51 protein-coding genes and 1 riboswitch (2 of these 52 cut by a window edge) are annotated in these 57,671 nt (G+C 45.2%); of the genes, 22 read left to right on the top strand and 29 right to left on the bottom strand.

The genetic code is table 11. The annotated features are described in order from the left end of the window. Positions 1-82, bottom strand: partial view of a dihydroxyacetone kinase subunit DhaK gene (gene dhaK, locus J4N43_RS13845; protein WP_005379704.1) — the start only. 977 nt of this gene lie to the left of the window's left edge; only the first 82 of its 1,059 coding nucleotides appear in the window; its start codon is at positions 80-82; its stop codon lies beyond the left edge, outside the window. A 353-nt stretch (positions 83-435) separates the two neighbouring features. Between dhaK and J4N43_RS13850 the strand changes: the two genes are divergently transcribed. After that, on the top strand, positions 436-1,518 hold the full coding sequence (locus J4N43_RS13850; RefSeq protein ID WP_005379703.1) for a glycerol dehydrogenase: 1,083 nt from the start codon (positions 436-438) through the stop codon (positions 1,516-1,518). Between the two features lie 84 nt (positions 1,519-1,602). On the opposite strand, the gene glmS is transcribed toward J4N43_RS13850, so the two are convergent. Then, positions 1,603-3,435 (bottom strand): glutamine--fructose-6-phosphate transaminase (isomerizing), encoded by a 1,833-nt coding sequence (gene glmS, locus J4N43_RS13855; RefSeq protein WP_005379702.1) that lies wholly within the window; start codon positions 3,433-3,435, stop codon positions 1,603-1,605. 110 nt (positions 3,436-3,545) lie between these two features. Continuing rightward, a complete protein-coding gene (locus tag J4N43_RS13860; protein ID WP_005379701.1) occupies positions 3,546-4,307 on the bottom strand; it encodes a DeoR/GlpR family DNA-binding transcription regulator in 762 nt (253 codons plus the stop codon). A gap of 433 nt (positions 4,308-4,740) precedes the next feature. Between J4N43_RS13860 and pykF the strand changes: the two genes are divergently transcribed. Together pykF and J4N43_RS13870 are read left to right on the top strand one after the other, a co-directional pair. Further along, positions 4,741-6,153: a pyruvate kinase PykF gene (gene pykF / locus J4N43_RS13865; RefSeq protein ID WP_005392243.1), complete on the top strand. Its 1,413-nt coding sequence runs from the start codon at positions 4,741-4,743 to the stop codon at positions 6,151-6,153. Between the two features lie 157 nt (positions 6,154-6,310). Next, the gene (locus J4N43_RS13870; RefSeq protein WP_080996828.1) at positions 6,311-6,997 is read left to right on the top strand and encodes a GntR family transcriptional regulator; all 687 of its coding nucleotides are present in this window, start codon (positions 6,311-6,313) and stop codon (positions 6,995-6,997) included. A 53-nt stretch (positions 6,998-7,050) separates the two neighbouring features. On the opposite strand, the gene J4N43_RS13875 is transcribed toward J4N43_RS13870, so the two are convergent. The 8 genes from J4N43_RS13875 to J4N43_RS13910 all read right to left on the bottom strand — a co-directional run bounded on the left by J4N43_RS13875 (position 7,051) and on the right by J4N43_RS13910 (position 17,874). Further along, entirely contained in the window at positions 7,051-8,931 is a 1,881-nt protein-coding gene (locus J4N43_RS13875; RefSeq protein ID WP_053349687.1) for a sensor domain-containing diguanylate cyclase, read from the bottom strand. A 110-nt stretch (positions 8,932-9,041) separates the two neighbouring features. Next, complete coding sequence (gene ilvN, locus J4N43_RS13880) at positions 9,042-9,536, bottom strand: acetolactate synthase small subunit (RefSeq protein WP_053349688.1); 495 nt, start codon at positions 9,534-9,536, stop codon at positions 9,042-9,044. A 1-nt stretch (position 9,537) separates the two neighbouring features. Then, positions 9,538-11,262: an acetolactate synthase 3 large subunit gene (locus tag J4N43_RS13885; RefSeq protein ID WP_005379695.1), complete on the bottom strand. Its 1,725-nt coding sequence runs from the start codon at positions 11,260-11,262 to the stop codon at positions 9,538-9,540. Between the two features lie 449 nt (positions 11,263-11,711). Beyond that, positions 11,712-13,520, bottom strand: a complete 1,809-nt coding sequence (locus J4N43_RS13890) for an AMP-dependent synthetase/ligase (protein ID WP_053349689.1) — start codon at positions 13,518-13,520, stop codon at positions 11,712-11,714. Positions 13,521-13,813: 293 nt separating this feature from the next. Next, a complete protein-coding gene (calR, locus tag J4N43_RS13895; RefSeq protein ID WP_005379693.1) occupies positions 13,814-14,773 on the bottom strand; it encodes a LysR family transcriptional regulator CalR in 960 nt (319 codons plus the stop codon). Between the two features lie 553 nt (positions 14,774-15,326). After that, positions 15,327-16,373: an MJ1255/VC2487 family glycosyltransferase gene (locus J4N43_RS13900; protein ID WP_005379691.1), complete on the bottom strand. Its 1,047-nt coding sequence runs from the start codon at positions 16,371-16,373 to the stop codon at positions 15,327-15,329. Between the two features lie 3 nt (positions 16,374-16,376). Then, positions 16,377-16,925 carry a phosphatase PAP2 family protein gene (locus J4N43_RS13905; RefSeq protein ID WP_053349690.1) on the bottom strand — a complete coding sequence of 183 codons (549 nt, stop codon included), beginning with the start codon at positions 16,923-16,925 and terminating at the stop codon, positions 16,377-16,379. Positions 16,926-17,076: 151 nt separating this feature from the next. After that, positions 17,077-17,874: an SH3 domain-containing protein gene (locus J4N43_RS13910; RefSeq protein WP_053349691.1), complete on the bottom strand. Its 798-nt coding sequence runs from the start codon at positions 17,872-17,874 to the stop codon at positions 17,077-17,079. Positions 17,875-18,391: 517 nt separating this feature from the next. Between J4N43_RS13910 and leuA the strand changes: the two genes are divergently transcribed. The 5 genes from leuA to J4N43_RS13935 all read left to right on the top strand — a co-directional run bounded on the left by leuA (position 18,392) and on the right by J4N43_RS13935 (position 24,356). Beyond that, positions 18,392-19,939, top strand: coding sequence for a 2-isopropylmalate synthase (gene leuA / locus J4N43_RS13915; protein ID WP_005379685.1), 1,548 nt, complete (start codon positions 18,392-18,394; stop codon positions 19,937-19,939). Positions 19,940-20,021: 82 nt separating this feature from the next. Next, positions 20,022-21,113, top strand: a complete 1,092-nt coding sequence (leuB, locus tag J4N43_RS13920) for a 3-isopropylmalate dehydrogenase (protein ID WP_005383068.1) — start codon at positions 20,022-20,024, stop codon at positions 21,111-21,113. 110 nt (positions 21,114-21,223) lie between these two features. Beyond that, positions 21,224-22,624 carry a 3-isopropylmalate dehydratase large subunit gene (leuC, locus tag J4N43_RS13925; RefSeq protein ID WP_005379681.1) on the top strand — a complete coding sequence of 467 codons (1,401 nt, stop codon included), beginning with the start codon at positions 21,224-21,226 and terminating at the stop codon, positions 22,622-22,624. Between the two features lie 11 nt (positions 22,625-22,635). After that, complete coding sequence (gene leuD, locus J4N43_RS13930; RefSeq protein ID WP_042522424.1) at positions 22,636-23,238, top strand: 3-isopropylmalate dehydratase small subunit; 603 nt, start codon at positions 22,636-22,638, stop codon at positions 23,236-23,238. 335 nt (positions 23,239-23,573) lie between these two features. Next, the gene (locus tag J4N43_RS13935) at positions 23,574-24,356 is read left to right on the top strand and encodes a DUF547 domain-containing protein (protein WP_053349692.1); all 783 of its coding nucleotides are present in this window, start codon (positions 23,574-23,576) and stop codon (positions 24,354-24,356) included. 144 nt (positions 24,357-24,500) lie between these two features. Here the strand turns inward: J4N43_RS13935 and djlA are convergent, their stop codons facing one another. Beyond that, positions 24,501-25,355, bottom strand: coding sequence for a co-chaperone DjlA (gene djlA / locus J4N43_RS13940; RefSeq protein WP_005383076.1), 855 nt, complete (start codon positions 25,353-25,355; stop codon positions 24,501-24,503). 266 nt (positions 25,356-25,621) lie between these two features. Here djlA and lptD point away from each other — a divergent pair, with 266 nt between their 5' ends. The 6 genes from lptD to apaH all read left to right on the top strand — a co-directional run bounded on the left by lptD (position 25,622) and on the right by apaH (position 32,382). Further along, positions 25,622-27,967: an LPS assembly protein LptD gene (lptD, locus tag J4N43_RS13945; RefSeq protein ID WP_053349693.1), complete on the top strand. Its 2,346-nt coding sequence runs from the start codon at positions 25,622-25,624 to the stop codon at positions 27,965-27,967. Between the two features lie 59 nt (positions 27,968-28,026). Continuing rightward, positions 28,027-29,310: a peptidylprolyl isomerase SurA gene (gene surA, locus J4N43_RS13950; protein ID WP_005379672.1), complete on the top strand. Its 1,284-nt coding sequence runs from the start codon at positions 28,027-28,029 to the stop codon at positions 29,308-29,310. Continuing rightward, positions 29,300-30,298: a 4-hydroxythreonine-4-phosphate dehydrogenase PdxA gene (pdxA, locus tag J4N43_RS13955; protein WP_005383085.1), complete on the top strand. Its 999-nt coding sequence runs from the start codon at positions 29,300-29,302 to the stop codon at positions 30,296-30,298. The genes surA and pdxA overlap by 11 nt, the downstream gene beginning before the upstream one ends. Next, on the top strand, positions 30,295-31,104 hold the full coding sequence (rsmA, locus tag J4N43_RS13960; protein ID WP_005379669.1) for a 16S rRNA (adenine(1518)-N(6)/adenine(1519)-N(6))-dimethyltransferase RsmA: 810 nt from the start codon (positions 30,295-30,297) through the stop codon (positions 31,102-31,104). The genes pdxA and rsmA overlap by 4 nt, the downstream gene beginning before the upstream one ends. Before the next feature lie 75 nt (positions 31,105-31,179). After that, on the top strand, positions 31,180-31,560 hold the full coding sequence (gene apaG, locus J4N43_RS13965) for a Co2+/Mg2+ efflux facilitator ApaG/CorD (protein WP_005379668.1): 381 nt from the start codon (positions 31,180-31,182) through the stop codon (positions 31,558-31,560). A gap of 15 nt (positions 31,561-31,575) precedes the next feature. Further along, the gene (gene apaH, locus J4N43_RS13970) at positions 31,576-32,382 is read left to right on the top strand and encodes a bis(5'-nucleosyl)-tetraphosphatase (symmetrical) ApaH (protein WP_017820271.1); all 807 of its coding nucleotides are present in this window, start codon (positions 31,576-31,578) and stop codon (positions 32,380-32,382) included. 257 nt (positions 32,383-32,639) lie between these two features. Here apaH and folA read toward each other — a convergent pair whose 3' ends face one another. From folA to rplU, 6 genes are all read right to left on the bottom strand, one after another. Beyond that, positions 32,640-33,119 (bottom strand): type 3 dihydrofolate reductase, encoded by a 480-nt coding sequence (folA, locus tag J4N43_RS13975; RefSeq protein ID WP_053349694.1) that lies wholly within the window; start codon positions 33,117-33,119, stop codon positions 32,640-32,642. Between the two features lie 9 nt (positions 33,120-33,128). Further along, positions 33,129-33,602, bottom strand: a complete 474-nt coding sequence (locus J4N43_RS13980; RefSeq protein WP_005379665.1) for a threonine/serine exporter family protein — start codon at positions 33,600-33,602, stop codon at positions 33,129-33,131. After that, the gene (locus J4N43_RS13985) at positions 33,602-34,402 is read right to left on the bottom strand and encodes a threonine/serine exporter family protein (RefSeq protein ID WP_053349695.1); all 801 of its coding nucleotides are present in this window, start codon (positions 34,400-34,402) and stop codon (positions 33,602-33,604) included. The genes J4N43_RS13980 and J4N43_RS13985 overlap by 1 nt, the downstream gene beginning before the upstream one ends. Positions 34,403-34,597: 195 nt before the next feature. Continuing rightward, on the bottom strand, positions 34,598-35,773 hold the full coding sequence (gene cgtA / locus J4N43_RS13990; RefSeq protein ID WP_005383091.1) for an Obg family GTPase CgtA: 1,176 nt from the start codon (positions 35,771-35,773) through the stop codon (positions 34,598-34,600). A gap of 212 nt (positions 35,774-35,985) precedes the next feature. Next, positions 35,986-36,243, bottom strand: coding sequence for a 50S ribosomal protein L27 (rpmA, locus tag J4N43_RS13995; RefSeq protein ID WP_005383095.1), 258 nt, complete (start codon positions 36,241-36,243; stop codon positions 35,986-35,988). A 20-nt stretch (positions 36,244-36,263) separates the two neighbouring features. Continuing rightward, the gene (gene rplU / locus J4N43_RS14000) at positions 36,264-36,575 is read right to left on the bottom strand and encodes a 50S ribosomal protein L21 (RefSeq protein WP_005383096.1); all 312 of its coding nucleotides are present in this window, start codon (positions 36,573-36,575) and stop codon (positions 36,264-36,266) included. 256 nt (positions 36,576-36,831) lie between these two features. On the opposite strand from rplU, the gene ispB reads away from it, so the two are divergent. Next, positions 36,832-37,803: an octaprenyl diphosphate synthase gene (gene ispB / locus J4N43_RS14005; RefSeq protein ID WP_005383097.1), complete on the top strand. Its 972-nt coding sequence runs from the start codon at positions 36,832-36,834 to the stop codon at positions 37,801-37,803. Between the two features lie 93 nt (positions 37,804-37,896). On the opposite strand, the gene J4N43_RS14010 is transcribed toward ispB, so the two are convergent. Together J4N43_RS14010 and mdh are read right to left on the bottom strand one after the other, a co-directional pair. Next, positions 37,897-38,088: a hypothetical protein gene (locus J4N43_RS14010; RefSeq protein ID WP_005379661.1), complete on the bottom strand. Its 192-nt coding sequence runs from the start codon at positions 38,086-38,088 to the stop codon at positions 37,897-37,899. Between the two features lie 113 nt (positions 38,089-38,201). Continuing rightward, complete coding sequence (mdh, locus tag J4N43_RS14015) at positions 38,202-39,137, bottom strand: malate dehydrogenase (protein ID WP_005379660.1); 936 nt, start codon at positions 39,135-39,137, stop codon at positions 38,202-38,204. 359 nt (positions 39,138-39,496) lie between these two features. On the opposite strand from mdh, the gene argR reads away from it, so the two are divergent. The 4 genes from argR (at position 39,497) to J4N43_RS14035 (ending at position 44,695) form a co-directional block, all read left to right on the top strand. Then, positions 39,497-39,967 (top strand): transcriptional regulator ArgR, encoded by a 471-nt coding sequence (argR, locus tag J4N43_RS14020; RefSeq protein WP_005379659.1) that lies wholly within the window; start codon positions 39,497-39,499, stop codon positions 39,965-39,967. 405 nt (positions 39,968-40,372) lie between these two features. Beyond that, the gene (locus tag J4N43_RS14025; protein WP_005379657.1) at positions 40,373-41,341 is read left to right on the top strand and encodes a TAXI family TRAP transporter solute-binding subunit; all 969 of its coding nucleotides are present in this window, start codon (positions 40,373-40,375) and stop codon (positions 41,339-41,341) included. Between the two features lie 291 nt (positions 41,342-41,632). Then, positions 41,633-44,212: a TRAP transporter permease gene (locus tag J4N43_RS14030; protein ID WP_017820274.1), complete on the top strand. Its 2,580-nt coding sequence runs from the start codon at positions 41,633-41,635 to the stop codon at positions 44,210-44,212. Positions 44,213-44,257: 45 nt separating this feature from the next. Continuing rightward, positions 44,258-44,695: a universal stress protein gene (locus J4N43_RS14035; protein WP_017820275.1), complete on the top strand. Its 438-nt coding sequence runs from the start codon at positions 44,258-44,260 to the stop codon at positions 44,693-44,695. A gap of 63 nt (positions 44,696-44,758) precedes the next feature. Here J4N43_RS14035 and J4N43_RS14040 read toward each other — a convergent pair whose 3' ends face one another. Further along, positions 44,759-45,835 (bottom strand): alkene reductase, encoded by a 1,077-nt coding sequence (locus J4N43_RS14040; RefSeq protein ID WP_053349696.1) that lies wholly within the window; start codon positions 45,833-45,835, stop codon positions 44,759-44,761. Between the two features lie 92 nt (positions 45,836-45,927). Here J4N43_RS14040 and J4N43_RS14045 point away from each other — a divergent pair, with 92 nt between their 5' ends. Continuing rightward, positions 45,928-46,875 (top strand): LysR family transcriptional regulator, encoded by a 948-nt coding sequence (locus J4N43_RS14045; RefSeq protein ID WP_005379650.1) that lies wholly within the window; start codon positions 45,928-45,930, stop codon positions 46,873-46,875. A gap of 18 nt (positions 46,876-46,893) precedes the next feature. Here J4N43_RS14045 and thiQ read toward each other — a convergent pair whose 3' ends face one another. The 5 genes from thiQ to mpl form a co-directional block, all read right to left on the bottom strand. Beyond that, complete coding sequence (gene thiQ / locus J4N43_RS14050; RefSeq protein ID WP_005379648.1) at positions 46,894-47,598, bottom strand: thiamine ABC transporter ATP-binding protein; 705 nt, start codon at positions 47,596-47,598, stop codon at positions 46,894-46,896. Next, positions 47,598-49,184, bottom strand: a complete 1,587-nt coding sequence (gene thiP, locus J4N43_RS14055; protein WP_080996829.1) for a thiamine/thiamine pyrophosphate ABC transporter permease ThiP — start codon at positions 49,182-49,184, stop codon at positions 47,598-47,600. The genes thiQ and thiP overlap by 1 nt, the downstream gene beginning before the upstream one ends. 41 nt (positions 49,185-49,225) lie before the next feature. After that, positions 49,226-50,218 carry a thiamine ABC transporter substrate binding subunit gene (gene thiB / locus J4N43_RS14060; RefSeq protein ID WP_005379642.1) on the bottom strand — a complete coding sequence of 331 codons (993 nt, stop codon included), beginning with the start codon at positions 50,216-50,218 and terminating at the stop codon, positions 49,226-49,228. A 72-nt stretch (positions 50,219-50,290) separates the two neighbouring features. Further along, positions 50,291-50,427, bottom strand: a riboswitch (TPP riboswitch). A 37-nt stretch (positions 50,428-50,464) separates the two neighbouring features. Then, positions 50,465-51,103 (bottom strand): flavin prenyltransferase UbiX, encoded by a 639-nt coding sequence (locus tag J4N43_RS14065; protein WP_005379640.1) that lies wholly within the window; start codon positions 51,101-51,103, stop codon positions 50,465-50,467. 5 nt (positions 51,104-51,108) lie between these two features. Further along, a complete protein-coding gene (gene mpl / locus J4N43_RS14070; RefSeq protein ID WP_033906021.1) occupies positions 51,109-52,467 on the bottom strand; it encodes a UDP-N-acetylmuramate:L-alanyl-gamma-D-glutamyl-meso-diaminopimelate ligase in 1,359 nt (452 codons plus the stop codon). A 312-nt stretch (positions 52,468-52,779) separates the two neighbouring features. Between mpl and fbp the strand changes: the two genes are divergently transcribed. Next, positions 52,780-53,796: a class 1 fructose-bisphosphatase gene (gene fbp, locus J4N43_RS14075; protein ID WP_005383114.1), complete on the top strand. Its 1,017-nt coding sequence runs from the start codon at positions 52,780-52,782 to the stop codon at positions 53,794-53,796. A 127-nt stretch (positions 53,797-53,923) separates the two neighbouring features. After that, positions 53,924-54,454: an inorganic diphosphatase gene (ppa, locus tag J4N43_RS14080; protein WP_005379635.1), complete on the top strand. Its 531-nt coding sequence runs from the start codon at positions 53,924-53,926 to the stop codon at positions 54,452-54,454. 73 nt (positions 54,455-54,527) lie between these two features. On the opposite strand, the gene J4N43_RS14085 is transcribed toward ppa, so the two are convergent. The 3 genes in view from J4N43_RS14085 to tamB are tightly spaced (at most 49 nt apart) and all read right to left on the bottom strand, a layout consistent with a single transcriptional unit that may run on beyond the window. Continuing rightward, positions 54,528-54,890, bottom strand: a complete 363-nt coding sequence (locus J4N43_RS14085) for a DUF2799 domain-containing protein (protein WP_053306847.1) — start codon at positions 54,888-54,890, stop codon at positions 54,528-54,530. A 49-nt stretch (positions 54,891-54,939) separates the two neighbouring features. After that, the gene (locus J4N43_RS14090; protein ID WP_033906019.1) at positions 54,940-55,287 is read right to left on the bottom strand and encodes a gamma-glutamylcyclotransferase family protein; all 348 of its coding nucleotides are present in this window, start codon (positions 55,285-55,287) and stop codon (positions 54,940-54,942) included. A gap of 44 nt (positions 55,288-55,331) precedes the next feature. After that, positions 55,332-57,671: the 3' portion of an autotransporter assembly complex protein TamB gene (gene tamB / locus J4N43_RS14095; RefSeq protein WP_053306846.1), read on the bottom strand. Its footprint extends 1,425 nt past the window's final position; 2,340 of the gene's 3,765 nt are visible here — the last part of the coding sequence; the start codon falls outside the window, past its right edge — the gene reads right to left on this strand; the stop codon is at positions 55,332-55,334.

The following is a 57,671-nucleotide window of genomic DNA, read 5'->3' on the forward strand; positions in this document are numbered from 1 at the left end:
CTTTTAGCTCTGGGCGAGATAAAGCCAGACCTTCCATTTGCTGCAATACAACATCATCAACTTGGTTAATTAACTTTTTCATCGTTCTATCTCATTCCATTTATATTTTTATGTAGGGTATGAATTCATCTTAAACAGAGAAAATGCGTGCTCAACAAAAATCAATCCGTTTCATATTGAAACAAAAACTTCGGCATTATTGTTTCAATATGAAACGAAAAACGACAAATTTTCCTGAATAGTGATCGTCGCCATAAAGCATGCTGATTCTTATTACTTCTGGCAGTCGGTTTGACACAGAGGTCATAAAAGCATGGAACAAAACCAGAGATATCCTTCACCACTTACCACACCAAACCTAATATAAACCTTATCCCTACAATGGATATTCATTGCAGTCCAAAACACACATAAAAAAGGTTAAAGGTTTGAATTATGGACAAAATTATTATCAGCCCAAGCAAATACGTCCAAGGTGAACAAGTACTTACATCTATCGCTCACTATGTGAAAACATTGGGTGAACGTCCGTTAGTAATTGCCGATGAGTTCGTGACTAACCTGGTTGGTGATGACGTCAAACAAAGTTTTGCTGACGAAAAGCTTCCACTCACTATGAACATTTTTGGTGGCGAATGTTCACGCGTTGAGATTGAACGCATCACGGACATTTGTGCCACTCAGAAACACGATGTCATTGTCGGTATTGGTGGTGGTAAAACGTTAGATACAGCAAAGGCTGTTGCGTTTTACACAAAAATTCCTGTCGTGGTGGTTCCTACGATTGCCTCGACTGATGCGCCAACCTCAGCGCTTGCGGTGATATACACACCTGAAGGTGAATTTGCAGAATATTTGATGATCCCTAAAAACCCAGACATGGTCATCATGGATACGTCAGTCATCGCCAAAGCCCCTGTTCGCTTACTTGTATCGGGGATGGGCGACGCGCTTTCCACCTACTTTGAAGCTCGTGCCAACATGACTTCTGGTAAGGCAACAATGGCTGGTGGGTTAGCGACTCGTTCAGCACAAGCGCTTGCGAAACTTTGCTATGAAACCTTGCTTGAAGATGGTGTAAAAGCAAAAGCTGCAGTAGAAAATGGTGTGAGCACCAAAGCGGTAGAAAACATTATTGAAGCCAATACATACCTTAGCGGTATCGGTTTTGAAAGCAGTGGTCTAGCGGGTGCTCACGCTATTCATAACGGCCTAACTAAGCTTGAAGAGTGTCATCATCTCTATCATGGTGAGAAAGTCGCGTTCGGCACACTAGTTCAGCTGGTACTAGAAAACGCAGCGATGGAAGAGATTAATACGGTTCTTGCATTCTGCCGCTCTGTAGGTCTACCAACCAACTTATTTGATATGGGCGTTAAAGAGCTTAACCACGCTAAGTTGCGCGAGGTCGCCGAAGCCTCAACGGCCGAGGGAGAAACCATCCACAATATGCCATTCCCAGTGACGGCAGAAAATGTCTACTCTGCAATTCTAACCGCTCACCAGTTGGGTCAATAACTCACAAACCTTAAAATGGGTTTAAATAAAAAAGCGGCACATACTCTCGCATGTGCCGCTCAGGATTTTTGCTGTTAAGCGTAATTACTCAACCGTTACCGCTTTCGCTAGGTTACGTGGTTGGTCTACGTCCGTACCTTTGATCAGTGCTACGTAGTAAGACAGCAACTGCATTGGGATGGTGTAGTAGATCGCCGCCGTGATTTCACTAACGTGAGGCATAGTGATGATCTTCATTGTCTCATCGCCTTCGAAGCCTGCGTCTGCATCTGCGAATACGTATAGAAGGCCGCCACGCGCACGCACTTCTTCAACGTTTGATTTTAGCTTTTCAAGTAGGTCGTTGCTTGGTGCAACCACAACAACAGGCATGTCAGCATCAATTAGAGCCAGAGGACCGTGTTTCAGTTCACCCGCCGCGTACGCTTCTGCGTGGATGTACGAGATCTCTTTCAGTTTTAGAGACGCTTCCATCGCGATTGGGTAGAACTCGCCACGGCCTAGGAACAATGTGTGGTGCTTGTCTGCAAAATCCGTTGCAAGTGCTTCAATTTCTTTCTCGAAAGAAAGTGCCGCGTTGATTTGCTTAGGAAGTGCGTGTAGCGCTTCAACAATCTCTTTTTCTTTCTCTTTGCTGATGCGACCTTGCTCTTTACCCAGTGCTGTTACCAGCATAAGTAGTGCAGAAAGCTGAGTCGTGAACGCTTTGGTTGAAGCCACACCGATTTCAACACCAGCGCGAGTCATGAACGCAAAATCTGATTCACGAACCAGAGAAGAGCCTGCTACGTTACAAATGGTCATCGCCGCCATGTAACCTTTCTCTTTTGCTAGGCGAAGTGCTGCTAACGTATCTGCAGTTTCACCAGACTGAGACAACGTAATAAGAAGGCTGTTTGGACGAGTCACAAACTTGCGGTAACGGAATTCAGACGCAATTTCTACATCACAGCTAACGCCTGCAATGTCTTCAAACCAGTAACGTGCCGTCATACCTGCGTTGTAAGACGTACCACACGCCACGATTTGTACGTGTTCTACTTTGCTTAGAATGTCTGCCGCGTGCACACCGATCGCGTCTGTCACAACAGAATCTGACGTGATACGACCTTCCATTGTGTTGATCAACGCTTTAGGTTGCTCATAGATTTCTTTTTGCATGAAGTGACGGTATTGGCCTTTATCACCTGCATCATGCTCTGCATTAGATTCAACAATTTCACGCTCAACTGGCTCACCCGTTGCATCAAACACAGTGACTTCACGGCGAGTAATTTCTGCTACGTCCCCTTCTTCTAGGTACATGAAACGGCGCGTAACGTTAAGTAATGCAAGTTGGTCAGACGCTAGGAAGTTTTCACCTACACCAAAACCGATCACGATCGGGCTGCCTGAACGTGCTACTACGATGCGAGATGGGTCTTTGCGATCCAACGCTACCGTGCCGTATGCGCCTTCAAGTTGTTTTGCTGTTTTTTGTACCGCTTCTAATAGCGTTTCTGAAGTACGAAGTTCCCACTCAACCATGTGTGCGATAACTTCTGTATCCGTTTGCGATTCAAACACGTAGCCACGAGATTGAAGCAGCTCACGCAGCTCTTCATGGTTTTCGATGATGCCGTTATGGACCACTGCGATATCACCAGACATGTGTGGGTGAGCGTTGATTTCAGAAGGTTCACCGTGCGTCGCCCAACGAGTGTGCGCAATACCAGTTCCGCCGATCACTTTTGCTTCTTCTACTGCATCAGCCAATTCTTGTACTTTACCCAAGCGACGAACGCGCGTTAGGTTTGATTCGCCATCAACAACCGCAACGCCAGCAGAGTCGTAACCGCGGTACTCTAAGCGGCGTAGACCTTCAACCAAAATTTCTGCAACATCTCGTTGTGCTACTGCACCTACGATTCCACACATGTGTTTATCTCCGTTTGTAGTTTTGTTCTTCCCTAGCCATGATTTCAAATAGAGGCAGCAAGCAAAGGCCTTTATCCAGAGGGAAGTAAAATATGAAACTGATTACATTATTAGGCGCAAATGACTTTCACGCCATGTTGTTCAATCTGTACTTTATGCTCTGCTTGGATATCTGCATCGGTCACCAACACATCAACTTGATGCCAAGCGAGCTCTAAGTTTGGGATCTTACGGCCGATTTTTTCGGACTCGATCATTACGATCACTTCACGTGACGCTTCTGCCATTACCTTACTTAAGCCAACCAACTCATTAAATGTCGTGGTTCCACGCTCGAGATCGATGCCATCCGCACCGATGAATAATTGGTCAAAGTCGTAAGCTCGTAATACAGATTCGGCCACTTTGCCTTGAAAGGACTCTGAGTGCGTATCCCACGTACCGCCAGTCATCAGCAGTGTCGGTTCGCTCTCTAATTCATTTAGGGCGTTAGCAACATGCAACGAGTTGGTCATGACCACTAAGCCACGTTTGTCATTCAACTGTTGAATCAGCGCGGCAGTCGTGCTGCCACTGTCGATCACGATGCGATTATGATCGCGAATCAATGATGCAGCTGCTTTTGCTAAGCTTAACTTTCGAGTCGAAACATTAGCGCCCAATTCTTCGTGAATGACTTCCTTTGGGATAGCAATCGCACCGCCATAGCGGCGTAGAAGTTGGCCGTTTTTCTCTAAAGAAGCTAAATCCTTTCTAATCGTGACCTCTGAGGTTTCGAATTTCTGAGCAAGTTCATCAACGCTGACTTCTCCTAGTTCAGAAACCAAGTTAGAAATGGCGTGTCTTCTTAATTGAGTATTTCGTTTCGACATTTAAGTTTTGATTTTAAGTTTCGATGTGAAACTTATTATAGTCAAACCGAAACTTTTAAGTCCATTTATTTCGATCCAAAAAATTAATATTTCTCGATAAAACCTTGTCCTAAGACAATTCTTAAACAGTGATATTGGATTCATTCAGTGGTAGAATTCGCCACCGAAAAGAAAAAAAATTACAGAATTGAAGGCTATTTTTTTGCAACTTTCTGCATATAAAGTGGGATTAGTCACAAAAAGGTAACCAAAATCGCCGATCTTTTAGTCATAAAATGACTAAACTTGGTGAAAGACTTTCAGAATCTGAAGTTCTAATAATGAGACGAAAAATCGGTGGGTGGCAGGTACTAAATGTCATCAAAAACGTCCTGACTTCAGAGTAAATAACCGACTTTCAAATTGTAACTATACTTACCGGAGAGTATCTTCCATGAAAAAGACCAAAATCGTATGTACGATTGGCCCTAAAACAGAATCTGTAGAGAAGCTAACTGAACTAGTTAACGCAGGCATGAACGTAATGCGCCTTAACTTCTCTCACGGTGACTACGAAGAACACGGCACTCGTATCGCGAACTTCCGTAAAGTAATGGAAGCTACTGGCAAACCACTAGCAATTCTTCTAGATACTAAAGGTCCAGAAATCCGCACTATCAAGCTAGAAGGCGGTAACGATGTTGATCTAGTAGCAGGTCAAGAATTCACTTTCACAACTGACACTTCAGTTGTAGGTAACAAAGATAAAGTTGCAGTAACTTACGCTGGTTTCGCAGCCGACCTAAACGTAGGTAACACTATCCTAGTAGACGACGGTCTAATCGAGATGGAAGTTATCTCTAAGACTGAAACTGAAGTTAAATGTAAAGTTCTTAACAACGGTGCACTAGGCGAAAACAAAGGTGTTAACCTTCCTGGCGTTTCTGTAAACCTACCTGCACTATCTGAAAAAGATAAGAACGACCTTAAGTTTGGTTGTGAGCAAGGCGTTGACTTCGTAGCAGCTTCTTTCATCCGTAAAGCGTCTGACGTTCAAGAAATCCGTGAAGTACTTGCTGCAAACGGCGGCGAGAACATCCACATCATCTCTAAGATCGAAAACCAAGAAGGTGTTGATAACTTCGACGAGATCCTAGAGCTTTCTGACGGCATCATGGTTGCACGTGGTGACCTAGGTGTTGAAATCCCAGCTGAAGAAGTAATCTTCGCTCAGAAAATGATGATCGAGAAGTGTAACCGTGCACGTAAGATGGTTATCACAGCAACTCAAATGCTTGATTCTATGATCAACAACCCACGTCCTACTCGTGCGGAAGCAGGCGACGTTGCTAACGCGGTAATGGACGGTACTGACGCAGTAATGCTTTCTGGTGAAACGGCGAAAGGTAAATACCCTGTTGAAGCGGTAACTATCATGGCTCAAATCGCGAACCGTACTGACTCAGCGCTAAAAGCTGAACTAGGTTCTCGTCTAGACAGCCCACGCCTACGCATCACTGAAGCAGTATGTAAAGGTGCAGTAGACACAGCTGAGAAACTAGCTGCTCCACTTATCGTTGTTGCAACTGAAGGCGGTAAGTCTGCACGTTCAGTACGTAAGTACTTCCCAACTGCAAACATTCTAGCGCTAACAACTAACAAGAAAACTGCTGCACAGCTAGTTCTAACTAAAGGTGTTACTCCTGTAGTTGTTGATTCAATCGAAAGCACTGACGCATTCTACGTAGCGGGTAAAGAACTTGCTCTAGAATCAGGTCTAGGTAACAAAGGCGATATCGTTGTTATGGTTTCTGGCGCTCTAGTTGCTTCAGGTACTACGAACACAGCTTCTGTACACGTACTATAAGACTGAATTTTTAACATTTCAGTTTATTGAGAAAGAGGGCTTATGCCCTCTTTTTTTATATGGCTTTCTTGCTCTCATAATAGGCTAATTGTATTATTTACCTCTATCAGAATTTCGTACTGTTTAATTTTATCGTCACGATTAAAGTTTCTATGAGGTGTATGTGTCTAGTCCCACTCTTACCGACAAAGTATTAAGAATGATCAGTCAGGATATTCTCGATGGCGAGCTTAAACCAGGTCAAAAACTCGTGGTTGCCGAACTCAAAGAGAAGTACAGCGTAGGAGCGTCACCCATTCGAGAAGCATTGGTGCAATTATCTTGGAGCAAATACGTCAAACTCGAGCCGCAAAAAGGCTGCTGGGTTGCACCTGTGTGTAAAGATGAGTTACATGACTTGTACGAAAGCCTGCAAATGGTCTCCGCATGCTTACTCAGTAAGGCAATTACGATTGGCGATGAAAAATGGGAACTGGATGTACTAACTGCTTATCACAAGTTATCCCGAGTAAAACCTGGCGAAAGCTTTTGCTGGAGGGAATGGGAAGAGCGCCAAAATCAGTTTCTTACTGCGCTGTTTGAAGGTGCTGGCTCTGTCAATATGTTTGGGTTTTTCCGCGATCTACTCACGCAAATTAAACGCTACCAATACTTCGCGATGCAGATTTTAGGCACAGGGAACCCTGGGCACTGTACTCTCGATGAGCAAGAAATACTGATGAAGGCATCGCTAGACAAAAAGAGTCAGGATGCTTTAGGTTATCTAGAGCGTTATTTGAGACAGTCAATACAGTGTATCGAAGCCGCCATCGACAACCAATGTCGCATACTGGCTAGCGAATAACGCTGAGACTAAAAAGCGGGGGTCTATCCCCGTTTTTCGTTTTTGTAAAAGCACTAAGCAATATCATCATAACTATGACATAGCGATACGCAGTTACGCCCTGCACTTTTTGACTCATACAAAGCAATATCAGCACATTTATACGTTCTTGTACGATCAGAGGTTAAATCACTATACCCAGCACTGACAGTAATGCCTCTATCACTACGCATTTGAACCGCGACACGTAGCCTGTTCAATACAATTTCAGCCTCTTCTAGTGTTGTATGCGGCATAATCACTGCAAATTCCTCACCACCGACACGAGATACAAAGTCTGTGCTGCGGACTTCTTCTAGGAGGGTTTCTGCGACACTACAAATCACCTTGTCTCCTTCGTCGTGGCCAAGCTCGTCATTAATACGTTTAAAGTGGTCAATATCAAACAACGCCAAACAAGCAGGAGGGCTATCAGGATAGCGTTCAATAATCCCCGCATATTGCGCCAATTGCTCTTCAAATTTTCGGCGGTTCCACAACCCCGTCAAGCCATCTTTTTCGCTTAGGTTTCGTAATTTTTCTTCTAACTCTTTTTGCCCAGAGATATCCACCAGCGACGTAATGTAATAACTCACTTTACCTGATTTGGTTAAATTCGCCTGAATACGCATTATTGCGGTAAAGACTTGATTAAACTTAGTTCGACAACGAATCTCCCCTTCCCATACGTGTTCACTCTTCAGTATTTTCCAGATACTCAGGTTTGCTTCGAGATCTTCAGGTAAGAGAATTAAATGATGTGCACTCCAACCTTGGGCATGCTTGGTTGAGTAACCCATCATGTTTTCAAACTCTTGATTAACCATGATGATTCTATGTGAAGCATCCGAGATCATCACCGCAGTCATACCATCAAGAGCAGCTCGAGCCAACTTCGATTCCATACTATGACGCCGATAATGCAGAGCAAGGGCTGCCGTCGGCAAAGTGAAGCCGAGCACCAAACTTAGAACAAAAAACGCTTCTTGGATTAAGTCATCAATGTCCCTCTGAGCTCGGGATAATAACTGCTCATTGGTAAGATCAATAACCAGATGAAGAGGTTCGCTAGAAACAAACTGGATGGTGCGATACGCGACCAAATTCGAACCATTGTAAGCATAGCCCGAATCTTTTGAATTTAAACTACGCCAAATGTTTGGGTACATCCGGCCAAAATTAAATTGAGAGCGAGCGGGAATTATATGGCCATACAAACGAGCTGATTTAGGGCTATCAATGTAAAATCCGTCACTCTTAATCAGCTCAATATGGAAATCAAGCACTGACGAATAGTTGAGTCGAGAGGATAAATAGTCAATATCAACATTAAGCACAAGATACCCTTCGCGCTTTCCGTTAAGCGAAATAGGCATCAAAATACGCAGTGACGGACTATAGGGATAGACTAACTCGCCATACTCTCGTTCTAAACCTATCCCCCACGAAGCGATTTCGCCATCGTCTAAGTTCTTAGCGAATTGAAAGTAATCTCGCTCTGACTTATTTTGCAATTTGATCGCGGGCAACGCAGCGCCTGTTTCAATATCATAATTAATCCTCACTTTTTCTCGACCAGAAACATCAAGAAAGCGAATTTGCTTATACAACTTTTGATTGATTGCGACCGAGATCCACATGTCTTCTAAGATGGAACGGTTCACCCGGTTAGGTTGGCGCAGATATTCATACAGACTTTGGCTGTGACCAAGTAGGTCACTGATCGTTTCGATTTGATCCTGAATATTGCTGTATTCACGGCCAGTATAGGCCAATTGATGTAACGCTTCTTGAGCGGTGTTCTCAACATTGTTTTCTAACAATGTCAGATATTTCTGATAGTAGTAAGCGGCAGTGAGTGCACTAAAAAATAGTGCTGTCGCCAATAAGGTGCCGACTCGCTTAGGTACTTTCACACGTCTAATGCCTATCATGCTTACTAAAACGACAATTATATCATTAATTGTTATTTTCTAAACAAAAAAGCCACTTAGATTAAGTGGCTTTTCTATATGCAATCATAGAGTTAAGGTTTGAGGGCTCGCTCTCCTCGCGCAATGCCAACGACACCACTACGAGCAACTTCGACAACTTCGGTCACTTCGGATATCGCTTGAATGAAGGCATCTAGCTTTTCACTCGTACCCGCAAGTTGTACGGTGTATTGGGAAGCCGTGACATCCACGATCTGGCCACGAAAGATGTCTGCCGTACGCTTCACTTCTGCTCGCGCAAAACCACTGGCTTTCACTTTCACCATCATCAGTTCACGCTCAATGTGATCATACTCGGTGACTTCTTGCACTTTCAGCACATCGATCAATTTGTGTAACTGCTTCTGAATTTGTTCCAACTGCATCTCATCAGATGTCGTGGTAATGTTCATTCGCGACAGGGTTTCATCATCAGTCGGTGATACCGTCAAAGATTCAATGTTGTAACCACGTTGAGAGAACAAACCAACAACACGAGACAACGCACCCGGTTGGTTTTCCAATAGCAATGAAATAATGTGTCTCATATTAAGTTCTCTCCGTTTTGCTTAGCCACATTTTATCCATACCCTCACCTTTGATTTGCATCGGGTATACGTGTTCGGTTTCGTCTACGTTGATGTCCACAAACACCAGACGATCTTTCATATCCAACGCTTTTTGTAGCCCTTCTTCGAGCTGATCAGGCGTTTCGATACGAATACCGACGTGACCATAAGCTTCTGCAATCGCTGCAAAGTCAGGAACAGAACTCATGTAAGAATTAGAGTGACGACCTTGATAAATAATGTCTTGCCACTGTTTTACCATGCCTAAGAATCGGTTGTTCAGGTTGATGATCTTCACTGGAATGTCGTATTGCATGGCTGTCGACAATTCTTGAATATTCATCTGAATACTGCCGTCACCAGTCACAACCACGACCTCTTCTTGTGGCATGGCAAACTTCACGCCCATGCCAGCCGGAAGACCAAATCCCATGGTGCCAAGACCACCAGAGTTTATCCAACGGCGCGGCTTATTGAATGGGTAGTACAGCGCCGCAAACATCTGATGCTGGCCCACATCAGACGCCACATATGCGTCACCATTAGTTAGCTTGTGCAGCGTTTCAATTACTTGCTGTGGCTTGATTCGTTCTGGAGACGTTTCATAAGACAAGCAGTTGCGGTCACGCCATACTTGAATGTCATCCCACCATGCAGTGATAGCATCTTGATCATTTCCACTACCTTGCTCTGCAAGCAGCCCGAGCATGGTTGTCAGCACTTTTTCCGCAGAACCTACGATCGGCAAATCCACTTTCACGTTTTTCGAGATCGATGACGGATCGATATCAATATGCATCACTTTTGCGTTTGGGCAGTACTTTTCAAGGTTGTTGGTTGTACGGTCATCAAAACGCACACCGATACCAAAAATAAGATCCGCTTCATGCATTGCCATATTAGCTTCGTAAGTGCCGTGCATACCCAACATGCCCAGTGAGTTTTTATGTGTACCCGGGAATGCCCCCAAGCCCATCAAAGTACTCACAACGGGTAGGTTCAGTTTGTCGGAAAGCTCTAAAATATGTTCATGGGCGCCAGAAATCACCGCACCACCACCGATATAAAGCACTGGTTTTTTCGCTTCTAATAGCGATTTAAGCGCTTTTTTAATCTGGCCTTTATGGCCCGAAGTTGTCGGCTTGTAAGAACGCATTGAAAGCGTTTCTGGATATTGATAAGGCAGTTTGATTTGCGGGTTCATTACATCTTTTGGCAAATCAATCACAACTGGACCAGGTCGACCTGTAGTCGCGATATAAAACGCTTTTTTGATTGTTTCAGGAATATCTTCCGCTTTTTTTACTAAAAAGCTGTGTTTGACCACTGGGCGGGAGACACCGACGATGTCACACTCTTGGAAAGCATCATTACCAATTAGGCTATTCGGTACGTTACCCGAGATAACGATCATTGGGATAGAGTCCATATACGCTGTTGCAATACCCGTAATGGTATTGGTCGCGCCCGGCCCCGAGCACACAAGTACGACACCCGGTTTACCGGTAGCTCGAGCGTAACCATCTGCCATATGAGTGGCGGCTTGCTCATGCCTTACAAGTACGTGTTTGATTTGATCGGTTTTGGCATGCAGTGCATCGTAGATATCCAAAACAGAGCCACCTGGGTAGCCAAAGATCTGCTCTACGTGCTCTTCTATCAGAGATTGAACCACCATCTCTGCGCCTGACAACATTGCTGTCATAATTGCTCTCCTTAGCCAGTTTCCTCACCGTAAGGTCAACGGATTGGTCTGGTTTTACATAGTCTAGGTCTTATTCGTAGCCTAATCGAAATACTTCCACGTTTTCGGCTATGTCTTGCGTTCGTCATAACATCCCGCAAGGTTACCCAACAAATGTAACGTTTTATTATCAAAGGGTCTAATGAGAGATTGGTCTACTTTTTAAACAAGATACTAGTAATTAGAATGTTAGTAGGAATAGCAGCCACACATCTCCTATTTCACAGTACAACCTAAAAAATTAACGCTCAAAAAAAGAACATTATTTCATAAGCTTTTAGCTATAGGGTGCGAAATAGCGTTATTTGACGAGCAAAACAGAAAAAATCAATACAAACAAAAATCCCCAGCAATGCGCAATCACATCACTGGGGATTTTTTCATCAATATAAAACCTAAGTCAGCTTAAGTTACTTTTTATCCGACTTTTCCTTATACATTTCTTCAATTTCATCTTGGTATTTGTCATTGATGACTTTACGACGAAGTTTTTGAGTTGGCGTTAACTCACCATCATCCATAGAGAAAGCTCTTGGTAACAATTTAAACTTCTTCACTTGTTCAAACTTTGCCAACTCTTTTTGAAGATCGTTCACACGCTTCTCAAGCATTTCGACCACCTGGTGGTGCTTAATCAACTCAACGCGATCGTGATATTTGATATTCAGCTCTTTCGCGTACTCTTCTAGCGAGTCATAACAAGGCACGATAAGCGCAGAAACAAACTTACGAGTATCCGCAATGACTGCGATTTGCTCGATGAAGTGGTCTTTACCAATCGCACCTTCAATCATTTGTGGAGCGATGTATTTACCACCTGAAGTTTTCATCAACTCTTTGATACGATCGGTGATGAACAAGTTGCCATTTTCATCAATGTAACCAGCGTCGCCCGTTTTTAGGAAACCGTGCTCATCAAAGGTCTTTTCCGTCTCTTCTGGCATTTTGTAATAGCCACGCATCACCATTGGACCACGAACCAGAATCTCGTTGTTTTCGCCGATCTTGACCTGTGCGCCAGGCATCGACATACCAATAGAGTCGGGGTTAAAACATTTATCATCCCAACACGATACTGTCGCCGTGGTTTCAGTCATGCCGTAGCCCAACTTAACGTTGATACCAATCGCATGGAAGAATCGACCGATGGTTTCATCCAGCTTTGCACCACCACAAGGCATAAAGTTGATTTGCCCGCCAAGTAGCGCACGCAGTTTGCTCAGAACCAACTTATCCGCCAAAGTGTATGACTTACGCAGCAAGAGCGATGGCTGACGTTTTTCTTGATGACAAGCGGCCATTTTTGCGCCCATGTTGACTGCCCAAGTAAACATGATCTTACGATGAATCGGCGCGCGAGACACTTTCTCATGAATCGCAGAGAAGATCTTCTCATAGAAACGCGGTACGGCACACATCACGGTAGGTCGCACCTGGCTCAGTGCATCACGTACTTGCATGGTGTCTTGCAAATAGCAGTTGGTCGCCCCTTTGTACAATACATAAAAGGTCCAAGCGCGCTCAAATACGTGTGACAACGGCAGGAAACATAATGACACGTCACTTTGAGAAAGGCTCAAGCGCTGATCGTGCCCTTCCAATTGCGCCGCAATGTTTGCGTAGTCCAACATAACGCCTTTTGGCTGTCCTGTTGTACCCGAGGTGTAGATGAGCGTGAGTAGATCATCTTCTTTTGCCTGATCTAAACGCGCGTCCAATTCAACTTGATATGTAGTGTCGCCTTTGGCAACAAATGCTTGCCAAGAGATAACGAAATCATGATCGCCAAGTTCTATATCATCAGACATCGCAACAATGAGCTCTAACTGTTCGCACTGGTCGAAAATGCTCACTGCTGCATCAAATTGAGGCTGTTCACCAACAAACAGAACTTTGACGTCTGCATTGTTGATGATGTACGCCGACTGAGTGGCAGTATTGGTTGGGTAAATAGGTACTGTCACGCTGCGTAATTGCAGTGCTGCGATATCAGCGATCGTCCATTGCGGCATGTTGTTCGAGAAAATGCCGATCTTATCTTGGACTCCTAATCCCTGAGCCAAAAGTGCAAGTGATAAAGCATCAACTTGCTGACCAAATTGCGTCCACGTAATACCTTGCCACTCCTCACCCACTTTATGCTTGAGTGCAACGCGTGTACCACCGTTCGCAATTTGTTCACGAATACGTTTAACGATATGAAAATCTAACTTGGCCATTCTTTTACTTACCTTTTGGCTTACAGGCGTAAGCTAATTGAGCGAACAAGTGTACTCACGGCTTGCTAAAACGCAACTGACCAGTATCAAACTTATCACTAATAAGAGACAACTATCACTTATACGTCGCGAACGTACCTCAAATTGCTGAATGATTACTCTATTTAACTTACTGTTTCGATTGTTGATTACGAAAACAAAAAGCCCCGAGAGACAAAAATCGCTCGGGGACCAATGAATTGTAAAAATTGATGATTACCAATATGGTCTAATCGAGAAGACCAAACGTCATCTTATTTTGCGGCAACGACTTCACCACAAGTGATCATCAGTTGATCGCGTAGCCAAATGTGGCCTTTATCTTTTTCACTTGATTCATGCCAGCTTAAGAAACCGCTGATTTCTTTGTTCGCAAATGGAAAATCAAGAATTTGCAGTTGATCGCTGTTTACCGCATTTTCCGCCATCCAACGTGGTGCAATAGTCACAAGCTCAGATTGACCCACCACGTATAGTAGGTTGCTTAAACTAGAACCTTCATACGCCGCTTGGCAATCCAGTTCACGGTACGCTTGCTCTGAGAAACTACGTTGGCCATGCACTTTCGATAACTTCGCATGCTTTTCGTTAAGCAGTTGCTCAGCCGTCACACCACCTTGAATGCGTGGGTGTGTTTTTGATGCGATAACCACTAATTCATCTTTGAAGATTTCAGTACTTGAGAAACCTTGCTCATCAAAACGAGCGTAGTCGATCACGAAATCAATTTCTTGGTAGCGCATACGCTCAGACAACAAACGGTCAAATTCTGCATCTAGGTGAAGCTGAACGTTTGGTGCTTGTTGATTCACTTTTGCCATGATCTTCGGAGCAAAACGCATGTCGCAAGGGCTGCAAATCGCAAGCTTGAATAAGCGAGTCGAAGATTCTGGCTGGAATACGGAGCTAGGAAGTTCATTGCGAATCAGCTGCAGTGCTTGGCGAATAGGACCAAACAGTTGACGTGCTCGTTGCGTAGGCTGAATACCACGGCCTTGGCGCATGAATAGCTCGTCGTTAAACATCACTTTTAAGCGTGCCACGGCGTTACTTACCGCCGGTTGAGACATGCCTAGGTTATGTGCTGCACGAGTAATATTTTGCTCTTGCATTACAGCATCAAATACAGTCAGTAGGTTTAAATCTACACCACGCAAAGTGCTTTCCATACGGTAGCTAGCAATTGCGCTCATCGCGTCTTTCTTCTCTAACATTGAGTGCGCCTCTTTTGTAATCGTCAACTTTGTTCATTAAATTCATAACGAATAGAATCCCATCTCGCACAAAAGACGGCGGCTGGATTCGAATCATTTTACGAATAGATAACCTAACTTTTTATTATATTTATCGTCCGGATACTTCCGGCTCGAACTGTACTATCAACTAATCGATTGCGGTTTCGCAACTAGATTGATATTTAATCAGTAAATTTTAGCCAATTAGGTATTTATTTGTTAAATAACAAATACTTGATAAAAATATAAAAAACTATAAAACACGTAAAAATGCATTCTTTGAGGACGTATTTAGCAAATTGATAGGACAGGCGGTTAACACAAGCATGCATTTAGCTCAGTTATTGGTTGGGATAAGAACAACATATAGCAGCTATATCTCTGATTGAATTTTGCACTTATCAGTCAAATTATCAGCAAATACACACTGAATAGAAATGAGAGAGGAAGAATAAAAATGCAGCCTTCCAAACAGAAAGGCTGCAACAAAATCGTGTCAAAAATGGAAGGAACAATGTACTGAACAACGTACTTAAATGTTCGACACGTAACTTGGAAAATCAACCTGCTCCCACAGCTGTCTGGATAACTCTGCTTTTGAATCCCATGCACCTTGCAATACCCAATGAACAATAGCCTGAGCAACATCTGGGTATTTCACACTTTCGGCTTGTTGCTCCTTCAGCCACTGGCGTACTGCGGAAATGTCTAAGCTCTCCATCGACATCGCAAGCCCTAAATCTTCTAAGGTCGCAACATTGCTCTGCTGCTCGAATTGACCCGCGAGTGGCTTTAGTAACAATTTTTTCCCCAAAGACAAGGCTTCTGAAGGAAGCTCAAACCCACCATTAGCAATGACACCACTACAGCGATGCAAATGATGCTGGAAGTTGCTGTGGCATAAAGGGCGCAGTTCTATGTTTTCTACCTGCTCACATTCGATCACATCCGGGTGATAACAGATAAACGCTTGTTGATTAAAGTGGAACAATAAGTCTGAGATATCTTCAATCGATTCGAACGGTAGATACACCAACACGAAGTCGTCGTTTTCTGCTTGGCTATCGACGGTATGCACTATCGGTGGTAACAAAGGTTGATCAAAATGATGCCAATGCAAACCAAGGTGATGTTGAGAAGGCGCAAAGTATTCAATGACGGATTTATCTAACCAACTTGCTCCCTTTAGTGGCACCGGATAACGGAAAGCATTTTGGTGGCTGATACCAATAGAAGGCTTATTTTGTTGTCTCGCTGCCCACGCAGTCACAGGTTCGAAATCATTAATGATAAGATCGTAGGACGACAGATCGAGTTGCTTAACTTCTTTGAAAAACTGCACCAAATTGTTATTCAATGCTGTTTTCGCGTAGTTTACAGAGCCTTTTTCGGTAATAAAGGTGAAGCCTCGGCGAGTCTGGTAATCGCCAAATGCTTCCATTGAAAAGTATTTTTCCGGCGCTCGCCCAGAAAACAAAAAGTCGACCTCAACATCGTGCTCTTTAAACGCATGACTCATCGCCCTTGCGCGTGCAATATGTCCGTTTCCTGTCCCTTGAACACCGTACAAGATCTTCATCAATTAGCCTCCCAACATCGCAATCGCTAATCCACCACAAAGACTGCCAAGCAGTGCACCAATGATGACATCAGTAAAAAAGTGCACACCCAATAAGATTCGCGCGGTTCCGATTAAACTTGCCCAGAAGAATGCAGCAACGCCTAGGCTCGGATAGAAATGATCAATCAGCGTCGCCATGACAAACGCAGCGGCAGTGTGTCCTGAAGGAAGACTATAGCGATCAGAGGGAGTAATAAAAGCAGGAAGGAGTGCACTAAGCTCTTCAGGGCGACGACGCTTAAAACTATTTTTCAGCGTCCAATAAATTGGTAGCTCGATAGCAAAAGCAAGTAAACCCGCCAGTAAAAACCAGACTCCTTGCTCCTTATCTAAATACCAAGCTAATAAACCCAACACCAAGTAAAGATGCCCGTCACCACTGTGGGAGACTCCTTTGCTGATATTGGCGACTTGTTGATTAAAACGGTGCTTAAGACAAACACTAGAGAGCGCTAAATCAAACTTAGCAATGGCTGCAATTGGCTGTGTAATTGTCTCTATGGTTCGCATGTGACCTTTCCTTACTTTGACAACGCCTTTGTGTGAAAAGTAGGAGGTTTAGGTGACAACAGCATGACGGGAGTTTGGACAATTAATGACAAAGGCCAAATTAAAGTGTGCCCAACAATTTATCTATTGGGCATAACCATAAAATAGAACACTAAGAAGGGTTTGCTGGTTGCGGTTGAGGGGTATCTATATACCAGACTTTTCTCTTCTTGCGGCAGGCGCGCAAAGAGCCTGTCGTCATGTCACCATCTTTTGTTAGCTCATAGCTCAGTGAGCGGCAAGTATAGTTTCCCGACAGTTCATGCTCTATACTCGTTTGCTCCGTTTTACTCGAGTTAGGCTCTAGTAAAGGGTTAGGCTGTGTAGATAAAATGTCACGATTTATCACATTGCTGCGCGCATAATCCTTATGGACATAACCTTTTATCACTCCTTTCTGTTCAACGAGAAACCAAGGTTGATCAACCACTTTTGCTAGCACATTAAAGACTTCCCCTTTCGATAATACGCCAAGCTTTGCCCCTTCAAGACTCGGTTTGGAGCGTAGGTTTAATGTGGTCTTAGAGCGGTAAGAGACATCCATAAACTCTACTGGGTTTGAGGTATCGACACCTTCAGTGGTTGGTCGGAAAACTTCCGCTTGCTGTTTCTCACTAGGTTGAACGCGGATCTTCCACCAAGAATACGTTTCCGGATCTTTGCCTTTAAATTTATCTCGACTGTCCGACTCAAGAGCAACGAGCATTTGATTCAAAAACGACTCGCGTCCCTCGTAGCTCAAGAATCGATCCATTTGATCATTAATCACCATGACGCTCTGTGAGTGATCATTCATAACAACGGGGGAAGCCACTTCCACATAGGTCTGCGATTGAAACAGCTGACAACCCGACAAGCTGACCAGAGTAAATACTATGGCTGAACGTCCAAATTGTTTTGTTAACCTCATTCTTTCCCTAACCCTTATTTCTTTTACCTAGTGCAACTGCACTACTATAAATGGTCATTCAAAACTTTTGCCAAACAATTCGGACCTTTGTGTGACAAGTCGCAATCCCGATGCTTGTTTTGGTAATGAAACGTCGCAAACTTGATGAGAACTTACTTCTTCTAGCACGTTTCTATCGCATCATGTCGTTTCACTTAGTGCATCATTTTTTTCAAGCAAACGAAAAGACTCATCCGATATGAATAAAAAATCGACTTTAGGGTTGACGCGCTTCATGGAGTGCGGTACTAATTTGTTAACTTAATTATGTGGAAAGCTTAACAACTATGTCAGCTCATTTTTCTATCCTGCTTAGCCTCCTCCTGATCGTGACCAGTTCGCGCGGGTAGGCTGTGGAAGAAAAATAACCACACCAATTTCTAAGAACCCGCATGAGAATGCGGGTTTTTTTATATCTAAATACTGGAAGTAAACGATTCACTTGCGCGAAAGTGCAGAAATCAGGAAGGAAGCAAACATGAACGATCAGGTCATTATATTCGACACCACATTGCGTGATGGCGAGCAAGCGTTGTCAGCAAGCTTGACGGTTAAAGAAAAACTGCAGATTGCCTATGCGCTGGAAAGACTCGGCGTTGATGTTATCGAAGCTGGCTTCCCAATCTCTTCACCAGGTGATTTCGAGTCTGTACAAACCATCGCAAAAAACATAAAAAACAGTCGAGTTTGTGCCCTTTCGCGTGCCGTTGCGAAAGACATTGATGCTGCCGCTGAAGCATTAAAAGTGGCTGACCAATTCCGTATTCACACGTTTTTAGCCACTTCCACCATTCACGTAGAAGACAAACTACGCCGCAGCTACGACGATGTACTAGAAATGGCAGTCAACGCCGTTAAACATGCACGTAACTACACTGATGATGTCGAGTTTTCTTGTGAAGATGCTGGTCGTACTCCAATCGACAACCTATGTCGCATGGTAGAAGCCGCCATCAATGCAGGTGCGAGTACAATCAACATTCCAGATACCGTTGGCTACACCGTACCAAGTGAGTTTGGTGGGATTATTGAAACCCTATTTAACCGCGTTCCGAACATTGATAAAGCGATCATCTCCGTTCACTGTCACGACGATTTGGGGATGTCAGTTGCCAACTCTATTGCCGCCGTTCAAGCTGGCGCACGTCAGATAGAAGGCACGATCAATGGCATTGGAGAGCGAGCGGGTAACTGTTCACTTGAAGAGATCGCAATGATCATCAAGACTCGTCAAGAGTTTTTGGGCGTTCACACTGGCATTAAGCATGATGAAATTCACCGCACCAGTAAGTTGGTTAGCCAGCTATGCAATATGCCTATTCAAAGCAACAAAGCAATTGTGGGTGCAAATGCGTTTAGCCACTCTTCAGGCATCCACCAAGATGGCATGTTGAAGAATAAGAATACCTACGAAATCATGACCCCTGAGTCTATTGGCCTAAAAAACCAAGCTCTGAACCTAACCAGCCGCAGCGGTCGCGCTGCCGTGAAGAGCCATATGGATACCATGGGTTACAACGAAGACGAGTACAACCTAGACGCGCTGTATGCGGATTTCTTGAAACTTGCTGATCGCAAAGGCCAAGTGTTCGATTACGACCTAGAAGCCCTAATGCACTTCTCGAACTTGCGTGAAGAAGATGACTTCTACAAATTGAGCTACCTAAGCGTGCAGTCTGGCAGCGTAATGGCTACCACCAGCATCAAAATGCAATGCGGTGATGAAGAAATGTGTGAAGCAGCGGTCGGTAATGGCCCAGTTGATGCGCTATACCAATGTATCTACCGCGTGACAGGCTACGACATCGTTCTGGATAAATTCGACCTAACCGCGAAAGGTGAAGGTGAAGATGGTTTGGGTCAAGCAGACATCATTGCCAACTACAAAGGTCGCAAATACCACGGTACGGGTGTTTCCACCGACATCGTTGAGGCTTCCGGCCAAGCATTATTGCACGTTATTAACAGCATTCATCGTGCAGATAAAATCGAAGAAATGAAGCAGAAAAAGATTGCGACTGTGTAATAACAACCGGGCTACACGGCTCAGGAAAGAACACGCTCGTTGAAATAATTAAGCTCAAAATTAGAAAACTTAAAGGATTAACATGACAGACAAATCGTACAAAATTGCCGTCCTACCCGGTGACGGCATTGGCCCGGAAGTAATGGCGCAGGCACATAAAGTATTGGATGCAATCGAAAAGAAACATGGTATTGCGTTTGAGCGTGACGAGCATGATGTCGGTGGTATCGCGATCGACAACCACGGTTGCCCACTTCCAGAGAGCACAATAAAAGCATGTGAAGAGTCTGATGCAGTCCTATTCGGCTCGGTTGGCGGCCCTAAGTGGGAGCACTTACCACCAAACGACCAACCTGAACGTGGTGCCCTACTTCCACTACGCAAACACTTCCAACTGTTCTGTAACTTACGTCCAGCGCAAATTCACTCAGGTCTTGAAGCTTTCTCACCGCTACGTGCAGACATCTCGGGTCGCGGCTTTGACATCGTGGTAGTCCGTGAACTGACGGGTGGTATCTACTTCGGCCAACCGAAAGGTCGTGAAGGTGAAGGCGCAACAGAAAAAGCATTTGATACTGAGGTGTACCACCGCTTTGAGATCGAACGTATTGCAAAAATCGCTTTTGAGTCTGCTCGTCTACGTCGCAAGAAAGTGTGCTCTATCGACAAAGCGAACGTTCTACAAAGCTCTATCTTATGGCGTGAAGTAGTCGAAGAAATCGCAAAAGACTACCCAGATGTCGAGTTGTCACACATGTACATTGATAACGCGACTATGCAGCTTATCAAAGACCCTGCTCAGTTCGACGTAATGCTATGTTCAAACATCTTCGGCGACATCATTTCTGATGAGTGCGCCATGATCACTGGCTCCATGGGTATGCTGCCTTCAGCAAGCCTAAACGAAAGTAAATTTGGTCTGTACGAGCCAGCAGGTGGCAGTGCACCCGATATCGCAGGTAAGAATATTGCTAACCCTGTGGCGCAAATCCTATCAGCAGCACTGATGCTGCGTTACAGCCTAGGTGAAGAAACTGCGGCACAAGACATCGAAACGGCAGTTTCAAAAGCACTATCAGCAGGTGAGCTTACGGGTGACCTTGCTGGTGACAACCCTGCACTTTCGACGTCTGAGATGGGCGATAAGATCGCTGAGTACATCTTAAACTCTTAATACAGAACAGATTCATAATAAATACTAAATCCTCTATCCACCAATGACTTACCTCTAAGTCATTGGTGCTAAAACAAAGCAACAAGGATAACGAGGAAAGGAAGCAAACAATGGGCAAAACATTATACGAAAAAGTCTACGACGCACACGTTGCCGTCGCAGCAGAAGGGGAAAACCCAATCTTGTACATCGACCGTCACTTGGTACATGAAGTGACGTCTCCGCAAGCATTTGACGGCTTGCGTGAAAAAGGTCGTAAAGTGCGTCAGGTCAGCAAAACTTTTGCCACCATGGACCACAACGTTTCAACAACCACCAAAGACATCAACGCATCCGGTGAGATGGCACGTATCCAGATGGAAACGCTATCGAAAAACTGTGAAGAGTTTGGTGTTACGCTTTACGACATTAACCACAAATACCAAGGTATTGTGCACGTTATGGGCCCAGAGCTTGGTATTACCCTACCGGGAATGACCATTGTTTGTGGTGACTCGCACACGGCTACACACGGTGCGTTCGGTTCTCTCGCTTTTGGTATTGGTACATCTGAAGTTGAGCACGTATTAGCAACTCAAACGCTAAAACAAGCGCGCGCTAAAACGATGAAGATCGAAGTAAAAGGCAAAGTGGCTCCGGGTATCACGGCTAAAGATATCGTGCTAGCCATCATCGGTGAAACCACAGCTGCTGGCGGTACAGGTTACGTAGTTGAATTCTGCGGTGAAGCGATCACAGACCTTTCAATGGAAGGCCGCATGACCGTATGTAACATGGCGATTGAGCTAGGAGCGAAAGCCGGTTTGATTGCACCAGATGAAACCACGTTCGAATACATCAAAGGCCGTAAATTCTCACCTCAAGGTGCCGACTTTGATGCAGCAGTAGAATACTGGAAGACATTAAAAACTGACGATGATGCTCAGTTTGATGCAGTCGTGACGCTAAACGCAGCAGACATTAAACCACAAGTCACTTGGGGTACTAACCCAGGCCAAGTGATCGCGGTAGATCAACCTATCCCAGCACCAGAAAGCTTTGCCGACCCAGTAGAAAAGGCATCGGCAGAAAAAGCATTGGCTTACATGGGCCTAGAGGCAGGCAAGTCATTGTCTGATTACAACGTCGATAAAGTCTTCGTTGGTTCTTGTACTAACTCACGTATCGAAGACATGCGCGCAGCCGCTGAAGTAGCGAAAGGTCGCAAAGTCGCGCCTCACGTTCAAGCGCTGATCGTTCCTGGCTCTGAGCAAGTAAAAGCGCAAGCAGAAGCGGAAGGCTTGGACGTTATCTTTAAAGAAGCGGGCTTTGAGTGGCGCCTACCAGGTTGCTCGATGTGTCTAGCAATGAACAATGACCGTTTGGGTCCACATGAACGTTGTGCGTCTACTTCAAACCGTAACTTTGAAGGCCGCCAAGGTCGTGATGGCCGTACCCACCTAGTGAGCCCTGCGATGGCAGCGGCAGCAGCAATTGCTGGTCACTTTGTAGATATTCGTGAACTAGACTAAGGAGCAAACCAATGTCAGGCTTTAAACAACACACAGGCTTAGTTGTTCCTCTAGATGCAGCGAACGTTGATACTGATGCCATCATTCCAAAGCAGTTCCTACAAAAGGTCTCCCGCCTAGGGTTTGGTAAGCACCTATTCCATGACTGGCGCTTCCTAGACGATGCTGGCGAACAGCCAAATCCAGAGTTCGTGATGAACGCACCTCGCTACCAAGGCGCATCTATCTTGCTGGCTCGTGAGAACTTCGGCTGTGGCTCATCTCGTGAGCACGCACCGTGGGCACTAGCGGATTACGGCATCAAAGCGATGATCGCTCCAAGCTTTGCCGATATTTTTTACGGCAACTCGATCAACAACCAAATGGTACCAGTTCGCTTGACTGAGCAAGAAGTGGATGAAATCTTCCATTTTGTTGAGGCGAATGAAGGTGCAGAAGTCGAGGTCGACCTAGAAGCGAATGTGGTTCGCGCCAACGGCAAAGAGTACAGCTTTGAAATCGATTCGTTCCGTCGTCATTGCTTGCTAAACGGTTTGGACAACATTGGCCTAACCCTTCAGCATGAAGATAAGATTGCCGAGTACGAGGCAAATATCCCGAGCTTCTTGCGTTAAGACGCGTTAGTACATACACAAATCAAGGGCTGGCAATTGTCGGCCCTTTTAATTATTTAGACAACTGATTTTATATCGCTTTGCTTACGGAATACCGAACGCCTCTGTTGAAATTCGTCATCCTGAACAACGACGAAGGAGTGTGATTCAGGATCGACTGCCAGAGCGCACTGTGCAGATTAATACTGTCTTTACTCAAGAGTTTGTGGGTATTAGATTCCTGATATCGCTTATGCTCCTCGGAATGACGGCGAATAAAGGCCACTGATTACTGAAAGAAAACAAGCACTAAACTGGTCTACACTATCAACAATATCTCATTCAAAGGTATCTCTATGAAGCGTCTGTTATTGCTGTTGTGTGCTCTGGTTTCTTTATCAACATTTGCCGCACCTAAATCCGACTTATGGCCGTATTGGAAACAATCGAATCAGGCTAATCAAAGTCAAATCTCTCATCAAGATTGGCAGCAATTGCTCGATGCTTATTTGGTTGAACAAGGTGAGAATACCTTGTTTCGTTATAGCCAAGTCTCCTCTATCGATAAAACTAAGCTGAAACAATACATCCAGCGTTTGGCAAAACTAGACCCTCTACAATACAACCAAGCAGAGCAATATGCCTATTGGGTAAACCTTTACAACGCCATCACGGTAGATCTTATTTTGGATAACTATCCAGTCGAATCAATCACCAAGCTAGGTGGTTTATTTAGCTTTGGTCCTTGGGGAGACGATGTGGTCGTGGTCAATGGGAAGGATCTAACTTTAAACGATATTGAACATCGAATTTTGCGTCCAATTTGGAATGACCCAAGAACGCATTACGCCGTAAATTGTGCAAGTTTGGGATGCCCTAACCTACAAGCTCAAGCATTCACTGCTGACAACACGCAAGCTCTACTGGATAGTGCCGCCAAAACATTTATCAACAGCAGCAAAGGCGTATCTATCCAAGGAAACACGGCGCAGCTGTCTTCTATTTATGATTGGTTTGCAGCGGACTTTGGTGGAGAGAAACAAGTCTTCAACCACATCGCAACGTATGCTCCGCAATACAAAAACTTCTCTGGCAAAGTGAAATACGAATACGATTGGGACTTGAATCAAGCCAACTAAACTGGGGGGATGTGAGGTCAATTAGCATTAGGGACATAATAGGCCAAAAGCTAAAGACACCGGCAACTCAAAGACTAAGACATGAAAAAAAAAGGGCACTGAGTGCCCTTTTTTACATCCAAATGTTTGATAGAAAACGTCCGACTACTTAAAGCCTTTAACCTTCTTAATAAGATCGTAAGCGTTTTGAATCTCTTGAGATTTCTCTTTCGCGACGTTCATCATCTCTGGTGGTAAACCTTTAGCCATCAATTTGTCCGGGTGATGCTCGTTCATCAGTTTACGATAAGCACGCTTAACGGTTTTACTGTCTGCATCTGAAGACACATCCAGAATTTTGTACGCGTCGGCCAACTGATCCGCTTGTGAAGCTTGTTGCCAGCTACCACCAGAAGATTGGCCTTGATGCTGACCATGAAAACCACCCTGGCTTTGGAAACGGAATGCGGCTTCTTGCATTTGCAAGCGACGCTCTAGCTGCTCAGAAGAGAAACCCAAACCACGTGCTATTTTGTGTAACACATTTCGTTCACTAGGATGAATCGAGCCATCTGCAAAGGCCGCCGAGATTTGCAGCTCTAAGAAAAATTGCAACAAGTCAAAGCGACCAGCTGTCGAAATTTTCACACGAACAAGAACGTCTTCTAACGGAAAGTCGCTGTCTTTACCTTCACGAAACGCGTCTTGCGCTGCGCGACGCTGTTCGCCATGCAAATTCATGCGGTCCATCATGGCTGAGGCAAGTTGGATTTCCTCTTTGGTGACTTGGCCTTTCGCTTTTGCCACATGTCCCATTACCGCAAACGCCGCTTTAAAAAACTCTTCTTGGCGCTGAGCTTGACTTGGCCCTTTTCCAAAGCCGCCAGTAGAGAACCCGGCTTGACTCAAGCGACGTGCTTTATCGAATTGATGGCCAATAAATAAGCCAAAGAGTAAACCTAACGGCCCGCCAAGTAACAAGCCAAAAAAGGCACCCAGAATTTTGCCAAAAATATGCATTATGTGTTCTCTATCAATGAATTTTTATCGACGACGGCGGTCTTATAGTGCCGGATGCAACGATTTCCTTTATGATAATGGAATTAGTTTTATTTCGGCTAGGCCATTTCGCCTGCTTATCTTTGCAGCTATTTTGTCGTCATTATGCCACAGTGAATCAATACGCTGGGATAAATGCGACTATAGTTGATTCATTTGGCTATTACGCTAGGGTACAACAAGCCCTATAGCCATCGAGTAGTAGTGACACAGGAAAGTTCAATTCAATGCAACATTTCTCCCGCACATGTTTAGCGGCCTCTATCAGCACCGCCTTGTTTGTACCCACCACTCAAGCTGAAGCGAATATCCATGATAGTGTGCAGGAAATGCCCGCCACAGATCAATGTTTGGTCGATACAAGTGGCGAGGAGGACGCTCTTAATACCCCAGTAGTGGTAGAAGCTGACACCCTGCAAGCCATCAATGGTGACAAAGCTCAGTACTCAGGTAATGTACAAGTCACCCAAGGCCAGAAGAAAATTACCGCAGATAGCGTAACGCTGCACCAACAAGACAACGTCGTGGTTGCCGAAGGCAACGTGACTTTCAATGACGGCCAAGTCAAAGCTCGATCTGATCGTGTTACTAACGACATTAATCAAGATACGTTTTCACTTGAGAACACCGATTATCAGTTCCTTTGCCAACAAGGCCGAGGCACTGCAGCCTATATCGCCCGCACAGGTCAGTCGGTTTATGAACTCGAAGACGGCTCTATCACATCGTGCCCTCAAGGCGATAATTCATGGCGATTGGTTGCGTCAGGCATCGATGTTGACCAAGATGAAGAGACAGCGACGCTGCACCATCCTCGATTTGAAGTGTTAGATGTGCCTGTTTTCTATGTGCCGTATCTAACCATGCCAATTGGAGATACGCGCAAAACGGGCTTCCTCTTCCCTTCTTTATCGTACGGTTCTAGTGATGGTATGGAAGTCGAGGTGCCATTCTATTGGAACATCGCGCCTCAATATGACATGACACTCACCACGCTCTATATGCAGCAACGTGGTACAAAACTCGATACTGACTTCCGCTACCTAACAGATGGTTGGGGAAATGGAGAAATCAAAGGCGAATACCTCAATAGTGATCGCAAATATCAGGACGAGTCTCGTTGGGGCTACCAAGTTAAACACGACGGTATCATCAATAAACAGTGGATAGTCAAAGTCGATTACTCAAAAGTGAGTGATATTGATTACTTCCTCGATCTCGACTCCAACATTGGTAACCGTGAAGATGGTCAACTGGTTCAAGAAGGACAAGTACAATATCGTTCTGACTTCTGGGATGCCTCGTTAACCGTTCGTGACTTCCAAATCTTATTGAAAGAAGAGAACCGCCCTTATCGCCTGCTTCCTCAGTTAGACTTGAACTACTACACGCCGTTGTGGGGAGATTACCTTAACTTTGACGTGAAGAGCCAAGTCAGCCGCTTCGATACGAGCGATGCTGCGCGACCAAATGCGACCCGTGTTCACATTGAACCAGGGCTTACATTACCGCTCTCAAACTCATGGGCAACGTGGACAACAGAAGCGCGCGTGCTCTCTACGTATTACTCTCAAGACTTAACGGGTTTGACAGATGTAAACTTGCAAAACCAGTTAGATGATGAAGTTTCTCGTGTTATTCCTGAGTTCCGTACGCATGCGCAACTTTACTTAGAACGAGATACAAGCTGGATCAAGGGCTACACCCAAACACTGGAGCCTCAGCTGCAGTACTTGTACGTACCTGAAGAAGATCAAACCAACATCTACAATTACGATACCACCTTGCTACAAACCGACTATTACGGGCTATTCCGCAGTCGTAAGTACAGTGGCATTGATAAAATCGCCTCTGCGAACCAGTTAAGCTACGGTGCGAGTACTCGCTTCTTTGATGATGACTATAAAGAGCGTCTTAACGTTTCATTTGGTCAGATTTACTACTTCGATAAAAAGACCAAACTGAGCAACAGCCCAAATCTTCCGGATGAGACCACCAACTATTCATCATGGGCGATTGAAGCCGATTTCAACTACAACGATTACTTGTTCTATCACGGTGGAATTCAATACGATATCGATTTGAGCTCGATGCAGTTGGCGAACAGTACCTTAGAGTACCAATTTAACGGTGGCTTTATTCAGGGTAACTATCGTTACGTCACGCGTGAATACATCGAAGATACGATCATTCTCGAAAACCTAGACACAATTACTCGTAAAGGCATTTCACAAGCAGGTATTGTAGCGGCCTACGAGTTCAACCCGAACTGGTCTGCAAGTGGTCAATACTACTACGACCTCAATGAAAATGCGGACCTAGAATGGTTAGCGAGCCTACGTTACCAATCTGACTGTTGGTACATTGGCGTCACTTACTCAAACCAATTGCTTGGTTGGGAAGACCAAGCTATCGGCAGCACCGGGGCATCACCTGAATACGAAAATAACTTCAGCGTTAACTTCGGTATTCAAGGCTTTGCGACCAACCAGCGTGAAGACACTGCTATCAAAGAACTGGATGGTTCTGACAACGCGATTAAGTACGGCCGCCCATTCTATCTGAACAATTAATCAAAATAGGCGTCTTAAATGAATAAGACGCCTATTCAAAAATACTGACGGAATTTTAAATGAAAATTTGGAAATCAATCTTATTCACGACCCTACTCTCTTGCGGAGCGGTTGCAGCACCAGTAGAGATCGATAAGGTTGCGGTCATCGTGAACGACGGTGTAGTTCTACAAAGCGACATCGAAACAGCGATGAAAACGCTGCAAGCCAACGCACGTCAAAGTGGAAAGAGCTTACCTTCCACCAGCGTGTTAAAAGAACAAGTCGTTGAAAAACTTATCATTGATACGTTGCAAGGCCAAGAAGCAGACCGTATTGGTGTGCGTATTGACGACAACCGTTTAAACCAAGCGATTGCAGAGATCGCACGTAATAATGAGCAATCGGTAGAACAACTCGCCGCTTCTGTAGAAAGTGAAGGTTTAAGTTACCCAGAATTCCGCGAACAAATTCGTAAGGAAATCGCCGCATCAGAAGCTCGCAATGCACTGGTTCGTCGCCGTATTAATATCCTTCCAGCAGAGGTCGATAGCCTTGCTGAGCAACTATCACAAGAAACCAATGCGACTGTTCAATACAAAATTGGACACATTCAACTGCGCTTCTCTGACGATAAAGAAAAGTCAGCTGTAGAAGCAGAAGCTAAAGCGCTCGCGAAAAAGCTAAACGAAGGTGCAGACTTTACGGAGATGGCCTACACCTACTCAAAAGGTCCTAAAGCTTTACAAGGTGGTGACTGGGGCTGGATGCGTAAAGAAGAGATGCCAACCATCTTTGCTGATCAGATCAAGATGCAAAACAAAGGCAGCATTATTGGTCCATTCCGTAGTGGCGTTGGTTTCCACATCCTAAAAATAGAGGATGTAAAAGGCCTAGAAACGGTTGCGGTAACGGAAGTAAATGCGCGTCATATTTTGATTAAACCAACAGTGATTCTGAGCGACGAAGGGGCGAAGAAGCAACTGAATGAATTTGTACGCCGCATCAAAGCCGGTGAAGCAACGTTCGCTCAATTGGCAACACAATACAGTCAAGATCCTGGCTCGGCAGCACAAGACGGTGAGCTAGGTTATCAAACACCAGATCTTTACGTGCCAGAATTTAAGCACCAAGTAGAAACTCTGCCAGTTGGCTCAATCAGCGAACCGTTCAAAACCGTTCACGGCTGGCATATCGTTGAAGTGTTGGATCGTCGCCAAGTTGACCGTACTGACTCAGCGATGAAGAACAAAGCTTACCGTATTCTATTTAACCGTAAATTTAATGAAGAAGCGGGCGCATGGATGCAAGAGCTACGCGCAAGTGCGTTTGTTGAAATCGTGGATGACAACAATGACAACTAATACAATTCGTAGAATTGTCGTAACCGCAGGGGAACCTGCAGGTATCGGCCCAGACTTAGTGCTTGCCCTATCGAAAGAAGATTGGGCGCACCAAATTGTCGTCTGTGCCGATAAGAATATGCTGACGGAGCGAGCCAAGCAGCTTGGCATCGAAGTCCAACTGTCTGATTACAATCCAGAAGAAGCACCTAAAGCACAAAAAGCGGGCACGCTTATCGTTGATCATATCCAAATATCGGAACCTGCGGTTGCAGGCGAGCTCAATGAAGCGAATGGCCACTATGTACTAAAAACGCTAGAAAGAGCGGCTTTAGGCTGTATGAATGATGAATTTGATGCTATTGTCACCGGCCCTGTTCATAAGGGGGTGATTAATCGCGCAGGTGTTGCATTCAGTGGTCATACTGAATTTTTCGCCGAGAAGTCACAAACGCCGCTAGTCGTAATGATGCTAGCAACGGAAGGACTACGCGTGGCGCTGGTTACAACACATATTCCTTTAGCTTATGTGTCCAAAGCTGTCACCGAAGAGCGATTAGAAAAAATCATCGATATTCTTCATAAAGACCTTGTAGAAAAGTTTGCTATCGCACAACCAAACATCTACGTTTGCGGGCTTAACCCTCATGCTGGCGAAGATGGCTGCTTAGGTCGTGAAGAGATCGAAACCATCACTCCAACACTGGAAAAAATTCGACAAGAAAAAGGTATCAACCTGATCGGCCCTCTGCCGGCTGATACCATTTTCAATGAAAAATATTTAAATGATGCTGATGCTGTTTTAGGCATGTACCATGATCAAGTGTTGCCAGTATTAAAATACAAAGGCTTTGGTCGTTCAGTAAACATTACTCTTGGTCTACCTTTTATTAGAACATCGGTGGACCACGGTACTGCATTAGATCTGGCAGGGACAGGTCAAGCGGATACAGGGAGTTTCCGAACAGCGCTCACGCATGCGATAGATTTGGTAGAGAAGAAACAATGAGAAATGATGTCCATTTAGGACACAAAGCGCGTAAACGTTTTGGTCAAAACTTCCTGAACGATCCATACATTATTGATGGAATCGTATCAGCGATTAACCCAAAACCAGGTCAAAACCTGGTTGAAATCGGTCCTGGTCTTGGAGCAATTACTGAGCCAGTAGGTCGTGAAGTAGATAAGTTCACAGTTATCGAATTAGACCGCGATCTGGCGGAACGCCTACGTACTCACCCTGAACTGGCAGATAAGTTGACCATCCATGAGGGTGACGCTATGCGTTTTGACTTCACTCAACTAGTGAAGCCAAACAACAAGCTGCGCATTTTTGGTAACTTGCCGTACAACATCTCTACACCATTGATGTTCCACCTTTTTGAGTTCCATAAAGACATTCAAGACATGCACTTTATGTTGCAAAAAGAAGTGGTAAACCGCTTAGCCGCCGGCCCTGGCAGCAAAGCTTACGGCCGTTTAACGGTAATGGCTCAGTACTACTGTAAAGTGGTACCGGTACTGGAAGTACCGCCAACGGCATTCGTTCCACCACCGAAAGTGGATTCTGCCGTTGTTCGTTTAGTACCTTACGAAGAGCTGCCATGCCCGGCGAAAGATCTGCGTTTGCTCGATCGCGTTTGTCGTGAAGGCTTTAACCAACGTCGTAAAACAGTTCGTAACTGCTACAAATCGTTGTTAAGCACAGAAGTACTAGAAGAACTAGGTGTTAATCCAAGCATGCGTCCAGAGAACCTGACGCTAGAACAATTCGTCGCAATGGCGAACTGGCTTGCGGATAACCCGCAGCACTAAGAACTCAAACAATGAGCCAAACCCTTGTAGGTTTGGCTTATTATTATTGGGATATTACGTTTCTGAGGAGTGCACATGGACGTCATTCAACCTTGCATCAAAATTCAAGTTCACACCAAATACATCGAAGAACAGTCCAACCCAGAGCTACAACGCTACGTTTTCGCTTATATCATCACCATCAAAAACCTTAGCCAGCAAACCGTACAGTTAGTGAGCCGCCGCTGGCTAATCACAGACTCGAATGGCAAGCAAATGACGGTTGAAGGTGACGGAGTGGTAGGCCAGCAGCCCTTTATTCCAAGCAATGATGAATACACGTACAGTAGCGGAACCGCGTTAGAAACCCCTGTCGGCGTTATGCAAGGACACTACAAAATGCTGGATGAGAAAGGGCAAGAGTTCATCACCGAAATCGAACCATTTCGCTTGGCTGTTCCAAATGTTTTAAATTAGTAAATTGGAGATTCAGTGGCTACCTATATTGTTGGTGACATCCAAGGCTGTTTTGATGAATTGCAGCGACTACTAGAAAAAGTATCTTTCTCTGCGAAAAAAGACCAACTTTGGCTTGCTGGTGATTTGGTCGCCAGAGGGCCTAAATCACTAGAAACGTTACGCTTTGTGAAGTCACTTGGCGCAAGCGCAATCGTGGTGCTTGGTAATCACGACCTTCACCTTCTCGCAGTGGCTCACGGGATAAAAAAGGTCAAAGACAAAGATAGAACCGCACCTATTTTCACGGCCCCTGACAAAGAGGAATTACTGACATGGCTAGCTCAGCAACCTCTATTGGCCGAGCATGACGAGTTCGTGATGTGTCATGCTGGCATATCACCGCAGTGGAATCTAAAAACAGCGAGAAAGTGTGCCCGTGAAGTTGAGCGCATCATCCAAAGTGAAGAGCTGCCTTGGCTATTAAAAAACATGTACAGCAATCAACCTGATTCCTGGGATGACTCTCTACAGGGTTTGGACCGATACCGTTATATTATCAATGCTTTTACGCGGATGCGCTTTTGTTTCCCTGATGGTCGTTTGGATATGGATTGTAAATTGCCACCGCAACAAGTTTCCGGTAACGAACTTATTCCATGGTTTGATGTGCCTAAACGTATCCACTTAAACAAAGCGGTGCTCTTTGGGCACTGGGCTGCACTACAAGGCTATATGAACAACGAAGTCATCGGGCTAGATACTGGCTGCGTTTGGGGAGGAAGCCTGACCATGATCCGTTGGGAAGATAAGAAAATTTTTACTCAGGATGCGTTAAGTTAAACACTGAATAACAGTCGATAATCCATAGTAGGAAGAATACCTGTCACTTAACACCTCCTGTAGGGTCATTCCAACGAGCCTTAACGAGACTAGGAATCTAATATCCTCGCGCTGCGAATAGATAGAAATACCTTTGACAACAAAGTACTCGTATAGAGGCTCCTGAATCTCGCTCTTTCGTCGCTTTTCAGGATGACGGTAGGTTGGGATGGCCGCTCGCTGCTATACGAACGGCATTACCCCGTTTTAATCTCGAATTACTTCTCTAACACCGTAAAACGCATGTTGTAGGCGTTCTTCTCATCGGCTTGATACATTTCTGAGTAAGTTTCCTTAAACTCGTCTCCCCAATCTGGGAACTGAGTATCACCATCAATGGCCGCTTCAATGTGTGTTACATACAGTTTATTGGCCATAGGCAGACAAGTGGTGTAAATCGCACCACCACCAATGATCATCACTTCTTCCACATCACCAGCCACGTCCAAAGCTTGCTCAATCGATGTTACGGTAGTGACGCCTTCGATCTTTAGTGTCTCATCACGGCTAATAACAATATTCAAGCGACCTGGTAAAGGGCGACCAATAGACTCGTACGTTTTACGTCCCATAATAACCGGTTTACCCATGGTACAACGCTTAAACCAAGCAAAATCAGCGGGAAGGTGCCAAGGCATTTGATTGTCTTTGCCAATGATGCGATTGTCGGCCATCGCGGCAATCATACTAATGATCATGTTAGGTCCTTATACAATAGGTCTGCGGCGATAGAATAACAGCCCTGGAACCGCAAGACCAACTGCTAAACCTGCAATAATAAACATGGCCTTAAGAAAGTTTTCCATACAGGTTGCGACAAGCTCGGGTGAGTAGCCAACATGATTGATTTCTACCATAGCGATCATTGCTTTGTACGCAAACACACCCGGCACCATCGGGATCAAAGCAGCCACAGTAAACACTTTTGGATGCGCGAGAAAACGGTGAGACCAGTACACACCAATCATCCCAACTAACGTCGCAGCAAAAAAGGTTGCCCACTCAATAGGAATGCCAAACTGCATCATCAAGTAGCGGCTACCATGACCAATCGCGCCACCAACAGCGCAATACACTAAAGCTCTTTGTGGTACGTTAAAAACCAATGCAAATCCTACGGCGGGAATCGCCGCAAAAAACATGTCATTCAACAGGCCAAACATCAAATCAAATAAACTCATTAGATAGCCCACCCCCAAATTCCAGTTACACTCATCGCAGCAACGATCCCCAAACATGTCGCCAACGTTAGTAAACTAGCCATCACAAATCGAGCAATGCCCATATTAATGTGGCCTTTCAACATATCTGCGACAGAGTTAATGAGTGGGAAACCAGGTACAAGCATTAATACCGACGATGCCATTGCTACGGTAGGTAGATTACCGATTTGGTAAATTTCCGCCTGTGCTGAAATTAAGGTAGTCACAAAAGCGGTCGCAGCAAAGTTCAATAGAGGGTTGAAATGACGATGACTAATTTCTTGGCGAACGATCATGCCACCAGCTGAAGCTAAAAAGGTCATGATGAAGACTCCCCAATCACCACCAGCTAGATGACTGAATGCCGCACAAGACAAGCCAATCATAAACACCACCAACCAGCGGTTATAACGCTCTGGACTGATAGCGTTCAGCTTTTTCTGCGCCATGGTTGAATCGAGCAAACCACGTTCCATCATGATACAGATTCGTTGAATTTGCGTAATAACGCGCATATTGATGCCACGATCAGCGCAGCTTCGGGTGGTGGTGATGCAATGCCCATCCATTACCGTCGTCACAACCAATGCATTAGCTGATAGTGCTACCGCAACTTCATTCACCCCACAAGCAAGGCCAATACGACGCATAATATCGCTCACAAGAGTACTTTCAGCACCATGAGCAAGTAGCATTTGTCCGGCTTGGGCGACAAGACGAGAAATCGATCGTTGAGTAGATACCGCCAACTCTCTAGGCGGTATGGTTTCTAGAGTCATAAATAAGTCTAATTCCTTTTAGGGTGTTACTCATTCATACGCGCGAGGGCCAAACTAACCCTCAAAAAACACGACGTATCGGTTATTGTGCCGTAAATCACATCACCTAAATATGATTTAGATACAAAAAAAGCCGCAATAAATAATTGCGGCTTAATGAATTATAGGCAAACAGGCATTGTTTGACCGTTCTGATTAGTCACGAACGTAGACAACGTGACCGTCATCTTCTTCATCGTCCCAGTCATCCCAATCGTCGTCGTCATCTTCAGTGATAACGTCTTTACCCGCCATCGCATCTTTATGGTAATCATCCCACATGAAGTTAACTTTATCTTCTTCAGCCACTTCTTCCTCTTCGCGAGGTAGGTTATCCATAAAGTCAGCCAGTTTGTAACAAAGCTCTTTAGTACCGTTACGATTGATCGCCGAGATCTTAAAGTACTCGTCTTCCCAACCTAGTGCGTCTAAGATTTCTTGGATCTTCTCATTCGCTTCTTCTTCAGGCATTAGATCAACTTTGTTGAACACTAACCAGCGCGGCTTACTTGCCAGTTTTTCGCTGTATTGTTCTAGTTCATCAATGATCGTCAATGCATTTTGCACCGGATCGGACTGATCAATTGGCATAATATCGATCATGTGCAGCAACACTCGACAACGCTCTAAGTGCTTCAAGAATCGAATACCAAGGCCAGCGCCATCTGCTGCACCCTCGATCAAACCAGGGATGTCTGCAACAACAAAACTTTTCTCTGGTACGACACTTACGACACCCAAGCTTGGGATCAAAGTCGTGAATGGGTAATCAGCGACTTTCGGTTTTGCTGCTGATACTGCGCGGATAAAGGTTGATTTACCAGCATTAGGTAGACCAAGCATACCCACATCAGCAAGAAGCAATAGCTCAAGGCGAATTTCGCGTACTTCACCTTTTGTACCCAATGTTCTCTGACGAGGCGCGCGGTTTACTGAAGATTTGAAACGCGTGTTACCTAGACCGTGCCAACCGCCTTTTGCGATCATCACTTTCTTACCGTGTTCAGCAACTTCCGCCACGATTTCATTTGTGTGGATATCCACAGCGCGCGTACCCACAGGTACACGAAGAACGATGTCTTTACCACGCTTACCTGTACAGTTACCACCGCGACCGTTTTCACCACGCTCAGCTTCGTAGAAGCGCTGGAAACGGTAATCAATCAGGGTATTTAGGTTTTCATCAGCTTGGATATAAACATCACCACCGTCACCGCCATCACCGCCATCAGGGCCACCTTTAGTGATGAATTTTTCACGCCAGAAACTGACAACGCCACTACCGCCATCACCAGCCTGAACTTTTACTACCGCTTCATCTACGAACTTCATCTTTTACTCCGACTACTTCGTGCGTGGATTAAATCTTACTATGTCATCCGACAATTTTAGCAGATGACAGATCTAAGCTCCCAGATTCAAATCGCTTAGGATCTTAGCGAGAAACTTCGATATGTCGACTGCCACAAATAAAAAACCCCGCCGATTCGGCAGGGCTTTTGAATTCAGCTTAAAGCTATTAAGTAATTTGGTTAAAAACCTAATTACTCAGCTTCGATGCTTACAAACTTACGGTTCTTAGGACCTTTCACTTCGAACTTCACTTTACCTTCAGTAAGAGCGAATAGAGTGTGGTCTTTACCGATACCTACGTTGTTACCAGCGTGGAACTTAGTACCACGTTGACGAACGATGATGTTACCTGCAAGTACAGATTCACCACCGAAACGCTTAACACCTAGACGTTTGCTTTCTGAATCGCGGCCGTTACGAGTAGAACCACCAGCTTTTTTGTGTGCCATTGTTAAACTCTCCTAATAGATTAAGCGTTGATACCAGTGATCTTCACTTCAGTGAACCACTGACGGTGACCCTGTTGCTTACGAGAGTGCTTACGACGACGGAACTTAACGATTTTAACTTTATCGCCACGACCGTGTTGTACAACTTCAGCAACAATTTTGCCGCCCTCTACAAGAGGAGCACCAACTTTGATGTCTTCGCCGTTAGCAACAAGAAGAACTTTATCAAATTCTACAGTTGCACCAGTTTCAACGTCTAATTTCTCTAAACGAAGAGTTTGACCTTCGCTTACACGGTGTTGTTTACCACCAGATTGGAAAACAGCGTACATATTTTACTCCGCTTTTTCCGCACAGCCTTTCTTGAGGGTGTGCGCTAAACTAATCATCAATAGGGCGCAGATTCTACAGAATAGATGCTCCTATGACAAGCCATATTTTGAAAAAATTGGCGAAAAGCTAATCGCCAAAGAAAAGTGCGGCAATCATGCCCTTTAGTAATGTATTAATCAACGTTTTTTAGTGTATTATTCGACAATTATATAAATCGAATAAGCCTTGCAGGGTCTAACTTCAGCCGGATATACGATGGATTTTAAAACTATCCAAGCGCTTACTGCCGATGACATGGCAAAAGTGAATGAAACAATTCAAGCCCAACTTAATTCTGATGTCTCTTTAATCAACCAGCTCGGTTTTTATATCGTGAGTGGTGGAGGCAAACGTCTAAGACCGCTTTTAGCGATACTGTCAGCCCGTGCACTTGGTTACCAAGGCAATGGTCATACAATGGCAGCTGCGTTTATTGAGTTCATCCATACAGCGACTTTGCTGCATGATGACGTGGTAGATGAATCAGACATGCGCCGTGGTAAAGCCACTGCGAATGCAGCATTTGGCAATGCGGCTAGCGTATTAGTTGGGGACTTTATCTATACACGCTCATTTCAGATGATGACGGAACTAGGATCCATGAAGATCCTTAAACTAATGAGCAATGCCGTAAACGTGATCGCCGAAGGTGAAGTACAGCAGTTGATGAACTGTAACGACCCTGACACGACAGAAGAAAGCTACATGCAAGTCATCTACTCTAAGACTGCGCGCTTATTTGAATCCGCAACTCAAATCGGTGCAATCTTAAATGATGCTCCTGAGCATGTGGAAATCGCAATGCAAAATTACGGTAAGTATCTAGGCACTGCGTTTCAGCTCATTGATGACGTCATGGATTACACTTCTGATGGCGAAGACATGGGTAAAAATGTGGGTGATGACTTGGCCGAAGGCAAGCCAACTTTGCCTCTACTCCATGCTATGCGTAATACCACACCAGAAAACGCCATCATGATTCGTGAAGCAATTGAGAAAGCGAATGGCATGGATCGCTTAGAAGAAATTCTTGCGGTCATGAAAGAAGCGGGCTCTCTGGAATACACAACGCAAAAAGCTCTAGAAGAAGCAGACAAAGCAATCGCAGAACTATCAGTGTTGCCAGAGTCTGAATACAAACAAGCGCTTGTTACTCTGGCTCATGTCGCAGTACAACGCACGAAGTAATCAATAGCTACCCATAACGCAAGACTTATAGCAAAAAGGAAGAGCATGCTCTTCCTTTTTTACGTTTGATACCTAATGACGACGCCGGAGGCGCTAGTAATATCTGTCACTACCGCCATGCAGTTGTGGATCATCTTCTATTTCATCAAAGCTAACGGCGAGCTGCTGTTCAGTCCCTTGTTTGGACAACAATACCGTCTCTGCTTCATGGTCGACCACTAATATCGTACCGACGCCTTGTTGGCACTCAACAACCATGCCTTTACGGATTCGACTCGCTTCCATCATCTTCTCCTTCACTACGTGGTTTTATTCGACCATTTTTACGAAGTTGAGAAATCAAGGATCAAAAAAGCCGATCAAAATGATCGGCTTTTTTCTTATATAGGCTTTCTAGATTACTTTGCGAATTCAACACCAATGTTGATGTCGCCATTTAGTGTTTCTAGCATACCGTCTAATGCAGACTTTTCGTAATCGCTGAGTTTGCCGTAGCTTAGTACTTCTTCAACGCCTTCTTTACCCAGTTTCACAGGTTGCGCGAAGTAAGTCGCGTGTTCGCCGTCGCCTTCAACGTAAGCGCACTCAACTACGCCTTCTTCACCTTGAAGAGCACGAACCAGAGACAGACCAAAGCGACATGCAGCTTGGCCCATTGATAGTGTTGCACTACCACCACCCGCTTTAGCTTCTACAACTTCAGTACCTGCATTTTGAATACGTTTCGTTAATGCTTCTACTTCTTCAGCTGTAAACTCAACACCTTCTACTTGAGACAGTAGAGGTAAGATCGTTACGCCAGAGTGACCACCAATAACTGGCACGCGAACGTCACCTGGATCTTTGTCTTTAAGCTCAGCAACAAACGTTTCTGAACGGATAACATCCAACGTTGTTACACCAAATAGACGACGCTTATCATAAACACCCGCTTTTTTAAGAACTTCAGCAGCAATTGGCACTGTTGTATTTACAGGGTTTGTGATGATACCAACACAAGCTTTCGGACAAACAACCGCAATCTTCTCCGCTAGCGATTTAACGATACCAGCGTTTACATTAAATAGATCCGCACGATCCATACCTGGCTTACGCGCAACACCAGCAGAAATTAGCACAACATCCGCGCCTTCTAGTGCTGGAGTAGGATCTTCACCAGCGTAACCTTTGATAGAAACTGGCGTAGGGATGTGGCTAAGATCAGCGGCCACACCAGGAGTTACTGGAGCAATATCATATAGGGCTAGATCAGAACCAGCAGGAAGACGGTTCTTAAGTAGAAGGGCCAGGGCTTGACCGATGCCACCAGCGGCGCCAATAACGGCTACTTTCATGTAGTTCTCCTTGAGAGTATTTCTCTTATAAACGTATTCGTAGGGTAGTTTGTAACCAACTTAAATAAAGCTATCGGAATCACAACTTGATTACAATCAATTAACGCTAGCTTTGCGACCTCGCGCAACTCGCTGTTACCGTGCTACAAATGGGGCTTGGATTATTCTTTTATTCTGTTGAAATGACAAGGAATTCAAGAAAACAGATACAGCCCTACTTCAGCGCGCTAAAGAATTCTATGTGGTATATAGTTTACAGTGACGCATCTAACATAATCCTGGGACTCTTTGGCACCGCCTGAATATATATGCGAGAATATGCAAAATTGCTGACCCGTAATAAGAGATTTGTAATGACTATGCGCAATTCAGAAAAACAAGACAACTTAGTTCGCGCCTTTAAAGCCCTGTTAAAAGAAGAAAGCTTTGGCTCACAGGGCGAGATTGTTGACGCACTCAAACAGCAAGGGTTTGAGAGTATCAACCAATCTAAAGTCTCACGTATGCTGACTAAATTTGGCGCCGTCCGTACGCGCAATGCAAAAATGGAAATGGTTTACTGTCTTCCTGCTGAGCTAGGTGTCCCAACAGTCAGCAGCTCTCTGCGTGAACTAGTACTAGACATCGATCGTAACGCAGCGTTAGTGGTAATTCACACTGGCCCAGGTGCAGCACAGTTGATTGCTCGCTTGCTTGATTCACTCGGTAAATCCGAAGGTATTCTTGGTGTTGTCGCAGGTGACGATACCATTTTCATTACGCCAACCATGGCAATTACGACTGAGCAACTCTTCAAATCAGTGTGCGAGCTGTTCGAATATACTGGTTAAGTTCTATAAAGCTTCAATTAGCTAACTCATTGTGGGTTATAAAAGAAGTCTCATTTTGTAGCCCATAATTTATGTAAATTTTTTGCTTACTCCGCTCATTCTTTAACCATCCATTTTGTGATTAACATCACGCAATTGATCTTTTTCATTTCAGTCACTAAACGTTGATTAAGTAATTGTTATAAAAAGAATTAAATTACAAATTGAATCCTATCCCCTGATACAAAATTCAGACTTATCAACTATAACATTTAACAATTGGATAATTTTCTGCCAATTTTTTGTTATGATTCGCTCGCTTTTTCAAACGATTGGATTGAAAAAGGTGCCGTTTCCAAATAGGAAACTCCAGAAGTGATTTATGGTTATTTCCGGGTAAATAATGAATATAAGGAAGGGAAATTCATGGCATTTAACAAACTTCTCAAAGTAGGCGCTATCGCTGCAGCCGTAATGGGCGCAGGCGCAGTTAACGCTCAAGAGTTTATTACCATCGGTACTGGCTCTGTGACAGGTGTTTATTACCCAACTGGTGGTGCTATCTGTAAGTTGGTAAATAAAGGTCGTAAAGACCACAACATCCGTTGTTCAGTAGAATCGACTGGTGGCTCAATTTACAACGTTAACACTATCCGTGCAGGCGAATTAGATTTTGGTATCGTGCAATCGGATTGGCAGTACCACGGCTACAACGGTACGAGCAAGTTTGAAGAACAAGGCCCGTACAAGAAGCTACGCGCAATGTTCTCTCTTCATACAGAACCTTTCAACATCATTGCGCGTGCAGATTCAGGTATTGAAAACGTTGAAGACCTGAAAGGTAAGCGCGTAAACATCGGTAACCCAGGCTCTGGTGACCGTGCAACGATGGGCGTTGTCATGGAAGCGATGGGTTGGACAAACGACAGCTTCAAATTGGCGTCTGAGCTAAAAGGCTCTGAACGCTCTCAGGCACTTTGTGATAACAAAATTGACGCCTTCATTTACATGGTCGGCCACCCGAACGGTTCAATCAAAGAAGCAACCACATCATGTGATGCGAAGCTAGTTTCAGCAACAGGCCCTAAAATCGATAAAATTGTTGCCGACAACCCATACTACGCCTTTAGCTCAGTACCGGCTGGTATGTACCGCGGTACAGACAAAGACGTAAACAGCTTTGGTGTTGCAGCAACAATGGTAACGACCTCTGATGTTTCAGACGATGTCGCTTACAACGTGGCAAAAGCTGTGTTTGAAAACTTTGACACCTTCAAGCGTCTACACCCTGCATTCGCAAACTTGAAGAAAGAAGACATGGTGAAAGCTGGTCTTTCTATTCCTCTTCACCCAGGTGCAGAAAAATACTACAAAGAAATGGGTCTAATTAAGTAATTTCCTCAGACTCTACATACAGGCAGGAAAGAATATTTTCTGCCTGTTTGAGCATACAGGTTGTAGCACGTTCTAACTATATGCTTCATTCGCCAGTTTTCTTCTGAAAACTGCGAGCTCATACCCAAGAAAACTTAAACGCCGCCTAACAGAGTATCCAACAATCAACACTTTGAGTTCAGGCAGCAAAATACTCGAAAGCAAACTTCGCTCCATTCACTACACTGATAGAGGCGAAGTGTGGTTCTCGATAAAAATCAGACAGGACCATCAATAATAAGGAAAAAGTACATGGCGACGAATCAAGCTCCGTCACAAGATGTGCAAGAAATGGTGGCTCAGGCAGACACAGGTGCACGTAGCCCTTCGGGAATGCAAGGACGAATCCTTTGGTTTGTTCCTCTGTGTTGGTCACTATTTCAATTATGGTACGCATCCCCGTTACCATTTATTTTCAATTTTGGCGTACTGAACGACACGGAAGCGCGATCTATCCACCTTACTTTCGCGATCTTTTTGGCTTTCACTGCTTATCCAGCGATGAAGAATTCTCCTCGCGATCATATCCCTCTTGTTGATTGGATACTCGCGTTGGCTGGCAGCTTTTCAGCAGCCTATATATACCTTTTTTATACCGAGCTAGCAGGACGCTCAGGCGCACCGACAACAGTTGATATCGTTGTTGCTGTTATCGGTATGCTCCTCCTTTTAGAAGCAACACGCCGAGCACTTGGTCCACCATTGATGGTCGTGGCTGCTGTTTTCCTTACTTACACCTTTGCAGGCCCTTACATGCCTGACGTTATCGCACACAAAGGGGCAAGCTTGAACAAGGCCATGTCTCACTTGTGGCTAACAACAGAAGGCGTATTTGGGGTTGCGCTAGGTGTTTCTACCTCTTTTGTCTTCTTGTTTGTATTGTTTGGAGCAATGCTGGAACGCGCTGGTGCTGGTGCTTACTTCATTAAAGTTGCCTTCTCGTTGCTTGGCCATATGAAAGGTGGTCCAGCTAAAGCGGCCGTTGTTGCATCAGGTTTATCTGGTCTGGTTTCTGGTTCTTCAATCGCAAACGTAGTAACAACTGGCACCTTTACCATTCCACTGATGAAACGTGTTGGCTTTCCCGGCACAAAAGCGGGTGCGGTAGAGGTAGCGGCTTCAACCAATGGTCAGTTAACACCGCCAATCATGGGTGCAGCAGCATTTTTGATGGTGGAATACGTCGGTATCTCCTACGTTGAGGTGATTAAAGCCGCCCTACTTCCAGCGCTAATCTCTTATATTGCTTTAATTTACATTGTTCACCTTGAAGCGTGTAAAGCAGGCATGACAGGCCTTCCTCGTCGCCACAACCCAACACTAGTACAAAGTCTGCTGTCCTTTACTGGCACAATCTTAGGATTGTGTGTGATCAGCGCATTGGTTTACTACGGAGTGGGTTGGACAAAGGACGTCTTTGGCGATGCCGCGACACCAATTGTTACCGTCGCACTATTAATCGCATACGTTGGGTTGGTGAAAGTCTCAGCAAATCACGTGCAAGATGGCGCAATTGAGATTGATGCAGAATTAACAGAAGTACCTGATCCTGGCCCAACCGTTAAGTCAGGCTTGCACTACCTACTCCCTATCGTCGTATTGGTTTGGTGTTTGACTGTCGAACGTTTCTCACCTGGCCTTTCGGCATTCTGGGCAACGGTGTTCATGATTTTCATTTTGCTTACTCAACGTCCGTTGATTGCACTGCTGTCAAAGCAAGGTGACATGCTTCAGCAAACCAAAGATGGCTTTGTCGATCTTGCCGAGAGCTTAGTTTCTGGTGCGCGCAATATGATTGGTATCGGCGTTGCAACCGCGGCAGCGGGCACCGTTGTTGGTGTTGTTACACTAACGGGTATCGGCCTAGTGATGACCGACTTCGTCGAGTTTATCTCTGGTGGCAGTATCATTCTTATGCTGCTGTTTACCGCCATCATTAGCTTGGTTCTGGGGATGGGTCTGCCAACAACGGCGAACTACATCGTGGTCTCTACGCTAATGGCGCCGGTCATTGTTACGCTCGGCGCAGCGCATGGCTTGATTATTCCGTTGATAGCGGTGCACTTGTTCGTTTTCTACTTTGGTATTTTGGCCGACGATACCCCACCTGTAGGTCTTGCGGCTTTTGCAGCAGCCGCAATTGCGAAATCAGATCCAATTCGTACCGGTATCCAAGGTTTTACTTACGATATTCGAACCGCTATTTTGCCGTTCATGTTTGTGTTCAATACCCAGCTATTGTTAATGGGGATCGACTCTTGGTGGCATTTGGCACTCACGGTCATCTCATCGATCATTGCAATGCTGATTTTCTCTGCGGCAACTCAAGGGTGGTGGTTCACGCGTAACAAGTGGTGGGAAACAGTCCTATTATTAGTACTGACGTTTTCGTTTTTCCGTCCAGGTTTTTGGTGGGACATGCTGTACCCAGCGAAAGTTCTTTCTCCTGGCGTTGAGGTAGCTCAAATCACGGAAACACTAAATGTAGGAGAATCATTGGAGTTACGTGTTGCCGGTGAAAACCTTGAGGGCGACTACATTGAGAAAACGGTTCGTCTTCCATTCGAAGACAGTGCGACAACAGCAGACGCACGTATTTCATCTATGGGTCTGATGCTGACCGAAAGTGACAACAAAATGATTGTCGATATGGTTGAATTTGGTAGTCCAGCAGAGTCCGCAGGTATCGACTTTGATTGGGAAATCAAGTGGGTTATCCAGGATGCAGACCGTCCGATGAAAGAGTGGGTGTTTGTACCATGCTTAATGATTTTGCTGGTGCTTGCCATGAACCAAAAACGTCGTGCTCGTAAGGAACAATTGAGCGCATAACCGATTTGGCCCCGAGGATAAAGGGGCCTTAATGAGAGACATTGAATGTACAAACAAATTCTTGTTCCGGTTGATCTAAATGACCAAGGCTTTTCAGACCGAGCAGTTGAACTAGCGGTTTGGCAGGCAAAGCAAGCAAATGCTCAAATCCATCTTCTGACGGTACTACCTGGTATTCACATGTCGATGGTTGCCACATACTTTCCGAAAGATGCTGCAGCCAAAATGAAGCAAGACGTGAAGCAGCAACTAAAAGCTTTCGCTAATGAGCATATTGCTGAAGATGTGGTTTACCAAGTGCATGTTGCTGAAGGCAAGGCCTACGCGACCATTCTTGATTATGCAGAACGTTTAGGCGCTGATCTCATCATTATGCCAAGCCACAAGCGCTCTAAAATCAATAAAGTAATGCTTGGCTCTGTCGCGAGTAAGGTTGTGGAATATTCTCCAATCAATGTGATGGTCGTAAAACCGCAAGGCTAAGTAAATACAGAAACGAAAAAGGACGCTAACATTAGCGTCCTTTTTATATTAAACAAGTAAGGGTTATGCCATCACTGGGTAATCGGTATAACCTTCTGCTCCACCCAAATAAAAGTGTTCTGGTTTCGCCTCATTAAGAGGTGCATTTTTCTTAAATCGCTCGACTAAATCTGGGTTTGCGATAAAGGGAACGCCAAATGCGACCACATCAACTTTGTTTTCTGCAATTGCTGTTGCCGCTTCTTGTGCACTGTAGCCCACGTTCGCCATTAAGTGACCTTTATAGTTTTCGCGTGCTGGCTTGAGAACATCTGCTTTTTGTACGCCTTTCAGATCCGCACGCATCACGTGCCAATAAGCAAGATCGAAAGAATTAAGTTGCTCTGCTAAGTAACGCACCAAGCCAACTGGATCACTGTCTTTCATGTCATTAAATCCATTTAGCGGAGATGTGCGCAGACCGACTCTTCCAGGTCCCCACACCTCAACGACTTCTTTCACTATCTCAAGTAAAAATCGAGCACGATTTTCAACCGAACCACCGTATTCATCGGTACGTAAATTTGAACCGTCACGAAGGAAGTTATCAATAAGATAACCATTGGCGCCATGTATTTCGACCCCATCAAAGCCTGCTTTCTTGGCGTTTTCTGCACCTTGTTTAAACGCCGCAACAATGGAAGCTATCTCATCCACTTCGAGTGCTCGTGGTACCGTATATGCTTGCTTACCCGAAGGGGTATGGACTAATTCATCACGAATGGCCAATGCGCTCGCCGCTACAGGTGTTTTTCCTTCATTCAGATCAGGATGACAAGCTCGTCCCGCATGCCAAATTTGCAGTACAATCTTACCGCCTCTCTCATGAACCGCATCCGTTACCTTTTTCCAAGCTGCGATTTGCTCTTCGTTGTAAATACCCGGCTCTGCCATGAAAGCAGACGTACCTTCCATCACCATGGTGCATTCAGCAATGATAAGTCCGGCACTCGCACGTTGAGCGTAGTATTCAACCATAAGGTCATTAGGAATATGGTCTGCGCCAGCACGAGCTCGCGTTAAAGGCGCCATAATGGCACGGTTATCTAATGCTAATTGACCGAGTTCGATAGGAGAAAATAAGTCTACAGAGTTGGACATGTTGTTTACCTCAAATGACAGTAACTTGATGGCTAAGGATGAGGTGCCAGACTATAATCAGATTAATATTGAAACAATATGGATAATTGAAAGTGATTGTTCGCAATTTAGAAACAATTGACTTTAGAACGCTTTCTATCTTTGTCACAAGCTGTCGACTACTGAGCTTAACCAAGTGCGCGCTGGAGTTAAACCTACCAAAATCTACTGTTAGTAAAGCCATAACCAAACTCGAACAACACTTTGAAGCCAAACTCCTAGAGCGCACAACCCGAAAGTTAGTGATCACCGAAGCTGGCCAAATGGTTTTAGAGCGTGCTGCAAGCTTAGTTGAGGAATTCCACTCAATTGGCCATGACGTACAGGAGATGGAACAACAGATCCAAGGCCGGCTGCGTATTTCCGCGCCACCAGCGTTGGATGCGTATATGGCGGAACACATCTTTTTGCCATTTTTAAAACAATGGCCAAAAGTACAAATTGCGTTAGAAGCATCGAACGATTTTGTTGATCTGTTTTCACACGGCTTTGATATGGCAATTCGAGTCGGTCAGATAGTTGATGATCGATTGATCGCAAAAAAATTAGGCTATACCACTCGAGTCCTGGCTGCTAGCCCTGAGTATTTAGCTGAGTTCGGTGTACCTGAAACGCCAGAAGATCTGACAAAACACAACTGTTTGAGGTATCAATATGTTTCAGAAATAGGGCCTTGGACGCTGATCTCACACGATAATACCGTCAATGTTTCAATAACCAGTAACTTCTCAAGTACAACTGTAGAAGCAATATTAAAAGGCGCACTTAAAGGACTAGGCATCGCTAACTTACCTGTGCAGAACATGACGCAAGAGCTAGAAAGTGGCACCTTAGTCAGAGTGTTACCGCAATGGCACACGGTACCAATGCCTATTTATTTAGTCTATCGTCCTGGAGCAAACCGCCCACGGCGTGTACAAGCAATGATTGACCATATCATGAGCTTAAGATCTCAATTTGAATTTGGCCCTCGGCATGGTTTGTGTTGCGGAGAAGCATAACCTAGCAACTATCAGGCACTAGCATGCTGCTCGGATAAATGCCGCAAGCTTCTCACTAGCATGCTGTTCACTCAATGCAGACATATCACCCGCGGCTTCCACTTTACCATCTGCCACAAACACAAAGTGGCTGGCAATCGCTTTGGCATCGCTTAAATGGTGCGTGACCATCAATACAGTTATTCCCCGCTCTGCTGCGAGTTTTTTTACCAAGCTCAGCATCTCTTCACGCAACACCGGATCAAGCGCCGAGAACGGCTCATCCAATAGCCACATGGGATGAGGCTGAACAAAACAACGCGCTAAGGCAACACGTTGACGCTGGCCACCAGAAAGATGCTCTGGCAAACGGTCGAGGTACTCTGCAACACCAACTTGCTGCGCGGCTTGTTCAATCTGACGATTTTGGTCCACCGTAAGCTTTAGCCCTGGGTGTAAGCCCAAACCGATGTTGTCACGCACCGATAAGTGAGCAAACAAATTGTGCTCTTGGAACAACATAGAGAACGGACGCAGATAAGGCTCTTTACGCACAATGGACTCACCATCAACACAAATATCACCACGGTCAGGATGGATGAATCCTGCCACCAACGCCAGCAAGGTTGACTTCCCTGCCCCACTTGGTCCCATCAGCGACACAATCTGTCCTTGCTCAATCGTTAAGTCAAAACGAAACAGTTCACGTTGGTAGGTGTACTGCACATCATCCAACACTAACATTACGCTCTCTCCTTCGTTTTCAATACTTTCTCAATCAAGGCAAAACAGCCCACACTCAACAACAATAGGGTCACCGATACCACCGCAGCCGCGTCCATCTGATAGCTGCCAAGCAGCTGGAATAAATACAGAGGTAAAGTGCGGAACTCTTGTCCGCCAAACAACGCAATAGCACTTAAATCGCCAATCGCAAACATAAAGCTGATCGCAAACGCATGTGCAAACGGCTTGCGTAGCGCCTGCCACTCCACCACTTTAAACCGTTGCCAGCCACGCATGCCTAAGCTGGCACATACATACTGATACTGTTGTTCAATGTGCAGCATTGGCTGCGCTAGCGTTTTGATCACGTAAGGCAAAGCCATCAAACCGTTCACCAAAATCACGACAAAAAATGCCAAGCTAAAAACATCGGTAAATGCGCGCAGTAGTAAGAATAAACCGGTGCTGATCACCAGACCTGGAGTCACCAAAATAACGGTGCCGATTAACTCAATCTGATCGGCTCGCGTGTTTTTGTACTGCAACCGCCAACGGCGACTGGTCAATAGTATGGACACCCCTGCAGCGACCGCAAGCGCGCTAGCGACACAGGCGACTTTGAGGGAGTTCAATAGCGCAGACCAAAAACGCTCATCGGTTAATACTGTCCAAACTTGTTGGTTGATGCCACTCAGTAACACCATCAATAACGGCGGTATTACCAGTAAAAAGGCACCTATGATCCAAAAGCTATCCCAAGCTTTTGACCACCCATGATCCTTCGTTAAATATTGCTGTACCGATGTGCTTCCAGCACTGATAGAAACAGGCCTTGTTAACTTCTGCACTCCAATAGCAAGCAGTCCACATAACAGCATCTGCCACAGCGCCAATAACGCCCCAGCTTGTAAATCAAAATCAAACTTAATCGCTTGGTAAATGGCCAATTCAATGGTGGTGGATTTTGGCCCGCCCCCCAACGCCATTACAGTGGCAAAACTGGTAAAGCACAACATAAACACCAACCCACAAACGTGGTGAAGCTGCTGCCTTAAACGCGGCCATTCTACCCAGCGAAACTTATCCCAATGGCTCATCCCAAGATGCGCGCAAAGCTTATGCTGCTCGGCAGGAATAGACTCCAAGGCTTGCAGAAGCAATCGTGCCGCGTAAGGTAAATTAAAGAACACATGGGCGAGTAAAATGCCGTTCAAACCGTAAATAGAGAATGGCAGTTTAGTGTCGAAACTTTGCAACCACTGCGCCAACAAACCACTGTTGCCATAAATCGCTAACAGCCCAAAAACACCAACCAAAACCGGCAAAACCAGTGTCGATGCAAACAGCTTAAGCAGTAATGATTTACCAATAAATTGGCGACGCGAAAGTGCGTGCGCTACTGGAATGGCAAAGCCAACACTGAGCAATGTGGAAAGAAACGCTTGGTAGAAACTGAACTTGGTGACATGTTGATAGTACGGGTCGCCCCATACCACAGACACATCAAGTGAAGGGGCTTGAACAATCAAAGCACCTAGGGCAGAAATAACAAAGGTCGCGATGATCATCGCGACCCCTAAACCTATTTTTGGAACAGAATTCAAAGGTAAAACCTATCTCATTCAGATGAGGATGGAAACGTCAGCTAAAACGTCAATGCGCTTTGCCATTCGCGAATCCAAGACTTACGCATTTTTGCCACTTCATCAGCACTAAAGCTCAACGACTTGCTTGGAACACTCAAAGTTTCAAAACCTTTAGGTAACTCAACGTCAGTGACTGGGTACATCCAGTTACCCGTTGGCATCGCCGATTGGAACTCATCACTTAAAATGAAACTCATAAATTGATCAGCAAGTTCTGAATTTTTTGCCCCTTTCACTTTGGCGGCTACTTCAACTTGCATGTAGTGGCCTTCAGCAAAATTCGCCGTAGCAAACTTCGAATCGTTTTCCGCAATTAAGTGGTACGCAGGTGAAGTGGTGTAAGAAAGCACTAAATCGGACTCACCATTGAGGAACATAGAATACGCCTCAGACCAACCTTTCGTGACCGTTACGGTTTTGCTCGCTAGCTTCTGCCACGCTTGCGTCACATCGTCGCCATAAATAGATTTCATCCATAGCATTAAGCCTTGGCCCGGCGTTGAAGTCCGCGGATCTTGGTAAATCACTTTCAGATCGTCGCGCGTTTCCACCAGCTCTTTCATGCTTTTCGGCGGATTAGCCAGTTTCTCTTTGTTGTACACAAACGCGAAGTAGCCGTAATCGTACGGTACAAACGTCGTGTCACTCCAACCGTTTGGTAACACTGTGTTAGCCGTATCCACATTGTGCTCGGCAAGCAGATCGGTTTTCTTCGCTTCTGCCATCAGATTGTTATCCAAACCTAATACGATGTCCGCTTTGCTATTACCGCCTTCAAGACGAAGACGATTCAGAATCGACACACCATCGTCCAACGCTACGAAGTTAACGTCACAGCCACATTTTGCTTCAAAAGCTTGCTCGATTTTAGGACCCGGCCCCCAATCTGCGGCAAAAGAGTCGTAGGTATAGATGGTTAATGTGTTTTCAGCGGCAAACGCTGAAGTAGAGGTGATTGCAGCTAGGGCAATCAGATTTAGAGTGGGTTTCACTGCTCGCTCTCCATGAGTATTTCAGAGAAATAAGTTGAGCGGCACAGGGTTTGAGGCGGCTATTAAGGACTTCCAATATCCAGACTCAATTCCTACGCCAGCATTATCTGGTTCAGGTAATACGGGTCCCTAGTTAAACACTTAGGTCTCAGCGCCCCAATGCATTGATTGACTCAATGCTAAATGGGTTTGCTCCCCGATGAGTTGGATGGATTGTAAAGGTATTTGAGTGGTTACACAATCAGCTCACGAGCGCTGGTCATAACCCCAACGAGGCACCAAACCTTGCTCAATACCTAAGTGGTCAAGAATTCTCGCCACCATAAAATCCACTAAGTCTTCAATACTCTTTGGCTGATGATAGAAGCCTGGAGCTGCTGGCATGATGGTGACGCCCATTTGCGACAGTTTGTGCATGTTCTCCAGATGTAGCGTTGAAAATGGTGTTTCGCGAACCACGAGCAACAGCTGCCCGCGCTCTTTCATTACCACATCAGCGGCCCGCTCGATCAAGTTATCTGACATACCATGCGCAATCGCTGCAACGCTTCCCGCAGAACATGGGCAAACCACCATTTGCTTTGGTGCAGCAGAACCAGACGCAACCGGTGAGAACCAGTCATCTTTACCGCAAACGGTGATGTTATTTCGATTGCAGTTCAGGTGCTCTACCAATGCTTGCTGCGCCGCTTCTGGGCCACTTGGTAGCTTAAGATTATGCTCGGTTGCCATCACAACACGAGCCGCCGAAGAAATCAGAACGTAGACATGATAATCCGCCGCAACCAAGCATTCTAAAAGACGAAGGCCGTAGGGAGCACCAGAAGCACCCGTTAATGCCAACGTGATGGCTTTTTTATGAGAGGGTTGTGTTTTGTTTTGCATATCAATCAGGCTTTTTGTTTTAACTGCTCAAGAAGTTTTCCGTGAATACCACCAAAGCCACCGTTGCTCATGACTAGAATTTGGTCACCTGGTCGCGCACGTTCGACGATCTTGGCTACAAAGTTATCTATATCCGCATCGACAAACGCTGGCTGTGTGCATTGGTCGGCAATGTCTTGCACAGACCACTCGATATTATCTGGCTGGAACAAGAAGACTTCATCTGCACTGTGTAGTGACTCTGCAAGTGTGTTTTTGTGTACGCCACGCTTCATGGTGGCAGAACGCGGCTCTAACACAGCTAGAATGCGTTTTTCACCTACCTTGTTACGCAAACCACCGACAGTAAGTTCAATTGCCGTTGGGTGATGCGCAAAATCATCGTAAACCGTCACACCTTGTTCTTCACCTTTCAGCTCTAAACGGCGCTTGGTATTGATGAAACGCCCTAATGCTTGGCAAGCAAGATCCGGAGTGACTCCAACATGTCGTGCAGCAGCGATTGCCATCAGCGCATTATCCACATTGTGGTCACCCACCAAATTCCATTCGACGGTACCAACCTTCTCGCCTTGCAACGCAACGTCAAATTTTGAGCCATCAAGCACTAATTTGTGCGCTTGCCAGTCACCATTCTCACCAGAGAACTGTTTTTCAGTCCAGCAGCCACGCTCTAATACATCCGCTAACGCCTGATCTTTTCTCGGCGCTAAGATTAAGCCATTGCCGGGAACCGTTCGCACTAAATGATGGAATTGGCGCTTGATCGCCTCTAGATCATCGAAGATATCAGCATGATCGAACTCAAGGTTATTCATGATTAAAGTGCGAGGATGGTAATGCACAAACTTAGAACGCTTATCGAAAAAAGCACTGTCATATTCGTCCGCTTCAACGACAAAAAACATGCTTTCACCCAAACGAGCAGACACTCCGAAGTTACCGAGTACCCCACCGACTAAGAAACCCGGTTGATAACCACAATCTTCAAGTATCCAGGCAAGCATGCTCGACGTGGTCGTTTTCCCATGTGTACCCGATACCGCCAATACCCACCGATCATGCAGCAAAAACTCGTTGAGCCACTGCGGACCAGAGGTGTAGCGCATGTTAGTGTTGAGCACATGCTCGACACAAGGGTTGCCACGGCTCATCGCATTACCAATCACCACAAGATCTGGTTGAGGGTCGAGTTGAGACGGGTCAAAGCCTTCAATAATTTCAATACCTTGAGACTCAAGCAGTGTGCTCATTGGCGGATAAACGTTGGCATCAGAACCAGTGACTTTATGTCCTAATTGGCGCGCTAGAATCGCTGCGCCGCCCATAAATGTGCCACAGATACCCAAGATATGAATGTGCATAAACTAAACCTTGTAATGCGTTTTTTAATGCTTTCATTATCGCGATTACCGCCTGAAAAGCGAGTGACTTTAGCCTTCTTCTTGCAGTCCCTTTCACAAATATGACAAGGTTGAACACAGACTGTACAACCTCTTGCTTACTGATGAATCCCTCAAACAAGTCTACAAATAAATTGAGATCTCAAACAGTTACTTCATTACCATTAAAAAGATCTGCGACTTAAACTTACATTCAGCGCAATCGTTTAACATCCATAAAGAGATGCTCACTTGCGCACTACCCCCAATGAAATGAAAATGTAAGGATTAACCATGTCAGGACTGCGCACCCTAGGCGAGTTCATTGTCGAAAAACAAGCGGATTTCCCCCACGCTAGCGGTGATCTATCATCCCTTTTAGCCTCCATTCGTTTAGCTGCAAAAATCGTTAACCGCGAAATCAACGCAGCGGGTCTCGGTGATATCACTGGTGCTGTAGGTACGGAAAATGTCCAAGGTGAAGATCAGCAAAAGCTCGATGTTTACGCGAACGATAAGTTCAAAGCCGCGCTTGAAGCTCGTGATCAAGTATGTGGCGTTGCCAGTGAAGAAGAAGACGAAGCAGTTGCGTTCAATAAAGAACTCAACCAAAACGCCAAATATGTAGTACTGATGGACCCACTTGATGGTTCTTCTAACATCGATGTGAACGTCTCTGTTGGTACTATCTTCTCGATTTACCGTCGTGTTTCTCCAATCGGTACTCCACCAACTGAAGAAGACTTCCTACAACCTGGTCACAAACAAGTGGCTGCGGGCTACGTAATTTACGGCTCCTCCACCATGTTGGTATACACAACAGGTAACGGCGTAAACGGCTTTACTTACGACCCATCTATCGGCAGCTTCTGTCTTTCTCATGAAAACATGATGATTCCTGATGATGGTAAGATCTACTCCATCAACGAAGGTAATTACATTCGTTTCCCTCAAGGGGTGAAGAAGTACATCAAGTACTGCCAAGAAAACGTGCCAGAAGACGGTCGCCCATACACTTCTCGCTACATTGGCTCGCTGGTTGCTGATTTCCACCGCAACCTACTGAAAGGCGGTATCTACCTTTACCCAAGCACACAAAGCCACCCACAAGGCAAGCTACGCCTGCTTTACGAATGTAACCCTATGGCATTCCTCATTGAGCAAGCTGGCGGCATTGCATCGGACGGCGTGAATCGCATTATGGACATCAAGCCTACTGAGTTGCACCAGCGTGTACCTTTCTTTGTGGGTTCGAAGAACATGGTTCGCAAAGTTGAAGAGTTCCTTGAACTGCACCGCGACGAAGAATAATTTCAGACCTTTGTCCAACGCGGCAGGTGTTTACCTGCCGCGTTTTTGTCGCTAAAGTGAAACGCGAATTTATCATCAGATGAAGCCGCTTTTGTGTGACTCATCGTTAATGAAAAGGAATATTCTAATGAGCTTAAACCATGTACCAGCAGGCAAGTCGCTGCCTGAAGATATCTATGTCGTTATCGAAATTCCTGCAAATGCAGATCCAATCAAGTACGAAGTAGATAAAGACTCTGGTGCTGTATTTGTCGACCGTTTCATGTCTGCACCAATGTTCTACCCATGCAACTATGGCTACGTGAACAATACCCTGTCTCTTGATGGCGACCCAGTCGACGTATTGGTACCAACACCATACCCACTCATGCCAGGTTCAGTCATTCGCTGCCGTCCTGTTGGCGTTTTGAAGATGACAGATGAATCGGGTGAAGATGCAAAAGTGTTTGCGGTTCCCCACTCAAAAATCTCGAAAGAGTACGAGCACATCCAAGATGTGGACGATATCCCAGAACTACTGAAAGCGCAGATCACGCAATTCTTTGAGCGTTACAAAGAGCTTGAAGCAGGCAAATGGGTGAAAGTGGATGGTTGGGCAGATGTTGCTGCCGCCAAAGCTGAAATCCTAGAATCTTACGAGCGAGCTCAGAAAAAATAAGCATCACTGCTGATACAAAATTAAAAAGAGCTGCTCTAGGGCAGCTCTTTTGCTTTCATCTTACCTGTGTCAACTAGATAGGTGCGCCTGCTGAAGACATTCGTCCAGCGTCGTAGTCATGTTGAAAGAAGGGGTCAACATCATCACAAATGCCAAAATACGGCCGCCCGATAACACCGAGCATATAAGCACTTTGCTCGCAATACTCTTGCTTGCCTTGCTGGTAACCCGCTTGATAAGCCATTATCAGTTCTGGCGTCGCATGGTTAACATCATCCAGCTTCGCAATTCGCTCCTCAGATAACTCCCGTAATCCATCTAAAGCTGACTGCTTACCAAACACTTGCCAATCGGTCACATTATTCGAAGTCGGTAGTGTTGTTTGTGCGCATGCAGCAAGAAGCAACGCCATTGATCCAATTACGAATGTTTTCATCGTGACTCCTTAGTGTTTAGCTCGTTGCTATTGATAATGTCAGTATAGCTCACACCTTTTGACACCAATCTCCGGAAGCGATTTCTTCGGTTAATTGCTCAGTATCTTGATATAAGTAGATCCAAGCTTGGCCAAACGGCGTAACGATGCTCTCTCGGCGATATTCCACTGGCACATCTTCTAACCTATCTAGCTCGGATAAGGTTTCATCATCAATCAGATACACTTCACCTTGAATCGAGCGTTGCCCATCAGACAACGCTGGATAAGGGCCTAAGTCATACATTGCAAATTGAGCATCCGTTTCATGTAAACCAAGAAACTGCGCCGAGCGCAAATACTGATGGTTGTACTCTCCCTTGCGTAACGTGCCGTAGACAAAAATCAAATGCTGCATAACCACTCCTTAGTCATGACTGTGTATGCTTAGATTAAAGCACTTTAATCGAACTCAAACTGATAGAGTAGGTCAACGGCGCTATCTACACCAGATACCGCTTCTAAATACAAGTCTTGCATCAATCGGTAACGCACAGTGAACTCACCTAGGGAGTTAAAGATGCCGACACCATATTTCACCTGCAAACCTGGCAGAATATAACCACTCACCGTCACTTGCGAGTCATCGCCCGACCCAGCAGTGTCCAGCTGTAAATCCTGTACGCCAAAGGCTTCACCGATTTCACCAACCACACGCCCACTCTTCGCCAAGCTTAAACCAATTAAGGTAGTCGTCATTGCATTACCACCGGCTTCACCATCAATATCTTGACCACGAAGTAGATAAGAAAGTGCATTGGCTTGGTTCATCGCGGGCTCTGAGAAAATTTCTATACTCGGATCAGATGCTGGGCCCGACACTTGTACCCCCGCAATGACATCATCTTGGGTATTGTCTGGATTACGAATCGCTTTGATAGACAAGTAAGGTTGATCTGGTGGACCATTCATCAGAATCTTACCTTCTTTAATCAATAAGTCCTGACCAAACGAACGATAAGAACCGTCGACAACATTCACTTCACCAACGATGAAAGGACCTTTGTCTTTTTGTGTCACGTTTAGGTTCCCTTTCAACCCACCTTTTAAACCAAAAGCGGCAAGTTGGAAGTCATCACCAATTTTAATGTTGATGTTCGTTTCCACATCAAACGGCATCGCAGCGACATCGTCCACTGGCTGCAAGTTTTTATCGAGAATAACGGTATCACTCGATACACCTACCGCACTTGGTGGAAGCTCTTCGACGACAATTCTGCCCCATGGCAAATTAATATCACCCTCAATTTTCGCAAGCTGAGGAGTCACATCTATTGTCATGTCAGGCTCAACTTTGATTTTTACCATTGGAGGCAAATCAACATTGAGCTCTTTAGCAAATACACGCGCTTTAGTGCGCCAGTTCTGTAAGTCCTGCCAGTTGGCATCACCGGTAACGTTCAACTCACCATCCGGGGTTAAAATTCCGGCATCCAAGTCCGCTTGATGGCCTTTAAAGTTGATGACGACCTGCCCTGAGTTTATATCTATCGGTGTGACTTCACCCTGTAGCTTCATTTGGTCAATCAAGAACTGACCATTAACCTTCGGATGCATGACGTCACCTGATATCGCTAGGTCAGTATTCATGTTTGCTTTAAACAAGCTGTACTCACCAATCAACGGTGCCAAGAAATCCAAGTGGAACGTAGAGAGTGAAACCTTACCATCAATAGTGGGCTTTTCAGTCGAGACATTCAGTAAAGAAACCTTACCAGACAAGTCGCCGTTATCTTTCACATCAAATAGCCACTCGGCATCAAGCTTGTCTTTCGCTAATGCTGCTTTAAAGTTGAAGCTTTCCCAACCGACTTTAATTGGCTGTTCAAGCGCTTGTTCAACTTGGCCTTTTGGCATATTGACACTTAAGGTTACTTCAGGCTTTTTCTCTGGTGCCCATTTAGCAAAAGCCTGTGCATTAACCGAGCCTTGCAGCTTGGTTTCTGGCGGCAGGAATTGTTTGATTTGGTCAAAATCAAAATCATTGATGGCTAACTTCGCCTGGCCACTCTTACCGACACTAATGTCTTCGGTTAGACATACGCTCGACTCCGCTTGCAACCAACAATGCGCTTGAACGTTCGCGATCTGTTTGTCGATATTGACCTTCACCGCGGTCGATTTTTGCAACGCCCACGGGCCTTGTTGCGAGCTCAGCGTCAAGCGGCGCAGCGCCCCATCCCAAATCATTTCTGGTTTCTGCTGGAATGTCCCTTCAATTTCTAAACTGGTCGACACCAGGTCAGACACTACATCGAGTGTCAGTTGATGCAGTTTTTCATCCCCAGAGACTTCAAGGTCAGCACTATCAACTTTTATGTCGTCATAGGTAATGTTGTTCGCAATTAGGCTTATGTTCGCTTTTGGTGCTGGCAGAGGCTTCACATCACCCTTTAAGGTGATCGTTTCTACGTTCGCCTGTTGCTGCCAGTTTATCTGATTTAAAGCGAGATCAAGATTGATGTCTGGTTCTTTCAAGCTACCACGTAGTGCGACTTTACCTTGCATTTTACCTGCAAGGTCCGGAACACTTTTTGCAAAATCAGGGAAGTTAACCTCAACATCCATCAGAATTTGCTTATCGATCTTACCCTTTGCACTCAGTTGGTTCGGGCCATGAGAAAGCGCTAAACCCTGAGTGGTAAGTTGGATGTCTTCGCCTTTGCCGTTCTTATCAGACGCTTCAAGTTGCCCTTCAACATTCAGCGGATACCCTCGCAAAATGCCGTCAATGTCTAACTT

The organism is Vibrio sp. SCSIO 43009 (assembly GCF_023716525.1).
GTDB classification, from domain to species: Bacteria; Pseudomonadota; Gammaproteobacteria; order Enterobacterales; family Vibrionaceae; genus Vibrio; species Vibrio alginolyticus.

Coding starts and splice junctions, on each gene's coding strand:
- J4N43_RS13850 (WP_005379703.1), top strand. CDS start 436: ATGGACAAAATTATTATCAGCCCAAGCAAATACGTCCAAGGTGAACAA.
- glmS (WP_005379702.1), bottom strand. CDS start 3,435: ATGTGTGGAATCGTAGGTGCAGTAGCACAACGAGATGTTGCAGAAATT.
- J4N43_RS13860 (WP_005379701.1), bottom strand. CDS start 4,307: ATGTCGAAACGAAATACTCAATTAAGAAGACACGCCATTTCTAACTTG.
- pykF (WP_005392243.1), top strand. CDS start 4,741: ATGAAAAAGACCAAAATCGTATGTACGATTGGCCCTAAAACAGAATCT.
- ilvN (WP_053349688.1), bottom strand. CDS start 9,536: ATGAGACACATTATTTCATTGCTATTGGAAAACCAACCGGGTGCGTTG.
- J4N43_RS13885 (WP_005379695.1), bottom strand. CDS start 11,262: ATGACAGCAATGTTGTCAGGCGCAGAGATGGTGGTTCAATCTCTGATA.
- J4N43_RS13890 (WP_053349689.1), bottom strand. CDS start 13,520: ATGGCCAAGTTAGATTTTCATATCGTTAAACGTATTCGTGAACAAATT.
- calR (WP_005379693.1), bottom strand. CDS start 14,773: ATGTTAGAGAAGAAAGACGCGATGAGCGCAATTGCTAGCTACCGTATG.
- J4N43_RS13900 (WP_005379691.1), bottom strand. CDS start 16,373: ATGAAGATCTTGTACGGTGTTCAAGGGACAGGAAACGGACATATTGCA.
- J4N43_RS13905 (WP_053349690.1), bottom strand. CDS start 16,925: ATGCGAACCATAGAGACAATTACACAGCCAATTGCAGCCATTGCTAAG.
- J4N43_RS13910 (WP_053349691.1), bottom strand. CDS start 17,874: ATGAGGTTAACAAAACAATTTGGACGTTCAGCCATAGTATTTACTCTG.
- leuA (WP_005379685.1), top strand. CDS start 18,392: ATGAACGATCAGGTCATTATATTCGACACCACATTGCGTGATGGCGAG.
- leuB (WP_005383068.1), top strand. CDS start 20,022: ATGACAGACAAATCGTACAAAATTGCCGTCCTACCCGGTGACGGCATT.
- leuC (WP_005379681.1), top strand. CDS start 21,224: ATGGGCAAAACATTATACGAAAAAGTCTACGACGCACACGTTGCCGTC.
- leuD (WP_042522424.1), top strand. CDS start 22,636: ATGTCAGGCTTTAAACAACACACAGGCTTAGTTGTTCCTCTAGATGCA.
- J4N43_RS13935 (WP_053349692.1), top strand. CDS start 23,574: ATGAAGCGTCTGTTATTGCTGTTGTGTGCTCTGGTTTCTTTATCAACA.
- djlA (WP_005383076.1), bottom strand. CDS start 25,355: ATGCATATTTTTGGCAAAATTCTGGGTGCCTTTTTTGGCTTGTTACTT.
- lptD (WP_053349693.1), top strand. CDS start 25,622: ATGCAACATTTCTCCCGCACATGTTTAGCGGCCTCTATCAGCACCGCC.
- surA (WP_005379672.1), top strand. CDS start 28,027: ATGAAAATTTGGAAATCAATCTTATTCACGACCCTACTCTCTTGCGGA.
- pdxA (WP_005383085.1), top strand. CDS start 29,300: ATGACAACTAATACAATTCGTAGAATTGTCGTAACCGCAGGGGAACCT.
- rsmA (WP_005379669.1), top strand. CDS start 30,295: ATGAGAAATGATGTCCATTTAGGACACAAAGCGCGTAAACGTTTTGGT.
- apaG (WP_005379668.1), top strand. CDS start 31,180: ATGGACGTCATTCAACCTTGCATCAAAATTCAAGTTCACACCAAATAC.
- folA (WP_053349694.1), bottom strand. CDS start 33,119: ATGATCATTAGTATGATTGCCGCGATGGCCGACAATCGCATCATTGGC.
- J4N43_RS13980 (WP_005379665.1), bottom strand. CDS start 33,602: ATGAGTTTATTTGATTTGATGTTTGGCCTGTTGAATGACATGTTTTTT.
- J4N43_RS13985 (WP_053349695.1), bottom strand. CDS start 34,402: ATGACTCTAGAAACCATACCGCCTAGAGAGTTGGCGGTATCTACTCAA.
- cgtA (WP_005383091.1), bottom strand. CDS start 35,773: ATGAAGTTCGTAGATGAAGCGGTAGTAAAAGTTCAGGCTGGTGATGGC.
- rpmA (WP_005383095.1), bottom strand. CDS start 36,243: ATGGCACACAAAAAAGCTGGTGGTTCTACTCGTAACGGCCGCGATTCA.
- rplU (WP_005383096.1), bottom strand. CDS start 36,575: ATGTACGCTGTTTTCCAATCTGGTGGTAAACAACACCGTGTAAGCGAA.
- ispB (WP_005383097.1), top strand. CDS start 36,832: ATGGATTTTAAAACTATCCAAGCGCTTACTGCCGATGACATGGCAAAA.
- J4N43_RS14010 (WP_005379661.1), bottom strand. CDS start 38,088: ATGGAAGCGAGTCGAATCCGTAAAGGCATGGTTGTTGAGTGCCAACAA.
- mdh (WP_005379660.1), bottom strand. CDS start 39,137: ATGAAAGTAGCCGTTATTGGCGCCGCTGGTGGCATCGGTCAAGCCCTG.
- argR (WP_005379659.1), top strand. CDS start 39,497: ATGCGCAATTCAGAAAAACAAGACAACTTAGTTCGCGCCTTTAAAGCC.
- J4N43_RS14025 (WP_005379657.1), top strand. CDS start 40,373: ATGGCATTTAACAAACTTCTCAAAGTAGGCGCTATCGCTGCAGCCGTA.
- J4N43_RS14030 (WP_017820274.1), top strand. CDS start 41,633: ATGGCGACGAATCAAGCTCCGTCACAAGATGTGCAAGAAATGGTGGCT.
- J4N43_RS14035 (WP_017820275.1), top strand. CDS start 44,258: ATGTACAAACAAATTCTTGTTCCGGTTGATCTAAATGACCAAGGCTTT.
- J4N43_RS14040 (WP_053349696.1), bottom strand. CDS start 45,835: ATGTCCAACTCTGTAGACTTATTTTCTCCTATCGAACTCGGTCAATTA.
- thiQ (WP_005379648.1), bottom strand. CDS start 47,598: ATGTTAGTGTTGGATGATGTGCAGTACACCTACCAACGTGAACTGTTT.
- J4N43_RS14065 (WP_005379640.1), bottom strand. CDS start 51,103: ATGCAAAACAAAACACAACCCTCTCATAAAAAAGCCATCACGTTGGCA.
- mpl (WP_033906021.1), bottom strand. CDS start 52,467: ATGCACATTCATATCTTGGGTATCTGTGGCACATTTATGGGCGGCGCA.
- fbp (WP_005383114.1), top strand. CDS start 52,780: ATGTCAGGACTGCGCACCCTAGGCGAGTTCATTGTCGAAAAACAAGCG.
- ppa (WP_005379635.1), top strand. CDS start 53,924: ATGAGCTTAAACCATGTACCAGCAGGCAAGTCGCTGCCTGAAGATATC.
- J4N43_RS14085 (WP_053306847.1), bottom strand. CDS start 54,890: ATGAAAACATTCGTAATTGGATCAATGGCGTTGCTTCTTGCTGCATGC.
- J4N43_RS14090 (WP_033906019.1), bottom strand. CDS start 55,287: ATGCAGCATTTGATTTTTGTCTACGGCACGTTACGCAAGGGAGAGTAC.